Genomic DNA, 56,528 nt, shown 5'->3' with positions numbered 1-56,528 from the left:
GGCGCGAGGTTCTCCATCAGCAGGTCAGCGGCAGCAGCACTCAGCTGTCCGTCCTCCACCAACAAGACCTCGTCGCACGCTTCCCTCAGTGTGGCCGGTAGAAGCCTGGACAGGGGACCGGTCAACAGGTCAGTGAAGGCCACTAGGGGCAGCAGAGGTTCACCGTGCGCCAGGTGCGCCAGCGCGACCCGCCCGTGCAGTTCAGCCACCTGCCGCCATCGCTCGCCGGGCGGTCCCGGCGACGTCCAGATACTGGCGGCCTGCGTCACCGTGGTCACGAGTGTGTCCCGGCCGAACCTGGTGAGATCCGCCGTCATGCGTCCCCTTCCTCCCGGCCGCTCATCCTGGGCGACCCGCAACGCCGCAACTGGACACCGTGTGCGGATTGATCGACGCTCGCCGCGATCGCGGCGCACAACAGATCACGCCGAACAGAAGGTGGCGTGATCTGCGGGAACACACTCAGCGTCACCGAAGTGGCGCCATCGCGCTCAAAACTAAAGCACAGATGCTAGCCTTCTGCACGCAGGTAAAGCATGAGGGGGAAGTCGTGTCGAAGAAGATCCGGCCGGCAGCGTGGGCGGCGTCCCTGTTCGGCCGCGACGTGGCAGCCACGCTGATGGAGGCCATCCCGTCGGCCATTCAGGCCGCCGTCGGACGGCAGATGGACGGCCACCAGGCGGTCCGCCTGACGTCGCGCCACGCCTTCGGCGGAGGCTGGCCGGCGCGGTACGAGGAACTGGTCAACCACCTTGGTGAGGTCCCCGGCGCCCAGACGGTGCGCCCGCTCGGCAAGAGCTACCGCATCGTCGTCATCAACAACGTCGCCGTGCTGCCGGTGGAGTACGCGAAGGACCTCGCGACCGCCTACGACAGCCCTCGCGCCCTGAAGAAGATCAACAAGACGACGCTGGAGCTGGCGCGGCTCTTCGGCCCCAAACCCGACCATGAGCAGCCGGCTTTCGAAGGGATGGAGTCCGAGTCGGACGCCCATGCCACCGACGTCCTGCGAGGGCTGGAACCAGACGGTATCGTGATCATCTACTACGCGGCGCACGAGCGGCACGGGCTGCTCAACATCGGATGGGGCCAGATCAGCGTGAGCCAGACCGGCACAGCGAGCTGGGTATCCGCACAACCCCTCCTCGTCCCGTCCGCAGACCCGATCCCTGGGCTTCGTCTGGTGAATCAGCCGTCGGCCTCGACCGCGTCGCCGCGATTCGACCAGGCGGAGCTGGCCAGCCCGACACTGCGCGCCCGGACCGTAGCCGAGCAAGCCACCGGTAGCCCCGTAGCCGACCATAGCGACCACCAACAGCGAAGCGATGCCCAGAACTGACGAGCCCGATGACCTGTTCTCTGCCGGCGACCTCCCCGTGGAGTCGCCCTCAGGGTCAGCCAGTGCTGTCGCCAGGCAATTCGACTCCGCACGCCTGACACAAGCTCGCCAGCTCGCAGGGCTGACCAAGAAGGAGCTCTCCGACCGGGTCGGGGTCAGCGCCGCGGCCATCGGCCAGTACGAATCAGGGACGCGACCACGACCCGAGATTCTGATCGCCCTCGCCGAACACCTCGGCTACCCCATCGGCTTCTTCCAGGTCGGGCGCCCTTACGCCCGCTTGGACTCCTCGGCAGCGCACTTCCGCCATCTCCGTGAGACACGCTCATACCAGCGCGCCAAGGCCGTCTCCTTCACCGAGCAGGTCTGGGAACTCATCTATGCCCTAGAACGGCGCGTCTTCCTGCCGCACGTAGACCTTCCCGGGTTCGCTGGCGGCGAGATTCATCCCGGCGCGAGCCTTCCCACCGAGCCAGTCCAGGCCGCCCGGGCTCTTCGTCAGCACTGGAATCTCGGCACCGCGCCCATTTCACACCTCGTGCGCACCCTTGAGGTTCACGGCATCGTCGTCGTGCACGCGCCAGCCGACGGCGACTTCCGTACAGTGGACGCCTTCTCGACCTCCCGGCTACCGCGGCCGTTCATTGTCATCAGTCGCGATCGATCGCACGATGTCTACCGGCAGCGCTTTACCGCCGCGCACGAACTCGCCCACCTTGTACTCCACGCCGACGCCCTTCCCGGTGACTCCAGGCATGAACGAGACGCCGACGCCTTCGCCGCAGAGTTTCTCACTCCACGCGATAGCATTACCCCACTTCTGCCCGCGAGAGTGAACTTTGCGGCGTTCGCTGAGCTGCAGCGGACATGGGGTACGTCGATCCAGAGCTTGATCTATCGCTGCCGAGAAGTGGGTCTCTACACCGACACCACTGCGACTCGCGCCTACCAACGCCTCAATCAGTCCAAGCCGGCCCTCGAACCCATCGATGGCTTCCCCGGCGAACAGCCGACCCTCCTAAGAAAAGCTTTCGAACTGGCTTCTGACCACGGGCTGACCATCGCCGCACTGGCGCAGGAACTACACTGGCCACCTGAACGCATCCAACAGCTACTTGGCGATGTCACTGACCGACCAATACTCAACCTCATAGCCGGCGGCAAGGCGGCGGGACACATGCCTCCAATGAGCGACCGCATTCGCCACTTGAAGGCAGTCGACGCGGGCAAAGCCTAAGGACCTCAACCGGACGAGTTCGCGTGTGGCCCAGGACCAACTCGCGTGGTCCCCAGTCTCCGCCGAACGGTCTGAGCGACCTGACCAGTGCCCACTGGCGCGGCTCGGCATGACCATCGATCCAGTGCGCTGGGCATCCTGACCCCTACCCGGCCGATGGTCAGGCGTACCGCCGAGCAGCGGACTTGTCATCGCCTCCGTCGACTGTGTGTTGCGCTCGACGGGAGCCCAGCTGTCACACGCCTGTTTATGCGCCAGTGCTCGGTGCCTTCGGCAGTAGATCTCCCGGGCCACGGTAGTGCAGGCGGATGCCGGTGTCAGTGGGGTGCCGGCGGGCGCGCAGGACGCCTTGCCGTTCATGATCGAGGAAGATGCTTGCCTCGCCGAGGAGGTCGAAGCCTGTAGACCAAATGTTGATCTTTCCTGGGGTGGCGTCGGTTATCCGCAGCCATGTGTCTGGCTCGGGGGCTGCCCCGTACCAGGTGACTTCCTGCACGTCCTTGCTCTGTTTGCTCCAGCGGCGGGCGCGGCGTGTTCGTGACGGATTGACGAAAGCTTCCCATGCTGACCGTGACTCGGGTGTTGGCCAATCCGGGTTGAGGGCGTGCTCTAAGGCGAGGTTATCGATCCACTGGCGCATGCCGTCCGTCGAATCGAACGTGGCTTCGGTGCTCGTGACCGCTGATATGGCTGCGAGACGGTGGTCGAAGCCCGTGCGGATGAGGATTGAGGCGGCCTGGTTGAAGGTTCCCGTTTCGATCGTGGCCACGGCCGAGCCCGACAAGGTGTCGGCGTCGGCGTTACTCTGAGCCGCTTCGTACACCTTGGCGGCTTCCATTCCCCAGACCAGCCGGTAGATGAGGTCGTCCTCGATGAACTGCGCCACCTCGACTCGGTCGCCGGGGACCTCGCTGAGGGCCGATCCGCGTACCCAGTGCCGTAGTACGTCGTCCCAGTTGGCGAGATTCGTTTTCGGCTCGAAGACCTCCATTGCGAATACGGTTTCGGCGATCAGCACGACCAGGTCAGCGGCTGTTGCATGATCCTCTTCGAGGATGGCGGCTTCGGCTTGGCCCGCGAGGGCGATGATGCGACCGGATACCTGGGAAAGTTCGGAACCACCCTCTGCCCCCAGTCCCGCCAAGAACCATCCGCGGCGCTGGGACGGTGTGGCTGTACGCCACAGGTGCCTGGTCCGGCTGTAGACGAGTTCACGGACGGCTGCCGTGTTAATGTCCTCGTCGCGACGGAGTTGCCGGTCCCACAACGAGTCGCGGAGGGCGTCGGCGACGATCTGAGTCGCGGCGTCGGCGATAACGTCCTGGTCGCCGTCCCCCACGATGCTGAGGATTCCAATGTCGAGAAGCTTCAGATTCTCTCGCCAGCTTACGGCTGCGGCTTCCTGCACATCAGCTGCCTCGTGTGTCACTACGGGCAGAGACCAGTCGGGGCCGCCGGTGAGGTATTCGAGTAGCGGCTCAACCGTGGTTAGCCCTTGCGAGCGGTACATCCTGCGCAGCAGGGCAACACCGATTTCGATCAGTCCCGACTGGAGGTCCTTTCCGCCGTCTCCTTGCGTCAGTTGGAACCACTCACGGCGGCGTCTTGGTGTTGGAGCGAAGATCGGGTAGAGCACGAGTCCTTCCGTATCGACGAACGCGCGGCCGGCGCGGCCGATCACGTTCGCGAACTCGGAGCTTTTGATCAGATCCTGGCCGCGGTGCAAGCCGTGAAAGAGCACCGCGGAGGCGGACAGGTTGAGTCCTTGGGCGAGAGTGGGCGAGGCGATGGTGACCTTCAGGATGCCGCGCTGCAAGAGACGTTCAATCTCGCGGCGGAAGGGGCCGGGCAACGCGCCGTGGTGGATGGCCACGCCGAGCTCAAGACACTTCAGGATGGGGTGGTCGTCGCCGAACCACTCGGCGCCCACCGCTAGCGCATCGCTCAGGTCGACGTCGGGCGGCAGCAAGGATCTCACGAGGCCTCGTGCGTGAAGATCGACGATCGCGCGGGCGTAGGGCTCGACGGATTTACGCAGGGGGCAGAAGACCAGGACGGTCTGGCCTTCCTCGACCAGCCGCCACCCGGTGGCGATGACGTGTTCACGCTGGTCTCTCGGGAACATCTTCTTGCGCCGTCCGCTTGGCTTCTTCTCCTCGAAGTAGTGTTCGATGAACGGCTGCTCCGTGCCGAGAGTGATGGACAGCCTCGCATGGTCTCTGCGCCACTCGACGAGGCCGAAGCGCTGCTGCGTTGGGCGCCACGGTTCTCGGTGCAGACCGTCCGCCTCGTCGTCGGTAATCCACGCGACGAAGTCGTCGAGCTCGGGCCCGGAAGGAAATACGGCCGATAGGCAGAGAATGCGACGTTCCGAGGCGTCCGGACGGCGCAGCAGCCGTTGGATCTGGGCTTCGTAGCGGATCTCACGCTCGGAGGCCCCAATCATGTGCCCCTCGTCTAGAACGACCAGGCCGACGTCGTCGAGCAAGGACGGGTCCGATCGAAGGGCGAAGTCTAGTTTCTCGGGGGTCGTCACGACGATCTCGCTGGAGCGCAGGGTGTCCTCGTCGACGTCGCTGGTTCCCATGCTTCCGTAGAGAGACGACACCCGGATGCCCAGCGGAGTAAACGTCCGGGCAAGGATGTGCTCGGTTTGCGCGGAGAGCGCTCGTAGCGGGGTGACGTAGACCGTACGCCGCTGTTGCGCGAGACATGCCAAGATCGACAGCTCCGCGATGCGGGTCTTGCCGGCGCTGGTCGGCAGCGCGACGACGAGATCCCGTACGTCCTGGAAGAGCCGGTCGACGACATGCAGTTGCGAGGGCCATAAGTCGATCTCGGCGCGCTCCCGTGCCAGCAACGACGCGACGAAGGTCCGCCGCAGGTAACGCCACCGCTTGACACGGTCGGCGGCCCCAGGCGGCGGATCGCTCGGAATGTTCGTCTCTAGGCTGGTATCGAACAGGCCACCCAACAGATGCCGAGTGAGCCGGTAAACCCACCACGGCCCAGGGGCGCTCACGTCCGAGGACGCCTGCTCGCCCTCTCGTAATTCGGCGAGAGCATTCTCAAGCAGGGTTCGGTTGCCGATCTCGATCGCGAAGAGCCCAGCCGCGACTGCTGACAGGTAGTTCTCGCTCAGTAGGAGGGCAACGGGGCCCATCTGCTCGGGTGGTGTCTCGTCATCCACCTCGCTATCCACCGGGTTGAAAGCTGCCAGCAACGCCCCGTCGGAAACTTGATCTGACAATCGGAGTGACAGGGTCCGACGCTCGATGGAGCCCAGGTTGCGCATGAGCAGGTCTGCCAGCGTCTCCTCTATCTGAGTCAGCCGCTCCGACTGCCGGCTGTTCTGAATCAGCGAGAATGCTCGTGCGGCGAAGCCACCAAGGTGACTGGCCGCGCCAGCAACAAGACGGTGAAACGCCAGATCTGCCCCGGAGGCCGCGTTCCGAGTGGCTGCTTCCAGGGCGTAGGAACTCTGGATGAATCCCTGCTGCGCGAGGGCGACCTGCTCGGGCGAGTCGTTCTGCGCAGTCTCCAGCAGCTCAAGGCTGGTCGATAGCAGCGCGTACCCGTAGTTGAGCAGGTCGGCGTCCAGGAAGGAACTGAAGTTCGGTGCGTCCGGGGGCAGGATGCCGTCGCGGCGAATCATCGATTGGGCCTGGCCTTGAGCCAGAAGCCGATTACGGAAGCCAGCATCGGTGGCCGAGGTCAGGATTCCTACCAGTTCCTGCGTCTCACGGACCACCGGCGGTCACCTTCTCATAGGCTTCCTGGATGAACTGCTGGTGGCCCTGGACCCGGAGCGTAATCGTCAGCTGCGACACGGATCCTCGGTAGGATTCGAGGTCCGCCGTCACGTATTTGCCCGGGTTGTTGCTCGTGAAGAGGAACATCAGATGATGGATGTCCTCGGGGCGGACGCCCTCGCCCAACTGCAACGCGAGCACAGCGTCCCCGACGTCACTGTCGGCCGTGGACAGAAGACGTTCGGCAAACTGGGCAAGAGACTGCGGTGATGGCAGCCCTCCGTTGCGCGACAAACCGTCGCGCGCCTCGGCGACGGTTTTTTGGTACAGCTTGGCGCGGCTCTTGGCCTCCGCCTTCATGATACGTACCTTGCCGTCAGAATCGAACTTGGCTCCGAGCGCGTCGTCGCCTCTCATGGCCCATTCCTGATGGTCGCGGTCGATGAGCCGGCTCGGCCCGACCACGCACCCTTGCTCCTCGTGAAGGTAGGCCGTCGCAAGGATCTCGCCCATGTCACCGGATCGGGCGCTGGCTGAGGTCGGAAGCTTGTTGCGGAGGAACTCTGCGACGGCGTTCTTACCCATGCGCTCGGCGATGCGCGCGAGCGAACCGGGCTTGGCGTATGTATTGGGTAGACCGGCTGCGATCGTGGTGACACCCGTGGCGTCGTCGTGTGACTCGATGACGCCGGCAAGGTGGCCGCCGGTTGGTACCGGTGTACCAACCGTGCACCATCGCCGAAAATCCGACATGTCGCGAGGTTCACGCATCCTGTCCGTGTCCAAGCTTCAGGAGACAGACTGTATCGAGCCGACGGGGGGCGCGGCGAGTCAGCCTGTCGACCTGCTCGACGAAGATCTTGCTCCGGCATACCGGGTTACCACAAAAGAACCGGCCGCGTCGATCGCCGCGTTTCGCGGACCGGCCGTCTGACGACTCGGCGTCTCCGCCGATCAGATACCGCATGCCTTAGGTTGTAATGACAGTAGCTCTGAGTGACAACGCGCGTGGGTGGCGGCGATGCTCCTGGATGCTCGGTGGGTGCTCGAACGTCGGGGAACTGACGCGGACGTGCAGGGACTCGGCGGAATTCCCTGCCTCGACAGACCCTTGGTCGCCCATCGATAGAACTCGTTTAGATCCCAGGCCTGCACAACCGGGTGGTTCCTGCTCACCGTCGTGGTCTTCCTGGCTCGCCCACCGCTCGGGCGTCGCCCCGTGCAACGTCAACTCGAAGACGTGCCGACGCGGGATCTCGAAGCAGAGCGGGCTGATGTCGTACTCGCTCTCCCCCAGCTTGCGCACGACGCTGAACCCCGTCAGTCCCGTCTCTTCGCGGGCCTCCCGTAGCGCCGCGTCCGCCGGGTAATCACCCGGGCGGACGCGGCCGCCCGGCACTTGGATGCCCACCTCCTCGTAGCTGAAGTCGGTGTGCCGGAAGACGAGCAAGTGCCATTCCCGCACGAGGTAGCAGAGAACCTGTTTGGTGATCACCTTCTCGGACGTGGCGCCTTCCTCCACTCATTCCTGGTGCGTCTACCCGGGGTCTGGCAGGTGCGGATCGGGCAGGCCCAAAATGGCTTCCTGGGCCGCTCAGGCGAGGGTGGCCTGGGTGGTGGCGGTAGGCCGAGCCTGCTCCAGTGAGAGATCACGTGCAAGGCGATTACTGCCCGCAGGCCGCGGGGTGAGGCCGCCCCTCTCCCGATTACGAAGCAGCGCCCCGCCAGCGTTCTTGAATGCGGCGGGCCAGTCGCCGGTGGCGCGAGGCACGCCGAGCAGCAAGCTCCGAACGTCTCCCGTGAACCTCTCTCAACTGCCGGCATCGGTTGGGGATGCCGAGTTGAGGTGTGCCGCGCGATGCTCGACGACTTGTGCCCATACGTCGCCTTGCTCGTTGAGATCGAGCCCTGCTGGGGACTGTCCGAGTAAGGGCTCTGTCTCACATTCGGCTCTGGCTCACTTTCGGTGGTGACAGAAAGTAGCGGCTTAGCCGCTCGTGCGGCAGTGGGTCCAAATTAGTGCAGTCGGGGCAAAAGCATCAGGGGATCCTCGTTACGGTTTCCCTGCGGAGACCAGCCAGCCCTGAAGTGCTGGCGTCAGAGCACGCCTGCGATGTCGCTACGGACTGTCACCACCGAAAGTGAGCCAGAGCCGAATGTGTGTGAGACAGAGCCCGAGTAAGGGTGTAACCGGTCTGACCTGACACGCCGAGCCTGACGGCTTGGCGGGAAGGACAGGCAATGACCGAGACCATCGAGTCTGTGCCGAAATCGATGGATACCCAGCAACTCGCGCTGCGGCTGGTGGAGCAGGCCCGCGCCGAGGGCGTGGACCTGGTGGGCCCGGAGGGGTTGCTGTCCGGGCTGACCTAGACGGTGCTGGAAACCGCCCTGGAGGCGGAGATGACGGAGCGCCTGGGCTATGACAAGCACGATCCGGTGGGCCGCAACGGCGCCAACTCCCGCAACGGCAGCCGGACGAAGACGGTGTTGACCGAGATCGGGCCGGTGCAGATCGACGTGCCCCGGGACCGGGATGGCAGCTTGACCCGGTCATCGTGCGCAAGCGGCAGCGCCGGCTGACCGGCGTGGACCATCTGGTGTTGTCGTTGACCGCACGAGGGTTGACGACCGGGAGATCGCCGCGCACTTCGACCAGGCCTATGGGGCGAAGGTCAGCAGAGACACCATCTCTCGGATCACCGACAAGGTTGTCGAGGAGATGACCGAGTGGTGCCACCGCCCGCTGTGGCGGTCAACGGCCACGGCAACCAGCGTGCGAAGCGCTGGGCGCCAGCACGCCGGCGTTACGCGTTACGCAGAGCCTGCTTGGCGAACCTCACGCGAGCCTCGATCTGCGTCCACAAGGTCTCCACGGTGGCCGTCGGGATCGGCTCGTCGTACCCGACGGTCTGGTCGGCATTGACCCAAGTGACGATCATCCAGCCGGCGTCATAGACCTTCTGCGAGATGAATCGCTCGATGGCGGTCGCGTACTGGGTCGCATAGGTCATGTTTTGGAACGCGGGGTCGATCGCCGGCACGCGCAACTGCCTCGGTGGAACTGGCTTGATCGGTACGCCGCTCTCGCAGTCGCGGTTGAACGTGATGCACCAGGCGGACCAGACCCCGAGCGTGCCGAAGGCCTTGGTCATCTCCTGGACGGTCTTGGCGTCGACGGAGCTGCCGATGGCCTCCTCGATGCGGTTGTTCGCGTTGTTGCCAGGGCTCGACGCCTGCGACTTCAGCTCGACGACGCCTACCAGGTGGCCCTTGTGCATCGCCACGACGTCCCAGTTCTTCGATCGGCGGAAGTAGCCGGGGACGACGCTGTCGATGGTCACCTCGTTCTCGGGGAGCCCTGCGTCGATGAACATCTGGCGGACGAACGCCGCAATGCTCTGCATGTGCCTGGCGTCGCGGGCTTGGGCCCCGGTGTTCGACTTTCCGTCGGCGGCCAGCTTGGCGACGGCGGCGTTTTTCGCCTTCCACCAGTTCTCCAGCAGCGGCTGCACATCACGGGCCATGAGTCAGAGTCCTTCGGTGAGCTCGAAGCTGGAGAGGTCGATGTCGTAGGCCCTGGCTGCGGACTCCGTGGCCGCAAGGACGTCCCGCCTGCGGAACGCGTCACGGAGCGCGTCGGCGATGTCACCAGGGATCGCGTCGGGTGCCGGCACGCGGATCTGCTTGAGGTACTGCGCCTGGAACCGGAGGGTTCCCCCGCGCATCCGCACGCAGTAGGCCTCGATGAACGCCTGCGCGACCCTGGAGAGTAGCAACCCTCCGAGTACCTCCATGTCCCAAGTGTCGGAGACGACATAGTAGAGGTTGTGGTGCGGGTAGTAGCCGCCGGTCTCCAGGACGGGATGGATATTGGTCTTCATGTCCTGGATCAGTAGCTTCGGCCTGTCCGTTACCGTGGCGTTCACCTTGTCGATGGTCCGGTACCAGGAGCCCGGTGCCTTCTTGGCCACGAAGCGGTCCTTCAGGCCCGGGTGCTTCCCGAGGTACGCCGCCATCCGGGGGTAGTCGGCGAGGTCGACCAGGCGGCCGTCGGCGTCCCACGGGTTCACCAGGTAGTTGCCCTGCCACACGAACGAGCCGGTTTTCAGGTCCTGTCGCATCGAGAGCGGGAGCATCCGATCCGGCTCGACGGCGTCGTGATCCTTGGTGACGTACGCCTTGTCCGCGCCGGTCGCGATCCCGATAGCCACCCTGGTGCCGGTGGCCGGGTCATGGAGCGGGCCGAACTGGTCGTTGAGCAGCTCGATCAGGGCGAGTCTGGCTGGGGATCCGGTCGGCCAGAGCGATCCGCTGTTGAACCAGTGCGGCAGTCGGTGCGCCTTGACACCGACGTCGAGAAAGTCGTGGAACGAACTGTCCGAGGCGGCCTTCGCGAGTGCGAACGCCTGCGCCGCTCCGAAATCCGCGGTCGTGTCCGCGACGACCGCAGGGCCCTGCGGCCTGTTCGCGAGGACGGTGATCGCCGGGTAGGCGGATACCTGGGCCTCAAACGCATCGACGTCGTGCATTGTCCAGATGTGCTCGACCGAGTAGCGCGCCGCGACAAGCTCACGCAGCGCAGCACCGTACTGGTTGCGCATCCACCTGTCGGCGCAGATGAAGCCGAGTCGGCCCTCCGGCTTGAGCATGGCGAGACAGCGTTCGATGAACCCGATGTAGATGTCCCCACGGCCGCGCATCGTGGACCAGGTCCGGCGGTACGCGGCGGCGGTCACGTCGTCGAGGTCGTCGTAGCGGATGTAGGGCGGGTTGCCGATTGCGACATCCACCTCGCGGTCGCCCACATCGTCGAGCAGGAAGTCAGTGTTCCGGACCCACGTCGCGGCCAGCGACGTCGCGGTCGGCTGTGCTGCGCCCGCGGCAACGAGGAGATCCCGGCACAGAGCCCGCGACGTACGAACGTGCTCGGGCTGCAGGTCGTAGGCACGGATCGCATCAGCCAGGGTTGCGAGGTCTCGCCCGCGGGAGCTCGCGGAGGCGATCAGACGCTCGACGGCGGGCCCGAGAAATGCCCCTGAGCCACAGGACGGTTCAATGAGGTATAGGCCGCCGAGGTCGCGATCAGCCGTGTAGCCCGCAAGGTCGAGCAGCACGTCGACGACCCATCGCCTGGTGAACACCTCGCCGTAACTCACTGGGGAGACCGCGTCGCGCTCCAGAGACACCTGCTCGACTGCGCTCACTGTCTTCCCCTGCTCGCCCGATTCGTCACTTCAGCTCTTATACGAGCGATGATCTCAGGTTACCCAGAGGGGTTGACATCGATGGGGAGGCCATCCGTGTCGGAGTTCGTCGTGTCCCGCAGGGTGATCCGCAACGGCTGTGGATCATACCCGGATGCGGTGCGGAAGCCGGACGGCTCGCTGTCACGCATCCGCCTCGAGCGACGCGGCCTCCTCGTCAAGGCGGTACAGCAGGCTGCAGGCGAACATGAGTCCCTGGACCGCATGGTGGCGGTAGGGCCCGGCGGTGACGACGACATGCCCGCCGGGCCGCAGCAGAGCCTGGCAGCCGGCAAGGATTGCGGTGAACCCATCGGCGAGTTGGCCTTGGCTGCGGTAGGCGAGGTTGTCCACGCCGGGCCGCGGCGTGCTCCGAGTGCTCATGGCGTCTCACCGGGCGATGCTGCCGATCCCACTTCCAGCATCTTCGCCCAGCCGCGCGCGGCGGCGTTCTGAAGGAGTGGATTGCGAGGCTTCGGCTCGCCGAGATGGGCGGCGTGCGCGGAAGCGACCGCGTTTGCGTCGATGCCGTTAGGACCCCAGTCGGTCAGGGCGCGGAGCAGACCCGCCGGGTCACCTACCAGGGCGGCTGATACTGCGAATTCCAGTTCGCTCAAGGACAGGATGACGGTTGGGTAGCCGGAGTCCGGCATCAAGGAACGGAACATCGGGCTGTTGAGCATGTAGTGGGGCTCCGCTGTGACGACCATGCCGCGGATCTCGGCGCCCGGGTCGATCCCTCGGAAGGCCGGATGGCCGGCCTTGATGAGGTCCGCCGTGGCTTTGATCTGTCGCTTCATCGCGTCTCCGACGTCTTTCTCGGCGTCGGCGAGGTACCCATCCATGTCGAGCCTGCCGGGGTGGGCCACGCGGGCCGACTTGACCTCCACGATGATCGTGAGGCCGGGGTATCCGATCACGTAGTCGGAGGCGTGCTGGCCCTTCTTGTACTCGACGTCGTGCAGGAGGACGGGCGGGTTGACAAGGTCGAGCTGCTCGCCGACGTAGGTCTCCGTGACCTTTCCTAAGTCCCGGGTGAACTTGTTCTTCCACTTGTCCCAGCCCACGTAGTACAGCGAGCCCGGGCTGACCCGCTGCGCGACCAGGTGCACGCACGGGGCCAAGTTGGTGCCGTCGGGCATGCGGACGAACGGCGTCCCCAGCAGAGGGTTCGGGTCGAATCGCCGCAGATGCGGATCAGGGTGGCGTTTCGCTGCCGCCTGGGCACGCACATCGGCGAAGTCGGCCACGAACACCCGGTCAAATACCTCTACCACCTCGGCGGGGACCATGTCGTACGCGTCAAACACCGGTGCGAAGTGCGGCATCGACAGCCAGTCCGGCTCGAATCGTCCACCATTACACAGAGCGCCGACCAGGATGAAGAACGCCGACCGCATGAACCTCTCCAGCGGAGCGCCCAGGACCTCCTGCCACGCGGCGACGGAGAGTACCTCGCAGTTCAGCGAGGAGTAGTCCCGGTCGAACAGGAGTAGGATGCGCGACAGGTCCTCGAAGCGGGAATGAGCGAACGGGAACTGCTCGAACACCGTGCGGACCATCAACGACTCCACGGCATCAGGCTGGCCAGCCGTGTTGAGGAAGGGGTCGTGCATCTCGTGGTACGTGTTTCGGAGTCGGAGAAGATCCTTGCGGGTCACCGTCTGCTGCCGGAACTCGTTGCCATAAGCGATGTTCTCCCGAGCTGCCGCCGCGATGATCCACGCCTGGATCACCTCGTCCGTACGCGGACGGTAGACGCTGCTGCCGCGGAGTTGCTGGATCGATGCGTCCGCCAGCACGGGCAGCATGACCGACGGCGCGACGCGCCGGGCGGCGGCGACGAAGTCCGCGTAGCGCGTGCTCGGAACGGAAGGCATGGCGTCCATGATGCGGAAAGCGGCGAGACATCTCAAACAGTGCGGGCGGCCTGGTAGTGGCCCCCACGGGCGTCCAGCCGTTGAGTTTGGCGAGGCGACGCAGAGCCCGCCCGACGAGCAGCGGGCCACCGACGAGGCCGGCGCGGCCGAGGTGCGTGACGAGGTCACAGCCTCGGCAGTGGATCTCGACGCCGATGAGAGTCTGGGTGCGGGTGGCGTTGTCGTAGGTCCACTGCTCGTGGCAGATCAGGTTCCGACCGCCGGGCACATGCAGCCCGCAGGGCTCGCCGACTTGGTCAAGCGCCCGGCGTTGCAGTCGCTGCCACTCCAACCGTGGCAGCACGTCTCGCAGGTTGCGGCCCCACAGCGGCCATGGAACAAGCTCCACCCGCAGCCGGGGGCCGGCTCACCGTCGCGGTGTGACTCACCCGCCCACGATGCCTGATCATCGCCCAACCCGACCAGGGCCAGCCGTCGGAGGAGACGGTGGGCGACCGGTTGGACAACGACAACCGTGGTCGACCGGGTACGCCGCCGCGACGCCGTTGGCGGGGATCGACGAGCATGTTACTGGGCCGTGGAGGAGTGCCGCGTTTCCCGAGGTTAGGGTCGCGAGCCGGTTGGTGCTGCTCCCAATCTGCTCCCAATTTAAGGAACAACAACGCGAAAGCCCGTTACCGGTGGTTCCGGCGACGGGCTCGCTACCTGCAAATATTTACGGTGGGCGATACTGGGATCGAACCAGTGACCTCTTCGGTGTGAACGAAGCGCTCTCCCGCTGAGCTAATCGCCCTCAGCGCCGCTAACTCTACCTGATCGAGGGACCGGACCGGAAATCCGGGGTCCGCGCGCCGCGCCGCGGTCGGTCGACCCGGCGGAGCGCCGGGTCGGTCCGGGTCAGTGCGTCGCCAGGTAGTGCAGCGCCTCGGCGACCACGTCGATGCCGAAGCTGTACTTCAGCGAGAGCCAGACCACCGAGCCGACGAAGATCAGGCCGACGGAGCCGAGCACGAAGCGTACGGCCAGTGAGCGGTCCTTCACCCACTGGGTCCAGTTGTGCACGTGGCGACGGGTGAAGCCGAGCAGCCGGCGGGCCCAGTGGAACTCGACGGCCCAGACGCCGAGGCCGGCGATGACCAGCAGCCAGCCCGGCCCGGGCAGCGGGATGAGGGCGATGCCGATCGTGACGACGAGGGCGCCGGCGATGGCAATGAAGATCTTGAGGGCGACCCGTCCGGTCGGGTTGGCCCGGATCAGGTCGAGGGTGGTGCTCAGCCGCTGCCGCCAGCGGGGTCGCTGCCGCCGCTCGGTCAGCGTCGTGCCGCCTGCGCCATCCCGCTCGGTCGTCGGCCGACCGGGTCGGTCGTGCTGCTCCGTCGGCACCCCGTACCCCCGCCTTTCGGCTGCTCGGGCCGCGACGTTCGGCGGGCCCGGCACTGCCATCGGATCCACTGAGGATCGTTTCGTAACCATTTCCTCCCCCAGTGTGGCTCGCGCCCGTCACTGCAACGGCCGACTGGACGTTACCGGAGTAAGTCGACGACTGAACCACCCGATGCCGGGCGGGATCACGCACTGGGCAGAACCGGAAATCCTACATGAATATTCACATTCACGCGGCCTTTCCGACCCCCTTCCCACCACTGGGTGAAGTCAGCGTATGGCGGAGCGTAGCCAGGAGTAGCACCTGAGTATGGGAAAAGCGGGACACGCGCGTTCCGCAGCGGTGCCGGGGGGAGATCGTCCATGAGTGTCATCCGACCGACGACCGTAGAGGTCGAGACGTCGCTAAGGCTCGTCGCACCTGACGCCACCGCCTTGCCGGTGCGTGCCAGTCTGCGTTACGACCCTGCTGATCCGTATGCGGTCCATGTCCTGTTCCACGCGGAATCCGCCGGCGGCGAGGCGGTCAGCTGGTCGTTCGCCCGGGAGCTGCTGGTCACGGGCCTCGACGAGCCGGCCGGCATCGGCGACGTGCGGGTCTGGCCCTGGGCCACCCCGCGTGGGGACTTCGTCGCGCTGGCGCTGTCGTCGCCCGACGGCAACGCCCTGTTCGAGGTGCCGCGCAGCGTCCTGGTGCGCTTCCTGCGGCGGACCTACGTCGTCGTCCCGCGCGGCCGCGAGGCCGAGCACCTGGACGTCGACACCGCGGTGACCCGGCTGCTCGCCGGCCGCTGAACCACCGGCCACACCGGCCGTCCGGGGCCGCGCGGATCTGCCGAGTCCGCGCGGCTCCGGCCCACCAGGGGGTACGCGCACCGTCTCCCGCCCTTCGCCGAGCTCAGCCGTGGGTGGTGATGCCGCCGTCGACCGGGATCACCGCACCCGTGAGGTACGCGCCGGCGCGGGACGACAGGTAGATCGCGGTGCCGGCCATGTCCTCCGGCCGACCGATCCGACCCAGCGGCACCTGCCCCTCGATGGCGGCCCGGGACGCGGGATCGTCCAGCGCGAACGCCATCATCTTGCTCTCGAACGGCCCCGGCGCGATTGCGTTGACGGTGATCTGCTCGCCGGCGAGCTGGTGGGCCAGGCTGCGGGTGAGCATGTGCACGGCGGCCTTGGTCGCCGAGTACGCGTACACCTCCATCATCGGCACCCGGATGCCGTCGATGGAGCCGATGTTGATCACGCGGGCCGGGTCGTCGGCGCTGGCCGACGCGCGCAGCGCGGGCAGCAGCGCGGTGGTGAGCCGGAAGACGGCCTTGACGTTGACGGCCCAGAGCTTGTCGAACGCGCTCTCCGGGTACGACTCCAGTGGCGCGCCCCACGTCGCGCCCGCGTTGTTGACCAGCACGTCGAGCCGGTCGAACCGCTCCCGGACGGCGGCGGCCAGGCCCTCGGCGCCGGCGTCGTCACCGAGGTCGGCGGGGATGGCCTCGCAGCGCCCCTCGGCGGAGAGTTCCTTGGCCACGGCCTCGCAGACGTCCGCCTTGCGGGACGAGATGACCACGTGTGCGCCGGCCCGGACGAAGCCCTGGGCGATCATCAGGCCGATCCCCCGCGAGCCGCCGGTGACCAGGACCGTCTTGCCTTCGACCGAGAACAGATCCGTCATGCCCATCCCATCGCGAGTCGGCCGGGGCCGCCGGGGCGGGGCGGCCCGGCCGGCGCGGACCGGCTCCGGCCGTGCCTCCACCGGACGGCGCTACCGTTCGGTAACGTAGCCCGCCCCCGACGACCTCGACAACCCCCGCCGGGCGTCCGCGCGGCCCGGCGGACCGCCCGGCCGGCGGACCGGAGCCACGGTGCGACCGGCCGGCCGCTGGCCTGGGCGGCCTTCCCGGGATGCGTCGACCGTCGCCCCGGGCTACCGTCGCAGGCGATGGTCTCTTCCGGTCAGCTCTCCCCCGCTCCGCCCGGCAACCCGGCGACCGCCCCCGCCGAGATCGACACGGTCGGCCTCGGTGACCTCGCCCCCGAGCCGCGCTGGCGTCGTCCGGTGCTGCTGGAGAAGCACCTGCTCGTGCTGACCACGGGCGGACACGGCACGGCCGAACTGGACTTCCGCGCCCTGCCCTGCCGCCCCGGCACGCTGCTGCGGGTGCGCGCCGGCCAGGTGCTGCGCTGTGCCGGCCCCCAGCTCGACGCGACGGTGGTGCGCTGGGATCCGGCGGCGCTGCGCGGGCTCGACGTCGACCCGGACGCCGTCCCGGCCTGGCTCCAGCTCGCCGGCGAGGACGAGGACGCGGTGATCAACGAGGTGAGCCAGTTGGCGGTGGACTGCCAGCGGCACCGGGGGTTGGCCGTCGCGCGCGGACTGCTCCGCCACCAGCTCGCCGTGCTGCTGCTGCGGCTGTCGATGCTGCCCGAACGCGCCCACCCGGCGACCCGGGCGGAGGCCGTCACCTTCCATCGGCTGTGCCGCGAGGTCGAACGCGGCTACCAGCACACCCGCCGGGTCGAGGACTACGCCGCCCGGCTGGGCTGCTCGGTGCGTACGCTCACCCGGGCCTGCCTGGCGGTGACCGGCCGCAGCGCCAAGCAGGTGGTCGACGAGCGGGTGGCCCTCCAGGCGAGCCGGCTGCTGGCCGCCACGGACGAGCCGATCGCCCGCATCGGCCGACGGCTGGGCTTCTCCGAGCCGACGAACTTCGGCCGGTTCTTCACCCGGGAGGTCGGGGTGAGCCCGGGCGCGTTCCGCGCGGCCCGCGAGCAGCCGGTACCCGGGCCGGTGGTCCGTCCCCGCCCGCCCGCCGACGCGACCGGCCGGCCGCGCGGGGCATGATGTCGGGGTGCAGATCTCCGCGCGCGGCGACTACGCGGTACGGGCGGCACTGAGCCTCGCCACCGCGTACCCTCGGCTGCTGTCCACCCAGGCCATCGCCACGGAGCAGGACATGCCGCGCAAGTTCCTGGAGGCCGTCCTGGCCGACCTGCGGCGGGCCGGCATCGTCCGGGCGCAGCGCGGCGCCGAGGGCGGCTACACGTTGGCCCGGCCGCCGCGCGAGGTGACCGTCGGCGCGGTGCTGCGCGCCGTGGAGGGGCCGCTGGCCGGGGTGCGCGGGCTGCGCCCGGAGGAGACAAGCTACGAGGGCGCGGCGGAGAACCTGCCCGGGCTCTGGGTCGCGGTACGGGCCGCCGTGCGACGGGTGGTCGACGAGGTGAGCCTCGCGGAGATAATCAGTGGCCGGCTGCCCGCCCACGTCCGTAGGTTGACGGCTTTGCCCGACGCCTGGGAGCCGCGCTGATGCCCACCCCCGTCCTGCACACCGACCGCCTGCTGCTGGAGCCCTACCGGCCGGACGACGCCGAGGACGCCGTGTCCCTGCTCGCCGACCCGGAGGTGGGCCGGTTCATGGGCGACGGCCCGCTGAGCGCCGAGGCGGCCGGCGCCCTCTTCGGGCGGATCTTCACGAAGGTCTACGCGGAGGACCTCTTCGACGTCTGGGCGGTGCGCCGGGACGGTCGCTACGTCGGGCACGCCGAGATCAAGCGGACGGACCAGGTCGACGGTCACGAGATCATCTACGCGCTGGCGAAGCCGGCCTGGGGCGCCGGCCTCGGCACGGAGCTGGCCCGGGCCCTGGCCCGCTACGGCTTCGACACCCTCGGCCTGCCCCGCGTGTACGCGACGGTCGCCGACGCCAACCACGCCTCGCTGTCGCTGCTGGCCCGGATCGGCTTCGTCCACGAACGCGACATCGCCGAGGACGACGGCAGCGTGACCCGCGTGCTCGTCATCGACCGCGCCCCCGCCTGAACGCCGCCCCCGGCCACCGGCGACGTGGCCGGGCACCGGCGGAGTGGTGCGTCGCCGGCGGAGGCGCCGTGGGGTGGGCCCGGCCCGTCAGGGCCCCGGCGGCGGGCCCGTCGTGGTGTAGCCGCCCCGGTGGTGGACCAGCGGATCCCCGTCCTCGCCGCCGCCGAGCGCGAGCGGCTCGACCACGAAGAGGGTGTGGTCGCCGACCGGCACCCGGTGCACGACCCGGCACAGCAGCCGGGCCAGCGCTCCGGTCAGCAGCGGCACGTCGAACGGTCCCGGCGTCCAGTGCGGATAGGTGGCGAACCGGTCGATCCCGCCGGTGGCGAAGACCCGGGCGGCCTCCCGCTGGTGGGCGCCGAGCAGGTGCACGGCGACGTGCTCGGCCCGGGCGAAGACCGGCCAGGTCGACGAGGCGGTCCCGAGGCAGAACGAGACCAGCGGCGGGTCCAGCGAGACCGACGTGAACGACGTGGCGGTGAAGCCGGCCCGCACGGGCCCGCCGGAGGCGTCCGGGTGGGCCGGCGCGGCGCCCGGGGCGACGGCGGTGACGACGGTGACGGTGGCGGCCTGCCGGCGCAGCAGCGTCCGGAACAGGTCGCGGTCCACCGGCAGCAGGTCGGCATCGCCCTGCCGGGACCACTCCACGGTGGTCACGCCGGCTGCGGGGTCGGGTGGGCGCCGGAGGTGCGGGGCAGCCCTGCGTCGACGGGCAGGCGAGCCGCGTGGAGAAGATCGTCCCGCTGCGTCATCGCCCCATGCTGCCGGGGGCCGGGGCCCCGGTCAATGCCCCTATCGGAGACGGGATCGACGTCGGCCGAAACCGCCCCGAACCCCTATGCCGGCGGGTGGGGCTCGCCCCCTCGGACGCACGGGATTCGTCACCGCCCCGCAGCACCGTCCAGAGCGGACGGGCGTGGGTTTCACGATTCGGCGATCCGGGCATGTTCGGGTTCGACAGGGCAGGGAAGGGAATCGAAGGGAGTCCGACGATGGGTCTGATGTTCCGCAAGCGCAAGAAGTACGGTCCGATCATCCTGAACTTCACCGAGAACGGCTTCTCCTCCTGGAGCATCAAGATCGGTCGCTGGTCCTGGAACTCGCGGGCCAAGGCGCACCGGGTCGACCTGCCGGGTCCGCTGTCCTGGAAGCAGGACAAGTCCCGGGCGTGAGGTCCCGAGGTCGAGCGGGGTGCCGGTGATCCACCGGCACCCCGCTCGACGTTCGCGTCAGGACGTTGGCCCGTCCCCGCGCGCCGAGACGACCACGTCCCCGCCGAGCCGGCCGTGCTCCGGGTCGCGGGTCGCCTCCCCCGCGTCGAGCAGGCCGGTCAGCGCCCGGACGGCGTCGGACGACCGGTAGACGGTCGCCGTGAGGGCGTGCCGGCGCAGCTCGGTGACCGTACGCGGGCCGGAGCGCGCCAGCTCCGTCAGCAGCTCGCGGCGCAGCGGGCCGGGCTCCGGGGTCGCGACGACGTCGAGCAGCGGCCCCGCCGGGTCGCGGTAGCGCACGTCGGCGGCACCGCCGACCGCCCAGAGCGCCTCCTTGAACGCCTCCAGGCTCTTGTCCGATCCCGTCGCGAAGGCGAGCAGCCGCGCCGGGCCCCCGTCGGCGGGCACCAGCTCCACCTCGGTCGTCAGCGGGAACCCGGCGTCGGCGAGGGCGGCGCGTGCGGGGGTGCCGACGGCGGTGGCGAGCAGCACGTCCGCCGGCTTGCCGATCGCCGCGGCGGTCAGCACGGCGGGATCGGCGGCGGCGTCGTCCACGACGGACAGCAGGGGCGCGCCGGCCGCGCCGGCCGCCTTGACCGCCACCGGCAGCCGGGCCGGTCCGCCGGGCACGAGGTGCACGGCGACGCCCGCCGGCAGCTCCGCCTCCACGGCGCCGAGCCGGGCCGGCAGCTCCTCGGTGCCGTCGGCGAGCACCAGCACGGTGAGCTGGCGACCCCGCAGCCGATCGGCGTGCCGGGCGACCACCCGCAGCGCGTCCTCCGCGGAGCCGGCGTCGCCGCCGGCGTACGCCAGGGCCAGGGTGGCCCGCCGGGCGCGGTGCAGCGCCCCCGGCAGCCAGGTCTCCAGGTGTCGGACGAGCAGCTCGCGCAGGACGGCGTCGGTCGGCATGCTGCCGTTCTACCGCACGCCCGTCCCGGGCCGGGCACAGCTCCCCCATCCGGGCCGGCCGGCGCGGCGCGCGGTCGGGGCGGCGTCGGTGTCCCCGGGCCGGTCAGGACGGGACGCCGTCGGATCCCGCTCGGGGTCAGGCCGGGACGGAGACGCCCACGCCGCCACGGGTCTGGCCGCCGTAGCGCCGCCGCTCGGCGTCCAGGTCGAGCCGGCCGATCCGCTTGCGGGCGGCCAGGGCGGCGGCGTCGAGCCGGTCGGCGGGCACCAGCCAGACGATCTCGAACTCCAGCCCGTCCGGGTCCTGGCCGTAGAGGCTCTTGGTGGTGCCGTGGTCGGACGCGCCGCCCAGGGCGCCGGCGGCGGCGAGCCGTTGGGCGGTCACCTCCAGCTCGTCGAGGGTGTCGACCTCCCAGGCCAGGTGGTAGAGCCCGACGGTGCCGCGGCCGGCGGTGGAGGGGCCGGTGCCCGCGCCGACCTCGAACAGGCCGAGGTCGTGGTCGTTGGTGGAGCCGGGCGCCTGGAGGAAGGCGGCGCCCCGGAAGCCGTCCGGCGTCATCGGGATCGGCCGGAAGCCCAGCACGTCGCGGTAGAAGGCGACGCTGCGGGCGAGGTCACTGACGTAGAGCACGGCGTGGTTGAGGCGGTGGATTCCCATGCCACCGACGCTAGCGCGGTTTTGTTGAACGTTCAACTATTTGGCGTATGATGGGCGTCATGACCCGCTGGCTGGACCCCGACGAGCAGCGCACCTGGCGTGCGTACCTGACCGCCTCCCGGGCGCTGATGGAGGCGCTGGACCGGGAGCTGCAACGCGACGCCGGGATGCCGCACGCCTACTACGAGATCCTGGTCCGGCTCTCCGAGGCGCCGCAGCGGCGGCTGCGGATGAGCGACCTCGCCGAGGCCAGCGGCTCCTCGCGCAGCCGGCTCTCGCACGCCGTGGCCCGGCTGGAGGCGGCCGGCTGGGTCCGCCGCGAGGAGTGCCCCACCGACCGACGCGGGCAGATCGCCGTCCTCACCGACGAGGGATTCGCCACCCTCGCCGCCGCCGCGCCCGGCCACGTCGAGGGGGTACGCCGGCACCTGTTCGACGCGTTGAGCCCGGCCCAGGTGGACCAGTTGCGCCGGATCAGCGAGACGCTCGCCGCACACCTGACCGGTTCTTGACCAATACACTCCCACTCGGGTCTTGTACTTACCGTCGTCGGATGAGCACGATGGGGCGTGCCTTCCGGCTTCGGTGAACTGACTGACCAGGCGCACCACCTGGTGTCCTCCGGCGACCTCGCCGGTGCCCAACGGCTGCTCGCCGACGCGCTGACCGACGCCGACCCGCGTCCGGCCAACGCCACACCCGAGCTGGCCGAGGCCGCCAGCCTCCAGGCCCGCGTGCTGGTCGCCCTCGGCGAGCCGCACTCGGCCCGGGGCTGGGCCGCCTTCGCGTACGCGGCCGCGACCCGGCTGCACGGGCGCTCCGACCAGCGCACAGTGGCCGCCGCGGCCACCCTCGCGGCGGTGCTGCACCGGGTCGGCAGCTGGTCCCGCGCCGCCCGGCTCTACCAGGAAGTGATCATCGAGCTGACCGCGCTCGACGGCCCCGAGTCGCTGCGGGTGCTCGCCGCCCACGCCGACCTGGCCACCGTGGAGTACGCGCGCGGCCAGTGCCAGGTGGCCCGCGACCGGCTGCTGGACGCCTGGGAGCTGCACCGCGAGGTCTACGGCGACGGCCACCCCAGCGGCATCAAGATGCTGGCCCGGCTCGGGGCGATGCGGCGCGACTGCGGGCAGTTCGCCGAGGCGCACGACAACCTGGCGCTGGCCCGGGAGCTGTGCCGACAGCACCTGCCGGCGGACGACCCGCTGGCCACGCAGGTGGCGGGGCTGGCCAGGGCAGCGGCCAATCCGGACCACGTCTGCGCAGACACCGCGCCCGTCGACCGGGACGGTCCGATCGTGCCGTCCGCGCGTACCCCGCCTCCGGGCGACGGGCCGGTGACGGCACAGCACCCCTCGCAGGCGGGCTACCGCCCGGCGGAGCCGGACCCGTACGCCGGGCCGCCGCACGTGGTGCCGACGCCCCGGCAGCCGACGGAGGACCCGCCGCCCGGCTGGTGGCCCCCGGAGGCCGACGCCGGGGACGGGCCGGCCGACAGCGCCGTACCGCCGGCGGTCGTCCCCCTGGCCGGCGGCGCAACCGAGGAGGCCGAGGGGGTGCACCGGGTCCGCCAGCCCGGCACGCCTGAGGAGCCCTACCAGCCGTCGCGGCTGCTGCCGGTGCCGGTGCACCGCGCCCCGTCCCGGCGCGCCAACCGGCTGCTGCCGCTGGCCGTAGGCGGCGTCCTGGTGGTGCTGCTGGGCACGGCCGCGGTGATCGCCGGGGTGGCCGGGGTCGACGGTGACCCCGACCCGGCGCCTCCGGCCGCGACCGGCGCGCCGGCCTCCACGGGGGCCGGGGACCCGGCCGGCACGGGCACCCCGCCCGCCGCCGGCCCCACCGCCGGGGCCGTCGCCTCCCCCGGCAGCCCGCCGGGTTCGGTGACGCTGCGGGACAACCGCGACAACGTGGCCCTGCGCTGGACGTACCCGGCCGGCGGGGAGGGCCCGGTGGTCATCTCGGGTGGCCGGGTCGGCCAGGCGCAGACGGCCTTCGCCAACCTGCCCGCCGGCACCACCGCCTTCGTCGTCTACGGACTGAACCGCAGCACCGACTACTGCTTCACCGTCGCGGTCGTGTGGTCGACCGACACGATCGCCCGCGCCCAGCAGGTCTGCACCCGCCGCGGCTGACGGCCCGCCGCGACTGACGGCCCGCCGCGGCTGACGGGCCATCAGCGACTGACGGGCCGTCGACGGCTGGCGGCCCGTCGCGGGTCCGGGGGGCGTGGCACCGGTCGCGGCTGCGCCGGGCGGTCCGTCCGGGTCACCGCCCGGCGTGGCCCGGTCCGTCAGGGCCGCTCCGGGTCGGGCAGGGCCGGCAGCAGCAGCCGTACCCGCAGCCCCGGCCTGTCGTCGCGGCCGGGGTGGGCGTCGGTCAGGACGATGCCGCCACCGGCCCGGCGGACCAGCTCGCGCACGATGGCCAGCCCGAGGCCGGCGCCGCCGTCGTCGCGGGCGCGGGCGTCGTCGAGCCGGGTGAACCGGCCGAAGACCCGCTCCCGGTCCGCAACCGGGATCCCCGGCCCGTCGTCGGTCACCGTCACCAGGTGGTACGCCCCGTCGCCGCTGCCGCTGCCGCCCGCTCCCCCGCCGTCCACCGCTCCCCGACCGGCCGTCCCGCCGGCCTGCGCTCCCCGGGCGGCCGTCCCGCCGGCCGCCGCTCCCCGACCGGCCGTCCCACCAGAGCCGCCCGCCTCGTCGGCGCCCGGACCGGCGGTCAGCACCACCTCGCCGTGGGCGTGCCGGACCGCGTTGTCGACCAGGTTGGTGAGGATCCGACGCAGCTCGTCGGGGTCACCCTCGGTCCACAGCGGCGTCGCCGGCGCGTCGAGGCGCACCGGCGGCGACGGGTACCGGGCGGCCACCGCCGCCAGCAGGGTCCCCACCTCGACCGGCCCGGTGGCCCGCGCCGTCGGCCGCTCGTCGAGCCGGGCCAGCAGCAGCAGGTCGTCGACGAGCCGGCCGAGCCGTTCGGTGTCGGCGAGCAGGTTCGCCGACACCGCCGTCCAGTCCGTCCGGTCGGCGAGCCGCCGGGCGACCTCCAACTCGGTACGGATGTTCGTCAGCGGGCTGCGCAGCTCGTGGGCGGCGTCGGCGACGAACGCCCGCTGCCGGTCCCGGGCGGACTCCAGCCGGCCCAGCATCCCGTTGAGCGTCACCGCCAGCCGGTGGATCTCGTCCTGCGACGCCGGTACGGGCAGCCGCCCGCCCCCGTCCCGCCCGGTGATCTCCTCGGCGCCCCGGCGCAGCGCCTCCACGGGGCGCAGGGTCGCGCCGACCACCCGCCAGGCCACGGCGGCCAGCACCGCCACCAGCAGCGGGAAGCTCACCAGCAGGATGGTCCGTACGACGTGCGCGCTGTGCCGTACGTCCGCCAGCGACCGGGCCACCAGGACGGTGCGCGGGTCGGCGGCGGTGCCCGCCGGTACGGTGACCACCCGCACCGGCCCGGCCAGGCCGACCCGCTCCCCCGACACCGTCAGCCGCTGCCGCGCGCCAATGTCGATCCGTTCCGGCGACACCATCGGCACCAGCCGGTCGGCGTCGATCGAGGCGGCCCGGACCCGGCCCTCGGCGTCGATCACCTGCACCCGGACCTGTCCACCGGCCACCGGCAGCGGATCGGGCAGGACCTCCTCGGCGGCGAGCAGCGCGACCGCGTCGGCGGTCTGGAACGCCTCGGTGTCCACGGCGCGTTGCAGGGCCCAGCCGAGCACGGCGAGCAGGACGAGCCCGCCGACGGCCAGTCCCCCCGACACCCCGAGCACCCCGACCGCCATGAGCCGCCCGCGCAGCCCGAGCGCGCCGCGCACCCCGGTGAGGAAGGGCACCTTCCTATCGCGTACGCGATAGGAAGGTGCCCTTCCTTCGCTCTTCACGGGGCGAGCCGGTAGCCGGCGCCCCGGACCGTCTCCAGGCGCTCCCGGCCGATCTTGCGCCGCAGGTACCCGACGTAGACCTCGACGGCGTTGGGCGCCGTCTCGACGCTGGCGTCCCAGACGTGGTCGAGCAGCTCCGTCTTGGAGACCACCTCGCCGGGGCGGCGCATGAGGTAGTCGAGCAGCGCGAACTCGCGGCTGGTCAGCGCGACCTCGGCGTCGGCCCGGGTCACCCGCCGCCGGGCCGGATCGAGCCGCAGGTCGCCGACCGCGAGGACCGTGGGGCGTTCGGGGGCGCCGCGACGCAACAGGGCCCGCAGCCGGGCCAGCAGCACGACGTACGAGAAGGGCTTGGTGAGGTAGTCGTCGGCCCCACAGTCCAGCCCGTCGGCCTGGTCGTACTCGCCGTCCTTCGCCGAGAGCATGAGCACCGGGAGCCAGTGCTCCTCGGCGCGCAGCCGGCGCACCAGCTCGTAGCCGGAGAGGCCGGGCAGCATCACGTCGAGGATCATCGCGTCGTACCCGCCGTGCCGGGCCGCGTCGAGCCCCGCCGGGCCGGTCGCCGCCACGTCCACCGCGAACCCCTCGGCCTGCAGACCCCGTTGCAGGGCGGACGCCAGCCGCGACTCGTCCTCCACCACCAGCAACCGCACGGGGTCAAGGGTGCCACCCGCGCGGGCGGTCGTACGGTCGTCCTCAGCGCCCTCACAGCGTCGGGGAGGCAGGATGTCGGCAGGAGGTGTCACATGTCCGTCCTGAAGAGCCGTCCCGTCCTGCGCTGGCTGGTCCCGGTGACCGCCGTCGTGACCGTCATCGGCGGCGGCGCCGCGCTCGGCACGTTCGCCGCCCAGGCCGAGCCGAGCCTGCCGCCGCGTACCGCCGCCCAACTCCTGGTCGACCTGCAGACCTCCCGGCTGGAGGGGCTCTCCGGCACGGTCGTCCAGCGCGCCGACCTGGGCCTGCCGCCGCTGGCCGGCCTGGTCGCCGGCGACGGCCCGGCCGGCCTGCTGACCGGCACGCACACGCTGCGGGTCTGGCACTCCGGGCCCGACCGGCAGCGCATCGCCCTCGTGGACACGCTCGGCGAGCGGGACGTCATCCGCAACGGCCGCGACGTGTGGGCCTGGAACAGCCGGTCCAACACCGCCACCCACCGCACGCTGCCGGAGGGCGCCGCCGGGGCCGAGAGCCGGGAGTTGCCGGTCACCCCCGGAGAGGCGGCCGACCGGGCCCTGGCGGCGATCAGCCCGAGCACCGAGGTGAGCGTCGGCCGGTCCGCCACGGTCGCCGGCCGGGACGCGTACGAGCTGGTGCTCGCCCCGCGCGACGCCGCCTCGCTGGTGCACCAGGTGCGCATCGCCATCGATGCGCGCCAGCACGTGCCGCTGCGCTTCGAGGTCTTCGCCGACGGCAGCGACAAGCCGGCGTTCGAGATGGCCTTCACCCAGGTGTCGTACGCCCGGCCGGACGCCGAGCAGTTCACCTTCAACCCGCCGCCCGGGGTGAAGGTGACCGAGGAGACCGCCGGGCGGCAGCAGCCCGCCGACGCGCCCGGGAAGCGCCCGGCGCACGGCGAGCGGCCGGACGTGCGTACCGTCGGCGAGAGCTGGGCCACGGTGGTGGTCGCGCGGCTCGACGGCGCCGGCGCGCCCGCCGACCGGGCCAGGACCGCCCCCGCCGGGGACGGGGCGACCGGCGACCCGGCGGCGCTGCTCGGCAGGCTGCCGAAGGTCAGCGGCGACTGGGGCAGCGGCCGGCTGCTGACCGGGAAGCTGTTCAGCGCGCTGCTCACCGACGACGGCCGGCTCATCGCCGGAGCGGTGACGCCGGAGCGGCTCTACGAGGTCGCCAGGGGCTGAGGACCGGCAGTCCGGGGGCCCGCCACGCGGCGGGCCCCCGCTGTCTGTGCGGGGCGGCCTGTGGCGTGGCCCGGCGCGCTTGGTCGCGACGGCCGGCGCACGGTATCTTTCTCAGTTCAGGCAACAAAAAAGAACGGCCATCAAAAGCCGTTCCGAGAGAGATGCTAACCAAATGGGAGACGGCTTGTCAAGGCATTCCGCCGATTCCGCCGAATTGCAGTCCGATGACGAAATCGGCCGCGAACAGGAATACGTCTCGATGCTCTACCGCCGGCTGGACGAGCTGCGCGAGCAGGCGTCCCAACGGTTGACCGAGGAGCTGCGGGCGACCGGTGGCACCCTCCAGGCCCGCTCCCAGCGCGACAGCGCGGTGCGGATGTACGCCGACCAGGTCGAGCAGCTCTCCGCCGTGGAGAGCGGCCTCTGCTTCGGCCGGCTCGACACCGACGACGGCGGCCCGCACTACATCGGCCGGATCGGCATCTTCGACACCGGCGGCGACTACGACCCGCTGCTGATGGACTGGCGTGCCCCGGCGGCCCGCGCCTTCTACCTCGCCACCGCGGCCAACTCCCAGGGAGTGCGCCGCCGCCGGCACCTGCGCACCCGGGAACGCAAGGTGATCGCCCTCAACGACGAGGTGCTGGACCTGGACACCGCCTCCCCCACCGCGCACGAGGAGCTGACCGGCGAGGCGTCGCTGCTCGCCGCGCTCAACGCCGGGCGCACCGGCCGGATGCGCGACATCGTCGAGACCATCCAGGCCGAGCAGGACCGGATCATCCGCGCCGACCTGCCGGGCGTACTGGTCGTGCAGGGTGGCCCCGGCACCGGCAAGACCGCCGTCGCGCTGCACCGCGCGGCGTACCTGCTCTACACCCACCGCGAGCAGCTCTCCACCCGGGGCGTGCTCATGGTCGGCCCGAACGCCACGTTCCTGCGCTACATCTCCCAGGTGCTCCCGGCGCTGGCCGAGACGGGCGTGCTCCTGCGGACGCAGGGCGACCTCTTCCCGGGGGTCAGCGCCCGCCGCGCCGAGCCCGCCGAGACCGCCGCGCTCAAGGGCCGCGCCGTGCTGGTCGAGGTGCTGGCCGCCGCCGTACGGGACCGGCAGTGGGTGCCCGACGAGCCGCTGGAGATCGAGCTGCCGCAGCAGGAGGTGCTGCTGCTCGACCCGGAGACCGTCCGCGCCGCCCGGGACCGGGCCCGCCGCTCCGAGCGGCCGCACAACCTGGCCCGGGCGCTCTTCGACGTCGAGATCGTCCACGCCCTCGCGGCCCAGGTCGCCGAGCGCATCGGCGCGGACCCGCTGGGCGGGGAGAACCTGCTCGACGAGGCCGACGTGGCGGAGATCCGCCGCGAGCTGCGCGAGGAGCCCGAGGTGCGGGCCGTACTGGACCAGCTCTGGCCGGTGCTCACCCCGCAGCGCCTGCTCGCCGACCTGTACGCCTCCCCCGACCGGATCGCCGTCGCCGCGCCCATGCTCACCGAGGCCGAGCGGGCCATGCTGCACCGCGAGCCGGGCGGCTGGACGCCGGCCGACGTCCCGCTGCTGGACGAGGCGGCCGAGCTGCTCGGCGAGGACGAGCGCGCCGCCGCCGCCCGCCGGGAGCGGATCCGGGCCCTGCAACGGGAGTACGCCGAGGGCGTGCTGGAGATTGCCCGGGGCTCGCGCTCCATCGACGTGGAGGACGAGGCCGACGGCGGTGAGATCCTCGGCGTCACCGACCTGATCGACGCCGACCGGCTGCTGGAGCGGCAGGAGGAGGCGGACCGGCTCACCACCGCCCAGCGGGCCGCGGCCGACCGGGGCTGGGCGTTCGGGCACGTGATCGTCGACGAGGCACAGGAGCTCTCGCCCATGGCATGGCGGCTGCTGATGCGCCGCTGCCCGAGCCGCTCCATGACCATCGTCGGCGACGTGGCGCAGACCGGCGCGCTGTCCGGCACCCCGTCCTGGGCCGACGCGCTGGAGCCGTACGTGGCGCAGCGCTGGCGGCTGGAGGAGCTGACCGTCAGCTACCGCACCCCGGCCGAGATCATGGCGGTCGCCGCCGACGTCCTCACCGAGATCGACCCGGCACTGCGCCCACCCCGCTCCGTACGCTCCAGCGGTGTCCCGCCGTGGGACCACGCGGTGGCACCGGAGCGGCTGGCGGCGGAGCTGGTCGCCGCCACCACCCGGGAGGCCGCCGGCCTGGACGACGGCCGGCTCGGGGTGATCGTGCCGGCCGGTCGGGTCGACGAGCTGGGCGCCGCGCTCACCGCCGCCCTGCCCGAGGCGGCCATCGGCGAGGACCCGGAGCTGGAGAGCCGCGTGGTGGTGCTCACCGTCGGCCAGGCCAAGGGCCTCGAATTCGACTCGGTCCTCCTGGTCGACCCCGACCGCATCGTGGCGGAGTCGCCCCGGGGCCGCAGCGACCTCTACGTCGCTCTCACCCGCGCCACCCAACGCCTGGGCATCCTCCGCCCCGCCTGACCCGCCGGCCCCGTTGCGCCCGCCGGCCCCCTGCGACCTGGTCGGCGGGTCACTCCGGGGTGAAGTCGCCGACCTGGCTGGCGGTGCCGGACTGGTCGCTGGTGGAGCCGCTCGCCGGGGTGCTCAGGCCGCCGGTGGTGGCGTCGCCCGTGGTGGTCGGGGCCACCTTGCCGGGGTGCCGCTCCGGCTGACGGGCCACCCGGCGCACGCTGGCCGGGCCGGCGGTGCCGCCGGTCGTGGTGACGGCACCCTGCCCCCGGGTCGGTCCGCCGTCGCGCAGCACCTCCGGGTCGACCGGAACGTGCGCCGGGTCGTCCGGGTCCTCGTCCTGGATGACCCGCTGCACGTCGGTAGGGGGCACGGTCACCTCGTCGAGAACACCCTCGCCGTACACGCCACCGGCGATCCGCTCCTCGGCCCGCCGGGCGGCGTCCTGTCGCACGTCGTCCTCACGCATGTCCATCACCTCACAGGAGTGGTCGGTCCGACCTGCGTGCCCGCCACTCCCACCAACAAACCCACCCCCTGTACCCCGCCCTGTCCTACCGCCCCGCCCCCCCGCCCCCGCCCCACCCGGCGTCGATCATGCAGTTTGGGTGACCTTTAGATAACCACTCGGGCGTTTTGCACCCTGACACAACTGCATGATCGACGCCGAGGGCTTCGGGGTGAGGGCGGGGGCGGGTGGGGTGGAGGGGTGGGGGATGCGGGGAGCCGGGGAGGGCGAGTATCCGGGGGGTCGTGGGGGTTATTGCTGCCGTCGGGTCGGGTAGACGGCGGGTGCCCCCGCCATGCACGCGAACCGTGCCGTGGCCGACACGCGGTAGCGGGGCGAGGGAACGCAGGTACGACTCATCGCATCCTGAGGAGGACAAGATGAGCACGCAGGCTGCTTCCACCAGGCCGATGAACCGGCCGACGCAGGACGCGCCCAACCGGGCGATGCAGGACCGGGCCATGCAGGACCGGGCGATGCAGGAGACGCCCACCCGCCCGATGCCGATGATGCACGACGGGCACCGGGAGGCCATGCAGGCACCCGGCACGGAGACCAAGCCGTCGCTGCGTACGACCGAGTTCTGGGTCTACATCGCGGCCGTGATCGGCGTGCTGGCCGCCTCGCAGCTGGTCGGCCGTAACTCGGCCGGCGTGGACATCTTCCGGGCCGACAACGCCTGGTTCATGATCACGCTGCTGACCATCGGGTACCTGGGTAGCCGTGGTCTGGCCAAGGCCGGCAGCAACTGGCGCAGTGGTGAGGAGCGCAAGGCCCGGCACTGACCGGGCGAGGCACCACGGCAACGGTGGCCCCCGGGACTACGGTCCCGGGGGCCACCGTCGTGTGTGGTCCTACTCCTCGAAGCCGCCGAAGTCCTCGCCGTCGCCCTCGAAGGCGTCGCCGATCATGTCGCCGACGATCATGCCCCCGACGGCTCCCACCGCGGCACCGGCGACGACGCCGCCCATGCCGACGCCGCGGCCGTGCCCGTGGCCGTGGCCGTGGCCGCCGAAGCCGTGGGCGCCGCGCAGGCTGCCGTAGCGGGACGTGGTCTCCCGCAGCCAGCCGTCGACGACCTGGACCCAGTCCGTCGTGTCGGCGTCGGCGTGCGAGAGCCGGTAGTGGCCGAAGGCGTCGTGCCCGGGGGTCAGGAACCCGCCGCGCTTGTCGCACTCCAGGATGACCTCGACGCCGTGCGGGCTGGTGACGAAGGTCAGCTCGACCTCGTTGATGGTGCTCGCGTACTGGGGCGAGGCGAAGAACTCGATCTCCTGGTAGAACGGCAGCGTCTGCTGCGTGCCACGAATGTGGCCGCGTTCCAGGTCGGCGTGCTTGAACCGGAAGCCGAGCCGCTGGAACGCCTCCAGGATCCGCTCGTGCACCGGCAGCGGGTGCACGTTGACCTGGTCCAGGTCGCCCTTGTCGACCGCCCGGGCGATGGCCAGCTCGGTGCGCAGCCCCATCGTCATGCCGCGCAGCCGCTGGCCGTAGACGTCGGTGATCGGCGTCTCCCACGGGACCGGGAGCTGGAACGGCAGGGAGAGCTGCTGCTTCGGGGCGAGCTGGAACGCGCCACTGACCGGCAGCCGGTGGAACTCCATCACGCCGGCGTACTCGGTGTCACCGCCCTCGATCTCGACCCGGGTGACCAGGCTGACGACGACCTGCTCGACGTTGGCCGGGGCGTCCCCGCCCTGCAGGTTGACCTGGCCTTCGAGGGTCAGGCCGGGGCGGGTGTTCGGGTTGGTCAGGACGGTGTCGACGCTCGGCCCGCCCACTCCGAACGCGCTCAACATCTTCTTGAAGACCATCGGAACTCCCGTGCAAAGACACCGCACTCCACCTTGGAGCCGGTCGCTGACTGGTCGGGACACTACGCCGAGGCGCTGTGAAGTGCCTGTGAGAGCCCGGCCGCCGCCCGGCGTGGGACGACGCGGGCGTCGCAGGAGCGGGACGGTCAGGGTGCGGATCACGCCTTCGGGGCGGCGACGGCGGGAAGGTCTCCGGTGAGTGCGGCCACTGCCCGCTGGATCCGAAGCGGGGCCGCCGGATCGGTGCCGCCCGTGAGGGCGACGTGGTGCAGCACGCCGACCACCGCCAGGGCCAGCGCCGCCACGTCGGCGCCGACGGCCACCCGTCCCAGTTGCCGCTCGGCGGCCAGGTAGCCGGCGACGGCACGCTCGACCACCTCCAGGCCGGCGGTCCCACCGCCCAACACCGTCTCGACCTGTGTCACCAGGTCGGGCCGGAAGGCCATCAGCCGGGCCAGTGCCAGCAGCGTCTCCATCGGCGTGGCCAGGATGGCCTGGTGGAGGTTGCCGGCGACCGTGCCGGACCCGGCCCGCTCCGGGAGGCCGGCCACCTCGCCGGAGACCACGAAGGACCGGTCGATCCAGTACCCGACCAGGAAGTCGTCGAAGTTCGCGAAGTGCGCGTAGAGCAGCCCGGTGGCGACGCCGGCCTCGCGCGTCACGGCCCTGCCGGTGAGCCGGCTCGGTCCGTCCCGCACGATCAGCCGCTCGACGGCGGCGAAGAGCTGTTGCCGAATCTCCGGGATGGCTACTCCGCGCGGCATGCCCCCGAGTCTAGGCGGTGACGCCGCCCCTCGTTGCGCCCGGTATGAACAGTCGCTCATACTAGTTTGAGCAAACGCTCATTCTGACTCGGGAGTGCTGTATGAAACGTGCGGTGATCGTGGGAGCGGGCATAGCCGGGCTGGCCGCCGCGCTGCGACTCGGACGGGACGGGTGGCGCACGGTCGTGGTGGAACGCGCTCCCGCCCGACGCAGCAGCGGCTACATGGTCAACCTGATCGGCCCGGGCTACGACGCCGCCGAGCGCCTCGGCCTGCTCACCGCGCTGTCCGCGTACGACCTGGGGCTGTTCACCACCGTGCTCGTCCGCGCCGACGGGCGGCCCAAGTTCACGGTGCCGTCCAGCCTCGCCGAGGCCACCCTCGGCGACCGGGCCGTGTCGGTGTTCCGCGGCGACCTGGAGTCGACGCTGTACGAGGCGGTGCGCGACCGCGCCGACATCCGCTTCGGCACCACCGTCACGTCCCTGGAGCAGGACACCGAGCGGGTACGGGTGGTGCTGAGCGACGGCACCACCGAACACGCCGACCTGCTCGTCGGCGCCGACGGGGTGCACTCCGCCACGCGGACGGCCGCGTTCGGCTCCGGCTTCCAGGTCGATCTGCCGTACGTCGTGGGCGCCTTTCCCCTGGCCCACCCGGTGGCGGGCGTGCCGGACTCCTCAGCCACCACGTTCATCGGCCCGGGACGCACGGCGGCGATCGTCAACCTGGGCCCCCGGCGGTCGTCGGCGTTCTTCACGTACCGCAGCGCGGACCCGGCCGCCGACCTGCGGCGCGGAGCGGTGGAGGCGCTCGACGCGGCGTTCGGGGATCTCGGCGGGGGCGTCCCCGACGCGATCCGCCACCTCGGGAAGGACCCGGCCGGCGCCTACTTCGACGCGATCAGCCAGGTGGTGATGCCACGCTGGAGCACCGGCCGGATCGTGCTGCTCGGAGACGCGGCCTGGTGCGTCACGCTCTTCGCCGGACACGGGGCGACCCTCGCGCTCGCCGGCGCGGACCAGCTCGGCGCCGCCCTGCAACGGCACGACGACGTGCCGGCGGCACTGACGGAGTGGGAGGCGCGACTGCGCCCGGAAGCCACGAAACGGCAGGCGCTCGCCCGGCGCGGAATGCTCCAGTACGCGCCGCCGAGCCGGTTCCACGTGTGGATGGGCGACGTGACCATCCGGGCGATGACCCTCCCGGGTGTGCGCGGTCTCGTCCGGCGCGGCATCGCGCGCGCGAACCGCAAGGCCGTGCCGTGACCCACGCGCTCGGGCCGGTCAGTCGATTCCGACGACGATCAGCTCGCCCACCTGGCCGGCGAGCTGGTCGCGCGCCTCCTCGGGCAGCCCGGCGTCGGTGACGAGCACGTCGGCCTCGGAGAGCGGGGCGATGGTGGCCATTCCGATCGTCTCCCACTTGGTGTGGTCGGCCAGCACCACCAGGCGCCGGGCCGCGCCGACCAGGCACCGGTCGGTGCCCGCCTCCAGCAGGTTCGGCGTGGTGAATCCGGTGCGCGGGCTCATCCCGTGTACGCCGAGGAAGAGCACGTCGACGTTGAGCGCACTGATCGCCGCCTCGGCCACCGGCCCGGTCAGGGCGTCCGACGGGGTACGGATCCCGCCGGTCAGCACGACCGTCTGGTCGGCGCCCGGGTGCTGGTGCAGGGCCTCGGAGACGGGGATGGAGTTGGTCACCACGGTCAGGCCGCGTACGTCGGCCAGCAGGGTGGCCAGCGCGGCGGTCGTGGTGCCGGCGGAGAGCGCGACGGCCATGCCGGGCTCGACCAGAGCGGCGGCCCGTTCGGCGATGGCCCGCTTCTCGGCCCGCTGCCGCAGCGACTTCGCGGCGAAGCCGGGCTCGTCGCCGGGTCCGGGTCCGACCAGGGTCGCGCCGCCGTGGACCTTGTCGACCAGCCCCCGCTCGGCCAGCACCTCCAGGTCGCGCCGGATCGTCATGTCCGAGACGCCGAACCGGCTCACCAACTGGCTGACCCGCACGCCGCCGCGCTGCCGGATCATCTCGAGGATCGCGGCCTGTCGCTGTGGGGCCAGCATCCGGAGGACCTCCTTCGCACCGTCACGCCGCCGACGAGCGGGCCGCCGCACCGCCGGACGTGCGGGCCGGGTCAGCGGATGTGCGGGCCGGGTCGGCGGACGTGCGGGCCGGGTCGGCGGACGTGCGGGTCGCGGCGGCGGCCGGCGCCTCGCGGATGACGGCCACCTCGCCGGCCGGCACGACCAGGTCACCGGCGCAGGTCGCGCCGGTCAGCAGTTCCACGCCGGTGGCGTCGAGCCGGGCGTCGGCGTCGGTGTGGTTGATGACGAAGAGCCAGGTGCGGTCGCCGGCGCGGCGCCGGACCACCTCCACCTCGGCGGGCACCCGCGCCGCCGGGCGTACCCCCGACTCGGCCACCAGACGGGCCACCAGCCGGTCCGTCGCCGCCGCGTCCAGCCGGGTGCCGACGTACCAGGCCGCGCCCGCACCGACCGGGTGCCGGGTCAGCGCCGGCACGCCCGGCAGGGGCCCGTCGGCGTACGTGGCGAGCACCTGCGCGCCCTCGGGATGCAGCCACTCCGTCCACACGTCGGCGGCCGAGCCGTCGTCCAGGGTCACCCGCTCCCCCGCCCGCAGCGGGAAGAACTCCTCGACGCGGACGCCCAGCAGTTCGCGGAACGCCCCCGGGTAGCCGCCGAGGCGGATGTGGTCGTGCTCGTCGACGATGCCGCTGAAGTACGTGACCAGGGCGGTCCCGCCGGCCTCGACGTACGCGCGCAGCGCCGCGGCGTGCGCGTCGCGCACCAGGTAGAGGGTGGGCGCCAGCACCAGCCGGTAGCGGGACAGGTCGGTGGCCGGGTGCACGACGTCGGCGGTGATCCCGGCCCGCCACAGCGCGTCGTGCAGCGCGCCGAGGCGGTCGGCGTACGTGACGTCGACGGTGGGGTGCGAGTCGAGTTCGGCGCCCCACCACGCCTCGTAGTCGAACAGGATCGCCACCTCGGCGTCGACCCGGCTGCCGCGCACCTCGGCGAGGGCCCGCAGGTCCGCGCCGAGCCGGCACACCTCGCGGAACACCTTGGTCTCCGGGCCGGCGTGCGGCAGCAGCGCGGAGTGGAACTTCTCCGCCCCGGCGCGGGAGGCCCGCCACTGGAAGAAGAGCACCCCGTCCGCGCCGCGCGCCACGTGGGCCAGGCTGTTGCGGCGCAACTGGCCGGGTGCCTTGGCGACGTTGCGCGGCTGCCAGTTGACGGCGCTGGTGGAGTGCTCCATCAGTAGCCACGGGTCGCCGCCGGCGACGCCCCGGGTGTGGTCTGCCGCGAGGGCGAGCCCGACGTGGGCGCGCGGGTCGGCGGCCGTGAGGTAGTGGTCGTTGGCGACGACGTCCACGTCGGACGCCCAGGAGTGGTAGTCGAGATACTTGATGCCGGTGCCGATCATGAAGTTCGTGGTGACCGGCTGGCGGACCAGGCGCGTGAGCACCTCGCGCTCGGCGCGCAGTTGGGCGCGCTGCTCGTCGGAGGAGAAGCGCAGGAAGTCCAGTTGCTGGGTGGGATTGGCGAAGGTAGGCGCCGTGCGCGGCGGGTTGATCTCGGCCCAGTCGCCGTAGCGCTGGCTCCAGAAGGCGGTGCCCCAGGCGTGGTTGAGCCCGTCCAGGTCGCCATAGCGCTCGCGCAGCCAGCGGCGGAACGCCTCGGCGCTGACGTCGCAGTAGCAGTGCACGTTGTGGCAGCCCAGTTCGTTGGAGACGTGCCACATGACCACGGCGGGGTGGTCGGCGTAGCGGGTGGCGAGGGCCTCGACCAGGGCCAGCGACCGCTCGCGGAACACCGGCGAGCTGGGGCAGTACGCCTGCCGGCCGCCCGGCCAGAGGATCGCGCCGTCGGCGCGCCGGGGCAGCGTCTCCGGGTGCCGGTGGGCCAGCCACGGGGGCGGGCTGGCGGTGGCGGTGGCCAGGTCGACCGAGATCCCGCCGCCGTGCAGCACGTCGATCGCCCGGTCCAGCCAGCCGAACTCGTACGCGCCGGGGGCGGGCTCCAGCAGCGCCCAGGAGAAGATCCCCACCGACACCAGGTTGACCCCGGCCCGGCGCATCAGCGCGACGTCCTCGGCCCAGGTGGACTCGGGCCACTGCTCGGGGTTGTAGTCGGCACCGAACCAGATGTCGTCACCCTGCCATCGCCGCATGGATGCAGAGCGTGCCCGGCAGAGGCGGCCAAGTCAACACGTTCTAACATCGATCATCTTTACAACGTTTACCTATCAACGGCCTTATCGCGACCGGGTTGTCGGGAGATTGCCGTCCCCTTGACACCGTCCGGAGGACGGGTAGCTTGAGGCGCCACTGGCAATTCGTGTTCGCCAATGTGGATTCGCGATGGATCCGGGTGTGTGTTCACGGTTGCCGGGGCACCTCCACCGACGACCCTCGGGCACCTCTTCATCCGCAGGAGGCACCATGTCCCGTCCCCGCACCCGAGCCGAGTACCTCGCCCGGCTCGTACCCCCCTCAGTGGCCGGCCTCAACCGTCGTTCGCTGCTCGCCGGCGCGGCCGGCACCACCGCGCTGCTCGGTACGGGCCTGCTCGCCGGCTGCGGTTCCGACTCCGGCGGCTCCGACGCCAAGACGGTGTCGCTGGGCTCCAACCAGTCCGACCCGAAGCCCAAGGAGGTCACCGCGAAGGTCATGGACGGCTTCCGGACCTCGTCCGGCATCGAGGTCGCCGTCAACACGGTCGACCACAACACGTTCCAGGAGAACATCAACAACTATCTCCAGGGCAAGCCGGACGACGTGTTCATGTGGTTCGCCGGCTACCGGATGCGCTTCTTCGCCGCCCGGGGCCTCGCCGGCGACCTCAGCGACGTCTGGGGCAGGCTTTCCGGGATGTCCGACGCGTTCCGTAAGGCGTCGACCGGCGACGACGGCAAGCAGTACTTCGTGCCGTCGTCGTACTACCCGTGGGCCGTCTTCTACCGCAAGTCCGTCTGGCAGCAGAACGGCTACCAGGTGCCGAAGACCCTCGACGACCTGACCGCGCTCGCCGGGGAGATGAAGAAGGACGGGCTCACCCCGATCGCCTTCGCCGACAAGGACGGCTGGCCGGCGATGGGCACATTCGACATCCTCAACCTGCGGATCAACGGCTACCAGTTCCACATCGACCTGATGGCCGGCAAGGAGTCCTGGACCTCCGACAAGGTGAAGAAGGTCTTCGACACCTGGCGCGGCCTGCTGCCCCTGCACCAGCCCGACAGCCTCGGCCGGACCTGGCAGGAGGCCGCCCAGTCGTTGCAGCAGAAAAAGAGCGGCATGTACCTGCTCGGCCTCTTCGTCGGCCAGCAGTTCGACGGCGCCGACCTGGCCGACCTCGACTTCTTCACCTTCCCCGAGATCGACCCGGCGATCGGCGCCAAGGCCCTGGACGCGCCCATCGACGGCTACATGATGGCCCGCAAGCCGAAGCAGGAAGCCAACGCCAGGAAGCTGCTGGAGTACGTCGGTTCGAAGGCGGCCGCGGACATCACCGTCAAGAACGACCCGAGCACGCTGGTCGCCAACAGCGAGGCCGACACCAGCGGCTACAGCGCCCTGCAGAGGAAAGCCGCCGAGCTGGTCGGCTCGGCCACCGAGATCGCCCAGTTCCTGGACCGCGACACCCGCCCGGACTTCGCCTCCACGGTGATCATCCCGGCGCTCCAGCAGTTCATCAAGGACCCGAAGGACATCGACGGGCTGACGTCGAGCATCGAGAACCAGAAGAAGTCGATCTTCACCGACTGACGGCGAGAGGGTGAGGGCACCGTGTCCGACCAGCCCCTGATCCAAGCGGATCGCGCCGCGCCGCCGCCGGCCGCGACCACCTCCACGGGTGGTCGCCGCCGGCGCGTACGGGTGCTGTCCCGCACCGACCGCGTGGTCGTCGCGCTCATGGTGGCCGTACCGCTGCTGCTCGTCGTCGGCCTGGTCTGGCTGCCGGCGGGCGCCACCGTGCTGCTCTCCGGCACCGACTGGGACGGCATCGGCCCGGTCTCCGAGATCGAGTGGGTCGGCGGCCGCAACTACGCCGACGTGGTCCAGAACTACCCGCCGTTCGTGCCGGCCGTGCAGAACAACCTGCTCTGGCTGGCGGCGCTGTTCGTGGTGGCCACCCCGTTCGGCATGTTCCTGGCCGTCCTGCTCGACAAGGAGCTGCGCGGCACCCGCTTCTACCAGACCGCGCTATACCTGCCGGTGGTGCTCTCCCTGGCGCTGATCGGCTTCGTCTGGCAGCTGCTCTACTCCCGCGACCAGGGCCTGGTCAACGCCGTCCTCGGCACCGACGTCGACTGGTACGGCGACCCGGACGTCAACATCTGGGCCGTGCTGGTGGCGGCCGGCTGGCGGCACGTCGGCTACATCATGCTGCTCTACCTGGCCGGGCTGAAGGGCGTCGACCCGTCGCTGCGGGAGGCCGCCGCCGTGGACGGCGCGTCGGAGGGCCGGACGTTCCTCAAGGTGATTTTCCCGGTCCTGCGGCCCATCAACATCATCGTGCTGGTGGTGACGGTGATCGAGTCGCTGCGCGCGTTCGACCTGGTCTGGGTCATCAACAAGGGCCGCAACGGCCTCGAACTGATCTCCGCGCTGGTCACCCAGAACGTGGTCGGCGAGGCGAGCCGCATCGGCTTCGGCTCGGCGCTGGCCACCATCATGCTTGTCGTCTCGCTGGTCTTCATCACCGTCTACCTGGCGACCGTGCTGCGGGAGGGACGCCGATGAGCACCGCGACCGTGTCCCGGGAGGACCGGACCGCTCCCGCGACCGAACGCCGCCCGCCGCCGCGCCCGGCCCGGGTGGTGCTGCACGTGTTCCTCGCGGCGGTGGCGATCGGTTGGCTCTTCCCGATCCTCTGGGCCGTGCTGACCTCGCTGCGCTCCTACGAGTACACGGCCACCAACGGCTACGTCTCGCTCGGCGGGTGGACCCTCGACAACTACGTCACCGCCTGGCGGACCGCCGAGTTCGGCAAGCACCTCCTCAACTCCGTCTACATCACCGTGCCGGCGGTGCTGCTGACCCTCTTCCTCGCCTCGTGCGTGGCGTTCGTCATCGCCCGGTTCAGCTGGAAGACCAACATCGTCCTGCTCGGCCTGTTCACCGCGGCGAACCTGCTGCCCCAGCAGGCCCTGCTCATCCCGCTGTTCCGACTCTTCACGCAGGTGCCGCTGCCGGCGTTCATGAGCGACTCCGAGCTGCTCTACGACAGCTACTGGGGGCTCATCCTGGTCAACGTCGCCTTCCAGTGCGGCTTCTGCGTCTTCGTGCTCAGCAACTACATGAAGGCGCTGCCGCGCGACCTCTACGAGGCGGCGATGGTCGACGGGGCGAGCGTCTGGCGGCAGTACTGGCAGGTGACCATGCCGCTGTGCCGGCCGGCCCTGGCCGCGCTGGCCACCCTGGAGGTGACCTGGATCTACAACGAGTTCTTCTGGGCCACCGTGCTCATGCGCACGGGGGACAAGTTCCCGGTGACCAGTTCGCTCAACAACCTGCGCGGTGAGTTCTTCACCGACAACAACCTGGTCTCGGCCGGCTCTGTGCTGGTCGCGATCCCGACCCTGGTGATCTTCTTCCTGTTGCAGAGGCACTTCGTCCGGGGCCTGACCCTGGGGGCGTCAAAGGGATGACCATCGTCCACCTGCGCCGCGCCCGGACCAGCCTGGTGCTCGACGCGCGCGGCCCGGGGCTGCCCCGGGTCGCGCACTGGGGCGCCGACCTCGGCCCCGTCGGACCCGACGACCTGCCCGCCCTGGTCGACGCCACCGTCGCGCCGGTCGTACACAGCAGCTTCGACGCGCCGACGGTGCTGTCCCTGCTGCCCGAGGCGTCCGCCGGCTGGGGCGGCCGGCCGGCGCTCGCCGGGCACCGCGAGCGCCGGGACTGGTCCACCGCCTTCCGGCTGAGCGGCCTCGACGTCGCCGACGACGGCACCGGCTCCGCCCGGGTCACCGTCCGGGCGGCCGACGGCGGTGCCGGGCTGTCGCTGACCGTCGAGATCGCGCTCGACCCGACCGGCCTGGTGCTGCTGCGGCACCGGCTGCGCAACGACGGCGACACGGCGTACGAGCTGCGGGAGCTGACGCCGGTCCTGCCGGTGCCGGCGGTCGCCACCGAACTGCTCGACCTGACCGGCCGGTGGTGCCGGGAGCGGTCCCCGCAGCGGCACCCGTGGCCGATGGGCGCCTGGGTACGCGAGGGCCGGCACGGCCGCACCGGGCACGACGCCACCCTGCTGCTGGTCGCCGGCACGGCCGGGTTCGGCTTCGGCCACGGCGAGGTGTGGGCGGTGCACACCGCGTGGAGCGGCGACCACGTGACCGTCGCCGAGCGGCGGCCGACGGGCGAGTCCACCCTCGGCGGCGGCGAGCTGCTCGCCCCCGGCGAGGTGGTGCTCGATGCCGGCGAGGAGTACGCCACCCCGCTGCTGTACGCGGTCTTCTCCGCCGCCGGGCTGGACGGGCTCAGCGACGCCCTGCACACCCACCTGCGCGCCCGCCCGCAGCACCCGGCCACGCCCCGTCCGGTCACCCTCAACGTCTGGGAGGCCGTCTACTTCGACCACGACCTGGACCGGCTCCGTACGCTGGCCGACCAGGCGGCCGAGGTCGGGGTGGAACGCTTCGTGCTCGACGACGGCTGGTTCCGGGGGCGCCGCCACGACCGCGCCGGCCTCGGCGACTGGTACGTCGACGACACCGTCTGGCCGGACGGCCTGCACCCGCTCGTCGACCACGTACGCGGGCACGGGATGCAGTTCGGGCTCTGGGTGGAACCGGAGATGGTCAACCCCGACTCCGAGGTGTTCCGGGCCCACCCGGAGTGGGTGCTGTCGGCACCGGGCCGGCTGCCGCCCGCCTGGCGCCACCAGCAGGTGCTGGACCTGGCCCAGCCGCCGGCCTACGCGTACCTGCTGGAGCGGCTGGACGCGCTGCTCGCCGCGCACCCCGGCATCGACTACCTCAAGTGGGACCACAACCGGGACCTGACCGAGGCGGGGCACCAGGGCCGCCCCGGCGTGCACGGGCAGACGCTGGCGGTATACCGGCTCCTCGACGAGCTGCGCCGCCGCCACCCGGGCGTGGAGATCGAGAGCTGCGCGTCCGGCGGCGCCCGGGTGGACCTGGAGATCCTGCGGCGCACCGACCGGGTGTGGGCCAGCGACTGCAACGACGCCCTGGAGCGGCTGGCCATCCAGCGCTGGACGGGGCTGCTGCTCCCGCCCGAGCTGGTCGGCAGCCACATCGGGCCGGAGCGCTCGCACACCACCCACCGCGTGCACGACCTGGGTTTCCGGGCGGCGACCGCGCTCTTCGGCCACCACGGCATCGAGTGGGACATCGGCGCGATCGACGCGGCACAGCGCGACGAGCTGGCCGCCTGGGTCGCGCTGCACAAGCGGCTCCGCCCGCTGCTGCACGCCGGCCGGGTGGTCCGGGTCGACCATCCCGACCCGGCCGTCTGGGCGCACGGCGTCATCGCCCACGACGGTTCCCACGCGGTGTACGCCGTGGCCCAGCTGGCCACCTCGGTGACCCAGGCGCCCGGGCCGGTCCGGCTCCCCGGCCTCGACCCCCGCCGCCGGTACACGGTGCGGCCCGTCGCGGGCGTGCCGGAGCCCGCGACGCTCCAGCGGGCCGCCCCGGGTTGGCTCGCCGACGGCGGCGTGACCCTCGGCGGCGCGGTGCTGGCGACCGTCGGGCTCCAGCTGCCCGCGCTGCATCCCGAGCAGACCGTGCTGCTGGAGGTCACCGCCGTCGCCTGAGGGGCGGGCAGATTTCCCGGGGAATTTCCGGCGGGGGTGTCGAGAACCGGGGTGCCGGCTTCTACCGACGGGTGAGAGCACCGATGATGGTGCGCAGTCGTGAGGAGCCAGACGTGAAGTACATGTTGCTCATGCAGTTCAGCGCCGCCGGCACGGACTTCCCCCCGATCGAGACGTGGACGCCCGAGGAGATCCGGGCGCACGTGGCGTTCATGGGCGAGGTCAACGGGAAGCTGATCGCCGACGGTGAACTCGTCGGCGGCGAGGGGCTCGCCGCGCCGGCCCAGGCGAAGATCGTCCAGGCGGGCGCCGGGGGAACCCCCGTGGTCACCGAGGGGCCGTTCGCCGAGACCAAGGAGTTCCTCGCCGGCTTCTGGATCGTCGACTGCGACAGCCCCGAGCGGGCCGTCGCGCTCGCCGCGCACATCTCCACCGCACCCGGTCCCGGCGGTCGGCCGCTGAACATGCCGATCGAGGTGCGCCCCGTGATGTCGGCGCCGCCGCAGGAGATGTGACGACTGGCCCCCGCCGACCCGCCCGTCGAGGACCTGCTGCGCGAGCTGGCGCCGCAGGTCCTCGGCGTGCTCACCCGCCGCTTCGGCGACTTCGCCACCGCCGAGGACGCCGTGCAGGAGGCGCTGCTGGCGGCGGCCACCCAGTGGCCGGTCGAGGGGACGCCCGGCAACCCGCGCGGCTGGCTGATCCAGGTCGCGTACCGGCGAATGATCGAACTGGTCCGCGGCGAGACGGCCCGGCGGCGGCGTGAGGACCTCGTCGCCCGCCGCGAGCCCGACGACCGGCGCGCCGCGCCGCCGCCGGACGAGGAGCTGACCGCCGACCGGGACGACACCCTGACGCTGCTCTTCCTCTGCTGCCACCCGACGCTCACGCCGGCGTCGGCGATCGCGCTGACCCTGCGCGCCGTCGGCGGCCTGACCACGGCCGAGATCGGCCGCGCCTTCCTCGTGCCCGAGGCCACCATGGCCCAGCGGATCAGCCGCGCCAAGCAGCGCATCCGCGCCTCGGGTGTCCCGTTCCGGATGCCGGAGCCCGCCGACCGGGAGGCCCGGCTGGCCGCCGTGCGGCACGTGCTCTACCTGGTCTTCACCGAGGGACACACCGCCAGCGTGGGCGACGACCTGCGCCGGGTGGACCTGTCGGAGGAGGCGATCCGGCTGACCCGGGCCCTGCGCGCGCTCCTGCCCGACGACACCGAGGTCGCCGGGCTGCTCGCGTTGATGCTGCTCACCGACGCCCGCGCCGCCGCGCGCACCGGCCCCTCGGGTGAGCTGATCTCCCTGGCCGACCAGGACCGCAGCCGGTGGGACGCCGCGGCCATCGACGAGGGGGTGGCCCTGGTCACCTGGGCGCTGCCCCGCGGGCCGGTCGGGCCGTACCAGCTCCAGGCGGCCATCGCCGCGCTGCACGACGAGGCACCCGGCACCGCCGAGACCGACTGGCCGCAGATCCTCGCCCTGTACGAGGTGCTGGAACGCGCCTCCGGCAGTCCCGTCGTCTCCCTCAACCGGGCCGTGGCGACCGCCATGGTGCACGGTCCGGCCGCCGGCCTGGCGGCGCTGGACGCGCTGGACGCCGACCCCCGGCTCGGTGGGCACCACCGGCTGCCCGCCGCCCGGGCACACCTGCACGAGATGGCCGGCGACCGGGAGCGGGCGGTGGCCGACTACCGGGCCGCCGCCGCCCTGAGCACGAGCCTGCCCGAGCAGCGGTACCTGATGATGCGCGCCGCCCGGTTGGCCTCCGGGCCGACCGGGGCCTGACGGGCCCCGACGCGACGTGACCGACCGGGGCCTGACGGGCCCCGACGCGACGTGGGCATGCTCGCGCGGACGCTGTCGAGCTGCCCGCACAGATGGGGCAGCGAGTTCCGGGCCCGTGGCGGCTGGCGGTCCCACGGACGGGGCAGCTCGACAGCGCCCCGTGGGCATACCCCGCCGCGCCTCCCACCCCGCCCAGCCCTTGCCCTGCCCATTGATCGGGGCGAGGGCGCGGGCGCGGCGGAGTTGCGACGTTTCGACGGGTGACACGGGGGTGGCCGGGCCCGTGCGGGCCCGGCCACCGGTGGGGCGTGAGTTGTCAGCTCGCCGTGCAGGTCACCGCGGGCGTGGCGTTGGTGCCGTTCCAGCTGGCGATGAAGCCGAAGCTGGTGCTGGCGCTGGCGCCCAGCCGGCCGTTGTAGTCGACGTTGCGGGCCGTGACGGCCGACCCGCTGCTGCTCAGGGCGGCGTTCCAGGACTGGCTGACGGTCTGGCCGTTGGCGAACGTCCACTTCGTCGTCCAGCCGGTGATCGCCGACGAGCCGGCGGTCACCTTCACCTCGCCCTGGAAGCCACCCTGCCACTGGTTGGTCACCGCGTACGTCGCCGTGCAGCCGCCCGGCGGCGGGGTGCTCGGCGGCGGGGTCGTGGGCGGGGGCGTGGTGGGCGGCGGGGTGGTGGGCGGAGGCGTCGTCGGCGGCGGGGTGGTCGGGGGCGGGGTGCCGCCGAAGACCGTCGCCTCCTTCGCGGTGGCCTTGATCCCGTTCGCCCCGTTGAAGATGCGCTGGCCCCAGGTGCTCAGCGCGGCGGGGTTGAAGTTGGTGACCATGTCGAGGTACTCGACGCCACCGCCGTTGCCGCTCCACGACCAGCCCAGGTAACCGATCCCGTTGGCCTGGCTGTAGGAGAGGATGGTGTCCTCGTCGGGGTTGCCGTCGGAGTGGTCGAAGCCGAACTCGCCGATCACGATCGGCAGCTTCGCAGCGCGGAACCGGCCGAGGTAGTCGCTGATCTCGGCGGCGGTGTCGAAGACGCCGTACATGTGGATGGAGAAGACCGTGTTCTTCTGCGGGTCGGCGGCGAACACCGACGCGGCGTTGTCGCGCATGGTGAACGACCAGTCCTGACCCCAGTTCGGGGCGTCGACCATGATGGTGTGCGTCAGGCCGCCCGTACGCAGCCGCTTGATGGCGTTGGCGGTGTCGGTCGCCCAGGTGCCGTAGCCCTGGTTGCCGTACGGCTCGTTGCCGATGTTGACGATGACGTACTTCTCCTGGCCGGCGAGGGCGCTGGAGACGCTGAGCCAGTAGTCGACCGCCTGGTCCAGGGTGGCCGCCCCGCTCTGCTCGCCGTAGCCGGTGGTGTCGTGCACCTCCAGCACACAGATCAGCCGGTTGGCCTTACACAGCGAGATGACGTTGGCGACGTCGGCGGTGTCGTTCTTCGCCCACCGCTGGCCGCTGGCCAGCACCACCCGCACGGTGTTCGCCCCGAGCGCCTTGATGTTGGCGAAGGAGCTGGTCTGCTGCTGGTACCAGGTGTGCGCGTGGTTCACGCCACGCATGACGAACTCGCTGCCGTTGGCGTCGTAGAGCTTGCCGTCGGCGACGGAGAAGCCGGTCGCGGCCCGCGCGGGCTGACCGAACGCCAACACGGCGACCAGCAACGCGAGCAGTGCCGCACCGGCGGCGGAGAGTCTCTTCTTCATGGCCTTCCTCAAAAGGGAGGACCCCCGCTGCCCAGGTGGGGGTGGGACGTCACAGGGGATGGCGGCTGCAGCCCGACAGCCGCCGCCCGGCTCCCGGCGGCGCAGGGATCAGCGTAGGCCGGTCGGGCCGGTCACGCAATGAACCGGTTAAGCAGCGGACCGCCGGCACCGGACGCGAGGGTTGACCCGACCTGGCAGGGGTATCCGGGGAGGATCCGCCCGGGTCGGAGGGAGACACCCATGGTCAACGTCGGCTACACCCTGATGTGCGAGCAGGCCGGTCCCAAGCAACTGGTCGACTGCGCGGTGCGGGCGGAGGCGGCCGGCTTCGACCAGCTCGTCATCTCCGACCACTACTACCCCTGGCTGGACTCCCAGGGCCACTCCCCGTACGCCTGGTCCGTGCTCGGCGCGGTCGCGCACGCCACCAGCCGGGCGGAGCTGATGTCCTTCGTCACCTGCCCGATCCGCCGCTACCACCCGGCGGTCGTGGCGCAGAAGGCCAGCACGGTCGGGGTCCTCTCGGACGGCCGGTTCACCCTCGGCCTGGGCGCGGGCGAGAACCTCAACGAGCACGTGGTCGGCGGCTGGCCGCACGTGCAGCAGCGGCACGAGATGTTCGAGGAGGCCCTCCAGATCATCCGGCCCCTGCTCAACGGGGAGACCCTGACCTTCTCGGGCAACCACTACGACGTGCCCGACGCCTACGTGTGGGACCGGCCGGCCCGCCCGGTGCCGATGGCCGTCGCCGCCTCCGGCCGCCAGTCGGTCACCCTCGCCGCCGAGTACGGCAACGGCCTCGTCGCGACCGAGCCGGACCCGCACATCATCGAGATGTACGACGAGGCCGGCGGCGCCGGGCAGCCCCGCTACGGGCAGGTGGCCATCTGCTACGGGCCGGACGAGGCGGAGTGCCGCAAGATCGTGCACGACCAGTTCCGCTGGTTCGGGATGGGCTGGAAGGTCAACGCCGACCTGCCCGGGCCGGAGTCGTTCGCCGCTGCCACCCAGTTCGTCCGCGAGGAGGACGTGGCCGAGGGGATCTCCTGCGGGCCCGACGTGGACCGGCACGTCGAGGCGTTCCGCAAGTTCGTCGACGCCGGCTTCACCCATGTGGCGATCGTGCAGGTGGGCGGCGGGACACAGCCGATGTTCCTGGACTGGGCGCAGGAGCAGCTCCTGCCGAGGCTGCGCGAGCTGTGAGGGCGGCACCCGTGCGGCGTCCCCGGGTGACCCCGCCGGGCCGCTTCGGTCCGGCGGAGCTGCGCCTCGCGCTGGCCGCCCCGAAGCCGGCCGCCGGGCTGACCAGCGAGTGGCGGCTGGTCGACGGCATCCGTACGCACACCCGCCGCGCCGGCGACCCCGGCACCGCCGCCACCCCGGTCGTGCTGGTGCACGGGCTGGCAGTGTCCCACCGCTACCTGACCCCGCTCGCCCTCGCGCTGGCCGGCACCCACCCGGTGTACGCGCCCGACCTGCCCGGCTTCGGGCTGACCGAGCGCCCCGCCCGCGCGTACGACGTGCCCCGGCACGCCGCGCACCTGGCCGCCTGGCTGGCCGCGTACCGGATGCCGCCCGTCTGCCTGCTCGGGCACTCGTTCGGCGCGGAGGTCGTCGCGGCGCTCGCCGCCCGGCACCCCGACGCGGTCGCGGCGGTGGTGCTCGCCGGCCCGACCAGCGACCCTGCCGCCCGGTCCCGGCGGGGACAGTTCGGGCGCTGGCTGGTGGACACCCTGCGGGAGGCGCCGTTGCAGGCGCCGATCCTGCTCCGGGACGTCCTCGACGCCCGCCCCTGGCGGGTCCACGCGACGCTGTCGCACTCGGTGCGCAACGGCATCGAGGCTGACCTGGTCCGCATCGCCGCGCCCACCCTGGTCGTGGCCGGCTCCCGGGACCCGATCGTGCCGCCGCCCTGGCGCGCGCAGGTGGGTCGGCTGGTGCCGCACGCCCGTACGGTCACCGTGCCGGGCGCCGCGCACAACGTCGTGACCACCGCACCGGCGCAGGTCGCCGAGGCGGTCCGCGCCCTGCTGTCCCCCTCACTCACGAACAGGTGACGACATGCGTATCGGCAACACGGAGATCCGTCCGGCCGGCGGCGGCCTGGGCTGCCTGCTGATGATCCTCTTCTCGATCGTCGCCTCGGTCGTCCTGACCGTCCTGCTCAACCTGCTCCTGTAACCCTGCTCGTGCTGGGGCTCGGGCTGGGGCTCGGGCGATGGCGATGGCGATGGCTTCGAGATCTTGGTACGGGAGTGCCCCTGGAGGGGCCGTTTCTTGCCAAGATCTCGCTCGGGCAGCGCTCGTCGGGGCAGCGCTCGCTCGGGCACCGCTCGTCGGGTGCCTCCGCCGTCGTCGCGGCGTCCGCGGGTCAGCCGCGCAGGCCGAGGGCGGTCAGCGCCTCACGGGACGCCTGGCGGACCGGGTCCACCACGGCGCGGCGCACCCAGCGGACGGCCGGCGACACGGTCGCCCGCCACGCGGCGGCCATCGCCCGACCCACCGGGCGGACGGCGTGCCGCCACAGCCAGCGCGCCCCGAGCACGAACGGCCGCAGCGTGAGCGCGTAGCACCACCAGAGCAGCCGGCCGGCGGCCCACCACGCCCAGCCGAGCGCGCCGAGCAGCACCCGCCCCACCGCCGCCAGCCACCGACCGACCGCCACGAGCCCCGCCGCCAGCCACCGGCCGACCGCCGCGAGCCCCGCCGCCAGCAGGCGTCCGAGCGGCGTGAGGAGCCGGGCCAGCCAGCGCAGCGGCACCCGGATCAGGTGGTACGCCAGCCAGGCCAGCGGCGTCCACACCACCGTCCGGGCCAGCCAGGCCACGCCCCGGGCGAGCCAGACCAACGGCACCCAGACCAGCGTGCGCAGCAGCCAGGACAACCCAAGGCCGAGCCAGCGCAGCAGCCAGGCCAGGCCGCGGCCGAGCCAGCTCAGCGGCACCCACACCAGGATCCGCAGCAGCCAGCCGAGCGGGCGCAGCAGCCAGCGGTCCAGGAACCGGCCGAGCGGCGCGAGCAGCCAGCGGTGCAGCCACCGGCCGACGGCGGCGACCGCCTCCCAGGCCAGCCGGACGGGCACCACCACGACCAGCGCGATTCCCCGAACGACGGCGACCAGCAGCGGGGTGGGTGGAGACCCGGCGTTCCCCGGGTCCGCGCTCGGCGAGTCGATCACCGGCTCACGGTAGTCAGCACCGGCAACGCGCCGCCCTCCCGGCCCTCCGGGAAGGACCGGGGCCGCCCGGCCAGGTTGAACAGGGCGCCCGGTCAGGCGGGGTCGAGGTCCAGGTCCGCCACGACCGGATAGTGGTCGGAGGCGTACTCGGTCTCGCCGCCCCGCAGCACCCGGCAGTCGCGCACCCGGCCGGCGAGCGCCGCCGTGCCGAGCAGGTAGTCCAGCCGCATCCCGGAGAACTCCGCCCCGCCGCCGTGCCGGGTGGGCGCGGTCAGCCCGCCGTCCGGCGCCCCCGCCGTCGCGTACAGATCGACCAGGCCGGCGGCGAGCAGCCGGGCCACCGCCCGGGTCTCCACCGTCCGCCCGTCCCGGCGCAGGTGACGGCGGCGGTACGCGGCCGGGAGCCGGGCGATGCGGTCGGTGTGGTCGGCGACCGGGTCGAGGGTGTTCAGGTCCCCCGCCAGCAGCCCCAGCTCCCCCGGTGCGCGGCGCAGCGCGGCGGCGGCCCAGCCCGCCTCGACGCGCCGCCGCAGCCCCGAGTACGGGTCGAGGTGGACGCTCAGCACCGTCAGCGGGCCGGCGGTGGTCGCCACGGTGACCCGCTGCGCGGCGTGGTGGAACGGCCGGCGTACCCGGATCGCGGCGAGGGCGCGCAGCGGCGGGCGCAGCAGCACCGCCACCGGCTGGCCGAAGCAGGAACGGGCCAGGTGGGGTCGCATCCCCACCCGGCCCGCGAAGTCGGCGAGCACGCCGCCCGCAGCTGCGCGGAGGCCACCGGCCGGGGCAGGCCCAGCGGCCGGCCGCTCGTCGAAGCCCCGCAGCTCCTGCAACGCCAGCACGTCCGGCCGCTGGTCGGCGACGACCCGGACCAGCAGGTCCCGGCGGCCGGTGCCGCCGGAATCCCGTCCGCCGGTCCGGACGTTCCAGGTCATCGCCCGCAGCATCGGCGCGTCAGTCCGCCCGACCGGCCTTGGCCAGCTCGTCGTCGAGGGTGTGCACGTCCTCGGACTCGATGCTCGGCCGGTTGCCCTCGTAGACGTCCTCGTTGGGGCGAAGCACCCAGTAGAGCAGCCCGATCCATGCGGTGGTGAGGATGATCGCGCCCATGAAGTCGGTGGGGTGGTGCATCCCCCGGTACATCCGGCTGATGGCCACGCCGGCCGGCATCACGACCGCCAGCGCCACGAAGATCCACCGCCACCACCGGTCCGTACGCGGAAAGACGATCACCGCGATCGCCACCCAGACGCAGAGCGTGGCGGCGATGTGGCCGGACGGGAAGGAGGAGGTCGGCATCGGCCCGTCGAGGTTGCCGACGGGCGGGCGGGGCCGGTCGACCGCGGCGGCGGAGGCGAGGAAGAGGCTCAGCTCGCCGAACATGGTCAGTGCCACGAAGAGCACCGGCCGCCAACGCCGCCAGACAGCCAGCACGATCGGGCAGAAGACCAGCGAGATGAGCAGGATGGCGTGGGTGTCGCCGACCTTGCTCCACCAGTAGCTGAAGTCGTCCCGGCCGGGGGTGCGGTGCTCGGCGAACCACCTCGGCACGTCCGTGTCGAGGGTGGCGAAGAGGGTGCCGCCGGCGTGGTAGCTGACGAACATGCCGAAGCCGTAGAGCGCGCCGAGGATCAGCACCCAGCCGACGATCAGCTCGAACACGGCGGCCCGGGGGTGCGGCAGCAGGTGCGCCTCGTCGGGGGCGGGCGCCACGTCGTGCGCGGCCTCCGGCTCCAGCCCCTCGGTCAACGCCGGGACCGGCCGGCCGCGCTCCAACCGCCAGAGCCGGAAGGCGTACGCGGTGACGCCGAGCCAGGCGGCGCCGAGCAGCCAGGCCCCCAGCACGTCCGAGACGAAGTGCACGCCCAGCGCGATCCGGGTCAGTCCGATGAGGAAGACGACGAGGGCGACCAGGGCGATCGCGGGCTTGCGCCAGCGGCGCGACATGGCGGGCAGGAAGACCAGCAGCAGCGCCCCGTACGCGACCATCGAGCCGAGGGCGTGGCCGCTGGGGAAGCTGTCCCCGGCGTACGTGCCGATGGGCACGTCCACCTCGGGGCGCAGCCGGTCGACCAGCGTCTTGAGCGCCGGGTCGAGGACGAGCGCGCCGACGCCGGTGACGATGAGGAACACCGCGAGCCGGCCCTGCTTGCGGATGAGCAGCCCGACCACGGCGACCGACACCAGCCAGATGATGACGGCTCGCCCGCCGAGGTCGGTGAGCGCGTTGAGCACGGTCACCAGCGGCCCGTGCGGGGCGACCAGGTCGTTGAGCCAGGCGGCCACGCCGTGGTCGACGTCGTAGAGCGGGGACCACCGGGTCCGGACCAGGACGAGGAGAATCCCGAACCCGACCCCGGCACCGAGCACGATCGCCAGGCCGGCGAGCGTACGCTCGGTGAAGTGACCCAAGGGTCGTCGCAACGCCTCTTTGACCGCGCCCACGGCAGCCTCCCTCTCGCTTCTGGCGTGCCGCATTACCCGATCGGCGCTCCGCGTACACCGAGGGGTGTCCGATGCGGAGCTAGAGGGAACTCATCTCGCCGGTGTCGTGGATCTCCTGGCGCTCGGCCTCGGGCTCCCAGAGGTCGGGCTGGGCGGGCTCGCGCGCCCCGATGCGCAGCGCCTCCAACTGAGCGGCGAAGGAGAGTCCGCCGAAGAGCGCCATGCCGGTCAGGTTGGCCCAGAGCAGCAACGCCATCATCCCGGTCAGCGCCCCGTACGTCTGGCCGAACCCGCCGCTGAACCGCACGTACGCGGCGAGCAGCAGGCTGGCCAGCCACCACAGCGCGGTGGCGATGCCGGCGCCGAAGAAGAGCCAGGACAGGCCGGGCTGCTTGCGGCGGGGGGCGTGCCGGAAGATCACCGCGACGGCGAGGACGGTCAGGCCCAGGCTGAGCGGCCAGCGCACCACGTTCCAGAGGCCGTTGGCGAACTCGCCCCAGGCGTAGTGTCGCTGCACCGAGTCGCCCATCGGGCCGCCGCCGACGAGGATCAGGAACCCGGTGAGCGCCGGCACGCCGGCGGTGAGGGCGAGGATGCTCGCGCGGACGTACTTCCACAGCGCGGGCCGGTCCCGCTCCACGCCGTAGATCCGGTTGGCGCCGCGCTCGATCTGGGCCATGGTGGTGGTCAGCGCGACCAGGCCGGTGAGCATGCCGAGGCCGAGCGCCAGTTCCCCGGCGCGTTCGGTGCGGTCCCCCTCGCCGAGCAGCTCGGCCACCATCGGTTCGCTCGCCCCGGGGGTGAGGGCCAGGACCGTGTCGGCGACCACCCGGCCGCCCTCCTCCACGCCGAGTTCGCTGATCAGGCCGGTCAGCGCGATCAGGAACGGCACCACGGCGAGGCAGAGTTGCAGCGCGAAGGCGCGCGAGTGGCTGAACCCGTCGCCGTAGCGGAACCGGATGAACGCGTCGCGCAGCAGGTGCCAGCCGCCCTGCCGGCGCAGTGTGTGCCAGGCGTCGTCGGCGTTGAGTTCCTCGTCGGACATCAGCCGGGTCTCCGGCACGATGCGGGTGCTACTCACGGCGGGCTTCCTCGATCAGCTGCTCACCACGCTCGGCCGCCGCCTTCGCGTCCTCGGCCAGGTCGGGATCCTGCGCCGGCTGCGGCACGCAGAGCCACAGCGCCCGCCGCCGGATCTCGGCCTTCAGGGTGCGACCCGGCTCGATGAGATCGCCGTCGAGCTCCCGGGGCTGGGCCCGGTTGCTGGTGATCTCCACCCGCCTGGCCTTGAAGACCTCCATCCGGGGGACGCGGTCCTGCCGGCGTACGACCGCCCAGCCGAGCGCCAGCCATTGCCGCAGCGTACGCGGGGTGAGCACCGCGACGTCGAGGTAGCCGTCGTCCGGTTCGGCGTCGGTGAGCAGCCGCACCCCGCCTTGGAGGCGGCCGACGTTGGCGACGAGGACGGAGCGGGCACGGCGGCGGATGGGCTGCTGGTCGTCGATGCGGATGGAGACCCGCATCGGCCGGTCGCGCAGGTGCCGGGCGGCCCCCACGACGTACGCCGGCCAGCCGATCCGCCTCTTGGTGGTCTCCGAGGTGTCGGCGAGCATCTGGGCGTCGAAGCCCATGCCGGCCATCACCGTGAAGTAGTGGTCCTCGACCGCGCCGACGTCGAGCAGCCGGCGGCCACGCTCGACGGCGACCTCCAGCCCGGCGGCCAGGTCATCCGAGAGGCCCAGGTTGGCCGCGAGCAGGTTGCCGGTGCCCTGCGGCAGCACGGCGAGCGCCACCTCGGTGCCGACCAGGCCGCTGACGCAGGCCATCACGGTGCCGTCGCCGCCGCAGGCGAAGACGACGTCGACGCCGGCCTCGACCGCCTCCTGCGTCTGGCCGCGGCCCGGGTCCTCGACCGTGGTCTCGAACCACAGCGGCTCGGGCCAGCCGGCCGCGGCGAGGGCGTCGTGGACCGTCTGACGCAGTTCGTCGAGGTCGGCCACCTTCACCGGGTTGACCACCACGGCGGAGCGCAGGCCACCGCCGTCGGGTGCCGCGCGTCGCTTGTCCTGTCGAGGGTCCACGGCGCCAGTGTGCAGCAGATCCGGCACGGCAGCGACCCGGCGGTGCGGTGATGTTACGCGCAGCGCAAACACGTTTGCCCCCGCCCCGGACCGTCCCCCACCCCACCCCCACCCCGCCGATCATGAGGTCGACGGCGGTCCTTGAGATCGACGTCCCCGCCAACCTCATGATCACCGGGCCGGGAGTGGGCCGGGCCGGAAATGGAGTGGGGTGGCGTGAGGGTTTCGTCAGGCGGGGGTGCGGAGGGCGGTCTCGACGCGGCGGCGCAGGTCGTCGAGGTCGGCGCCGGCCTCGGTGAGCACCCGGGCGCCCAGCCCATGACCCTCGCGGAGCACGCCGAGCAGGATGTGCTCCGTGCCGATGTGGCGGTGGCGCAGTCGCAACGCCTCCCGCAGCGCCAACTCCAGCACCTTCTTGGCGCGCGGGGAGAAGGGGCCGCCCGCGTACCGCCGGCGACCCCAGCGGCGGCGCGGCGCCGGCGCGGCCTCGCGCAGCGCGTCCGGGCCGAAGGACTCCTCGATCCGGGCCACGATGGCGGCCAGGTCGATGCCGATCTCGTGCAGGGCCGCGGCGTCCGCGTCGGCGAGGCCGGTGGCTCCCCGCACGGTGTGCCGGCGGACGCGGGCCCGCAGGTCGTCGGCGCGGAGGCCGGCCTCGGCGAGCACCCGGGCGGCGAGGTTGTCGCCGTCGGAGAGCAGGGCGAGCAGCAGGTGCTCGGTCCCGACGGGCCGCTCGCCCTCGGTCCGGGCCTCGTCCCGGGCGTACCGCACGACCGTGCGGGCCCGGTCGGTGAACCGTTCGAACATCACGCCTCCCAGGAAGATCCGACCGCCGGACGACCGGCGTGCTTCTTGTGGACCGCCTGCCGGCTGACCTCGAGCTCGTCGGCGATCTCCTGCCAGGACCAGCCCTGTCGACGGGCGTTGTCCACCTGGACCACCTCGAGCCGTTCGAGCAACCGGCGCAGCGCGCGGACGGCGCGCAGCCCGACCCGGGGGTCGGTGCTGCCGGCTGCCGCCGCGAGTTCCGTTGCCTGACTCATGTCGTCAACTTACGTTGACATCGCCGCACTGTCAACCCACGTTGACACCTTCGTCCGAGCCACCGGGTGCCAGGCGTCGGTTCACAGCGAAACCGGGGAGACGACGGAAGACCCCTGCCTCTATGGTGGTCCGATGGCGTCGGTCAAGCAGGTCCAGGTCACCTTCGACTGCGCGGAGCCTGAGCGCGTCGCTCGCTTCTGGTGCGGGGCGTTGGGATACGTCGTACCGCCGCCACCGGAGGGGTTCGCCACCTGGGACGACTTCGATCGCGCGCTGCCGCCTGAGCGGCAGGGCTCCGCGTTCGCATGCGTCGATCCCACGGGTGTGGGCCCGCGACTGTTCTTCCAGCGCGTTCCCGAAGGCAAGGTCGTCAAGAACCGGCTGCATCTCGACGTGCGGGTCGGCACCGGGCTCGTGGGTGAGGAGCGCGTGGCCGCGCTCGAGGCCGAATGCGCACGACTGGTCGCGCTCGGCGCGGTGCGCGTGCGACTGCTGACTGCCGATGGCTACGACGAGTCGTGCCTCGTAATGCAGGACGTCGAGGGCAACGAGTTCTGTCTCGACTGAGTGACCGCGAACGCGGCAACCCGGACCACCTGCGCCGGCAACCCACCGTACGATCCGCCGATGTCCTCCTCCGCCGGCCGCCGCGCCGAGGTCACCGTGCCCGGTGAGGTGCACCGTCTCCCACTCGGCGAGATCACGCTGGAGTTCGTCGGCGGCAGCGTGGTCGGCAACCGCTATCCGGCCAACTTCGACGTGCTGCACGTCGACCCCGCTCTGCCCTTCGTCGCGGTGGTCGTCGGCATGGGCGCCGGCGAGGGCAGCCGCCGGGCCGGCACGACGGCCATGGGCACCCTCGTCGCACAGGTCCGGGCCGCCTGGCCCGCGGTCGACGCGCGCCAGTTGCGCGCCGCCGTGGCCCACGTCCAGTCAGCCGTACGCGCCGCCGGCGCGCAGCTGGCGGAGCTGACCGGCTGCACCCTGACCGCCCTGCTCGTGGAGCCCGACGGCGGGCAGGGCTGGCTCGTCCAGCTCGGCGACTCCCGCGCCTACCGCCTGCGCGACGGCCTGCTGGAACTCCTCACCGTCGACCACACGGCGGCCTGGCTGGGCGTACTGCACGGCTGGTACCCGGTCGGCTCCCCCGCCGCCGATCGCGCCCGATACCAGCTCACCCGCTACGCCGGCCATCCGGACGGGCCGGAGGCGGACCTGCTCGCGGTGTCGCTGCGCCCCGGCGACGTCTGGCTGCTCTGCACCGACGGCGTCAGCGACCAGGTCGACTACCACCTGATGCGGGAACTCCTGGCGGCACCGCGACCGGAGGAGGCGGTGCGGGACCTGCTCCACGGCACCCTGGAGGCCGGCGGCGACGACAATGCCACCGCCGTGGTCGTCCGGGTCCACGCCACGACTCCCCACTGAGGGGGTCCGCCCGCCGCAGACGCCGCTGGCCGGCACCCCGGTTTGGGGTGCCGGCCAGCGGCGATTCGGCTACTGCTGTCAGCTGTTCCAGTGCTCGGTGACGAGGTCGGCGGCCTGCTGCTCCCACTGGGCGTAGTGGTCCGGGTAGGCCGAGACCTGCACGGTCTGGGCGGCCTTGGTCAGGGGCATGTCCTGCCACCCGTCGACCTGCTTGAGGCCCTTCAGGAACGCCGTCGTCGAGTACTCGGGGTCGGTGATCTGCTCGACCGTGCCCCACCCGCTGGAGGGGCGCTGCTGGAACAGGCCCTGCGAGTCGTGGTCGTTGCGGTCACC

At 71.6% G+C, this 56,528-nt stretch carries 50 protein-coding genes, 1 tRNA gene and 3 pseudogenes (1 of these 54 running past the window's edge); 24 read left to right on the top strand and 30 right to left on the bottom strand.

Going from position 1 to position 56,528, the window contains the following annotated elements; genetic code table 11:
* Positions 1-317, bottom strand: the start of a protein-coding gene (locus tag EV374_RS27405; RefSeq protein WP_132240042.1) for a restriction endonuclease-related protein. 859 nt of this gene lie to the left of the window's left edge; the window shows 317 of its 1,176 coding nt (coding positions 1-317); it begins with the start codon at positions 315-317; its stop codon lies off the left edge, out of view.
* Positions 318-550: 233 nt separating this feature from the next.
* Here EV374_RS27405 and EV374_RS27400 point away from each other — a divergent pair, with 233 nt between their 5' ends.
* Positions 551-1,339: a hypothetical protein gene (locus EV374_RS27400; RefSeq protein ID WP_207914601.1), complete on the top strand. Its 789-nt coding sequence runs from the start codon at positions 551-553 to the stop codon at positions 1,337-1,339.
* Positions 1,326-2,576, top strand: coding sequence for an XRE family transcriptional regulator (locus EV374_RS27395; protein WP_132240040.1), 1,251 nt, complete (start codon positions 1,326-1,328; stop codon positions 2,574-2,576). The genes EV374_RS27400 and EV374_RS27395 overlap by 14 nt, the downstream gene beginning before the upstream one ends.
* 247 nt (positions 2,577-2,823) lie before the next feature.
* Here the strand turns inward: EV374_RS27395 and EV374_RS27390 are convergent, their stop codons facing one another.
* From EV374_RS27390 to EV374_RS27380, 3 genes are all read right to left on the bottom strand, one after another.
* Complete coding sequence (locus EV374_RS27390; protein WP_132240039.1) at positions 2,824-6,327, bottom strand: DEAD/DEAH box helicase; 3,504 nt, start codon at positions 6,325-6,327, stop codon at positions 2,824-2,826.
* Entirely contained in the window at positions 6,317-7,081 is a 765-nt protein-coding gene (locus EV374_RS27385) for a DUF1837 domain-containing protein (RefSeq protein WP_165947926.1), read from the bottom strand. Before EV374_RS27385 ends, EV374_RS27390 begins: the two co-directional genes overlap by 11 nt.
* 217 nt (positions 7,082-7,298) lie before the next feature.
* On the bottom strand, positions 7,299-7,850 hold the full coding sequence (locus EV374_RS27380) for an NUDIX hydrolase (protein ID WP_486485993.1): 552 nt from the start codon (positions 7,848-7,850) through the stop codon (positions 7,299-7,301).
* A 752-nt stretch (positions 7,851-8,602) separates the two neighbouring features.
* Here EV374_RS27380 and EV374_RS33640 point away from each other — a divergent pair.
* Positions 8,603-9,077: pseudogene (locus EV374_RS33640) on the top strand (transposase); the annotation flags it as partial.
* 58 nt (positions 9,078-9,135) lie between these two features.
* Here EV374_RS33640 and EV374_RS27370 read toward each other — a convergent pair.
* From EV374_RS27370 to EV374_RS27345, 6 genes and pseudogenes are all read right to left on the bottom strand, one after another.
* Entirely contained in the window at positions 9,136-9,855 is a 720-nt protein-coding gene (locus EV374_RS27370) for a PaeR7I family type II restriction endonuclease (RefSeq protein WP_132240037.1), read from the bottom strand.
* Positions 9,856-9,858: 3 nt separating this feature from the next.
* Entirely contained in the window at positions 9,859-11,535 is a 1,677-nt protein-coding gene (locus EV374_RS27365) for an Eco57I restriction-modification methylase domain-containing protein (RefSeq protein ID WP_132240036.1), read from the bottom strand.
* A 264-nt stretch (positions 11,536-11,799) separates the two neighbouring features.
* Positions 11,800-11,925: pseudogene (locus tag EV374_RS27360) on the bottom strand (site-specific DNA-methyltransferase); the annotation flags it as partial.
* A gap of 29 nt (positions 11,926-11,954) precedes the next feature.
* Positions 11,955-13,454, bottom strand: coding sequence for a hypothetical protein (locus tag EV374_RS27355; RefSeq protein ID WP_132240035.1), 1,500 nt, complete (start codon positions 13,452-13,454; stop codon positions 11,955-11,957).
* Positions 13,455-14,175: 721 nt separating this feature from the next.
* Positions 14,176-14,247 (bottom strand) — tRNA-Val (locus EV374_RS27350).
* Positions 14,248-14,351: 104 nt separating this feature from the next.
* Positions 14,352-14,897, bottom strand: a complete 546-nt coding sequence (locus tag EV374_RS27345; protein ID WP_132240105.1) for a TIGR02611 family protein — start codon at positions 14,895-14,897, stop codon at positions 14,352-14,354.
* A 303-nt stretch (positions 14,898-15,200) separates the two neighbouring features.
* Here EV374_RS27345 and EV374_RS27340 point away from each other — a divergent pair, with 303 nt between their 5' ends.
* Positions 15,201-15,632 (top strand): SsgA family sporulation/cell division regulator, encoded by a 432-nt coding sequence (locus EV374_RS27340; RefSeq protein WP_053653619.1) that lies wholly within the window; start codon positions 15,201-15,203, stop codon positions 15,630-15,632.
* A 103-nt stretch (positions 15,633-15,735) separates the two neighbouring features.
* Here the strand turns inward: EV374_RS27340 and EV374_RS27335 are convergent, their stop codons facing one another.
* Positions 15,736-16,512 (bottom strand): glucose 1-dehydrogenase, encoded by a 777-nt coding sequence (locus EV374_RS27335; protein WP_132240034.1) that lies wholly within the window; start codon positions 16,510-16,512, stop codon positions 15,736-15,738.
* A gap of 267 nt (positions 16,513-16,779) precedes the next feature.
* Between EV374_RS27335 and EV374_RS27330 the strand changes: the two genes are divergently transcribed.
* The 3 genes from EV374_RS27330 to EV374_RS27320 are packed head-to-tail and all read left to right on the top strand — an operon-like array spanning position 16,780 to position 18,657.
* Entirely contained in the window at positions 16,780-17,682 is a 903-nt protein-coding gene (locus EV374_RS27330; RefSeq protein ID WP_132240033.1) for a helix-turn-helix domain-containing protein, read from the top strand.
* Between the two features lie 7 nt (positions 17,683-17,689).
* Positions 17,690-18,145, top strand: coding sequence for an RrF2 family transcriptional regulator (locus EV374_RS27325; protein ID WP_121398934.1), 456 nt, complete (start codon positions 17,690-17,692; stop codon positions 18,143-18,145).
* Entirely contained in the window at positions 18,145-18,657 is a 513-nt protein-coding gene (locus EV374_RS27320) for a GNAT family N-acetyltransferase (protein ID WP_132240032.1), read from the top strand. Before EV374_RS27325 ends, EV374_RS27320 begins: the two co-directional genes overlap by 1 nt.
* An 87-nt stretch (positions 18,658-18,744) precedes the next feature.
* Here EV374_RS27320 and EV374_RS27315 read toward each other — a convergent pair whose 3' ends face one another.
* Positions 18,745-19,314: a flavin reductase family protein gene (locus tag EV374_RS27315; RefSeq protein WP_486485992.1), complete on the bottom strand. Its 570-nt coding sequence runs from the start codon at positions 19,312-19,314 to the stop codon at positions 18,745-18,747.
* Between the two features lie 335 nt (positions 19,315-19,649).
* Between EV374_RS27315 and EV374_RS27310 the strand changes: the two genes are divergently transcribed.
* Positions 19,650-19,829 carry a DUF4236 domain-containing protein gene (locus EV374_RS27310; protein WP_007075522.1) on the top strand — a complete coding sequence of 60 codons (180 nt, stop codon included), beginning with the start codon at positions 19,650-19,652 and terminating at the stop codon, positions 19,827-19,829.
* Positions 19,830-19,886: 57 nt separating this feature from the next.
* On the opposite strand, the gene EV374_RS27305 is transcribed toward EV374_RS27310, so the two are convergent.
* Complete coding sequence (locus tag EV374_RS27305) at positions 19,887-20,777, bottom strand: hypothetical protein (RefSeq protein WP_132240031.1); 891 nt, start codon at positions 20,775-20,777, stop codon at positions 19,887-19,889.
* 136 nt (positions 20,778-20,913) lie between these two features.
* Entirely contained in the window at positions 20,914-21,435 is a 522-nt protein-coding gene (locus tag EV374_RS27300) for a VOC family protein (RefSeq protein ID WP_132240030.1), read from the bottom strand.
* Positions 21,436-21,485: 50 nt separating this feature from the next.
* Here EV374_RS27300 and EV374_RS27295 point away from each other — a divergent pair, with 50 nt between their 5' ends.
* Together EV374_RS27295 and EV374_RS27290 are read left to right on the top strand one after the other, a co-directional pair.
* Complete coding sequence (locus EV374_RS27295; RefSeq protein ID WP_132240103.1) at positions 21,486-21,947, top strand: MarR family winged helix-turn-helix transcriptional regulator; 462 nt, start codon at positions 21,486-21,488, stop codon at positions 21,945-21,947.
* 57 nt (positions 21,948-22,004) lie between these two features.
* The gene (locus EV374_RS27290; RefSeq protein ID WP_132240029.1) at positions 22,005-23,567 is read left to right on the top strand and encodes a tetratricopeptide repeat protein; all 1,563 of its coding nucleotides are present in this window, start codon (positions 22,005-22,007) and stop codon (positions 23,565-23,567) included.
* Positions 23,568-23,725: 158 nt separating this feature from the next.
* Here EV374_RS27290 and EV374_RS27285 read toward each other — a convergent pair whose 3' ends face one another.
* Positions 23,726-25,216: an ATP-binding protein gene (locus EV374_RS27285; RefSeq protein WP_207914609.1), complete on the bottom strand. Its 1,491-nt coding sequence runs from the start codon at positions 25,214-25,216 to the stop codon at positions 23,726-23,728.
* Between the two features lie 95 nt (positions 25,217-25,311).
* The gene (locus tag EV374_RS27280) at positions 25,312-25,968 is read right to left on the bottom strand and encodes a response regulator transcription factor (RefSeq protein WP_132240027.1); all 657 of its coding nucleotides are present in this window, start codon (positions 25,966-25,968) and stop codon (positions 25,312-25,314) included.
* Positions 25,969-26,061: 93 nt separating this feature from the next.
* Between EV374_RS27280 and EV374_RS27275 the strand changes: the two genes are divergently transcribed.
* Together EV374_RS27275 and EV374_RS27270 are read left to right on the top strand one after the other, a co-directional pair.
* A complete protein-coding gene (locus EV374_RS27275; protein WP_132240026.1) occupies positions 26,062-27,174 on the top strand; it encodes a sigma-E factor regulatory protein RseB domain-containing protein in 1,113 nt (370 codons plus the stop codon).
* A gap of 172 nt (positions 27,175-27,346) precedes the next feature.
* Positions 27,347-29,653 carry an ATP-binding domain-containing protein gene (locus EV374_RS27270; protein WP_132240025.1) on the top strand — a complete coding sequence of 769 codons (2,307 nt, stop codon included), beginning with the start codon at positions 27,347-27,349 and terminating at the stop codon, positions 29,651-29,653.
* Between the two features lie 49 nt (positions 29,654-29,702).
* Here the strand turns inward: EV374_RS27270 and EV374_RS27265 are convergent, their stop codons facing one another.
* Complete coding sequence (locus EV374_RS27265; protein WP_132240024.1) at positions 29,703-30,110, bottom strand: hypothetical protein; 408 nt, start codon at positions 30,108-30,110, stop codon at positions 29,703-29,705.
* 419 nt (positions 30,111-30,529) lie between these two features.
* Here EV374_RS27265 and EV374_RS27255 point away from each other — a divergent pair, with 419 nt between their 5' ends.
* On the top strand, positions 30,530-30,934 hold the full coding sequence (locus EV374_RS27255) for a hypothetical protein (protein ID WP_132240023.1): 405 nt from the start codon (positions 30,530-30,532) through the stop codon (positions 30,932-30,934).
* Positions 30,935-31,003: 69 nt separating this feature from the next.
* Here EV374_RS27255 and EV374_RS27250 read toward each other — a convergent pair whose 3' ends face one another.
* Together EV374_RS27250 and EV374_RS27245 are read right to left on the bottom strand one after the other, a co-directional pair.
* Positions 31,004-31,963: a sporulation protein gene (locus EV374_RS27250; RefSeq protein ID WP_132240022.1), complete on the bottom strand. Its 960-nt coding sequence runs from the start codon at positions 31,961-31,963 to the stop codon at positions 31,004-31,006.
* Positions 31,964-32,121: 158 nt separating this feature from the next.
* Positions 32,122-32,727, bottom strand: coding sequence for a TetR family transcriptional regulator (locus EV374_RS27245; RefSeq protein WP_132240021.1), 606 nt, complete (start codon positions 32,725-32,727; stop codon positions 32,122-32,124).
* Positions 32,728-32,828: 101 nt separating this feature from the next.
* Between EV374_RS27245 and EV374_RS27240 the strand changes: the two genes are divergently transcribed.
* Positions 32,829-33,995 carry an FAD-dependent oxidoreductase gene (locus EV374_RS27240; protein ID WP_132240020.1) on the top strand — a complete coding sequence of 389 codons (1,167 nt, stop codon included), beginning with the start codon at positions 32,829-32,831 and terminating at the stop codon, positions 33,993-33,995.
* A gap of 18 nt (positions 33,996-34,013) precedes the next feature.
* Here EV374_RS27240 and EV374_RS27235 read toward each other — a convergent pair whose 3' ends face one another.
* Together EV374_RS27235 and EV374_RS27230 are read right to left on the bottom strand one after the other, a co-directional pair.
* Positions 34,014-34,790: a DeoR/GlpR family DNA-binding transcription regulator gene (locus EV374_RS27235; protein WP_132240019.1), complete on the bottom strand. Its 777-nt coding sequence runs from the start codon at positions 34,788-34,790 to the stop codon at positions 34,014-34,016.
* Positions 34,791-34,812: 22 nt separating this feature from the next.
* Positions 34,813-36,918 carry a beta-galactosidase gene (locus tag EV374_RS27230; RefSeq protein WP_132240018.1) on the bottom strand — a complete coding sequence of 702 codons (2,106 nt, stop codon included), beginning with the start codon at positions 36,916-36,918 and terminating at the stop codon, positions 34,813-34,815.
* Between the two features lie 271 nt (positions 36,919-37,189).
* Here EV374_RS27230 and EV374_RS27225 point away from each other — a divergent pair, with 271 nt between their 5' ends.
* The 6 genes from EV374_RS27225 (at position 37,190) to EV374_RS27200 (ending at position 44,317) form a co-directional block, all read left to right on the top strand.
* A complete protein-coding gene (locus tag EV374_RS27225; RefSeq protein WP_132240017.1) occupies positions 37,190-38,515 on the top strand; it encodes an ABC transporter substrate-binding protein in 1,326 nt (441 codons plus the stop codon).
* A 21-nt stretch (positions 38,516-38,536) separates the two neighbouring features.
* The gene (locus EV374_RS27220; RefSeq protein ID WP_132240016.1) at positions 38,537-39,493 is read left to right on the top strand and encodes a carbohydrate ABC transporter permease; all 957 of its coding nucleotides are present in this window, start codon (positions 38,537-38,539) and stop codon (positions 39,491-39,493) included.
* Positions 39,490-40,401, top strand: coding sequence for a carbohydrate ABC transporter permease (locus tag EV374_RS27215; protein WP_132240015.1), 912 nt, complete (start codon positions 39,490-39,492; stop codon positions 40,399-40,401). Before EV374_RS27220 ends, EV374_RS27215 begins: the two co-directional genes overlap by 4 nt.
* Positions 40,398-42,536, top strand: a complete 2,139-nt coding sequence (locus EV374_RS27210; protein ID WP_132240014.1) for an alpha-galactosidase — start codon at positions 40,398-40,400, stop codon at positions 42,534-42,536. The genes EV374_RS27215 and EV374_RS27210 overlap by 4 nt, the downstream gene beginning before the upstream one ends.
* Positions 42,537-42,658: 122 nt before the next feature.
* Positions 42,659-43,051 carry a YciI family protein gene (locus EV374_RS27205; protein WP_357577582.1) on the top strand — a complete coding sequence of 131 codons (393 nt, stop codon included), beginning with the start codon at positions 42,659-42,661 and terminating at the stop codon, positions 43,049-43,051.
* Positions 43,052-43,054: 3 nt separating this feature from the next.
* Positions 43,055-44,317 carry a sigma-70 family RNA polymerase sigma factor gene (locus EV374_RS27200; protein ID WP_132240012.1) on the top strand — a complete coding sequence of 421 codons (1,263 nt, stop codon included), beginning with the start codon at positions 43,055-43,057 and terminating at the stop codon, positions 44,315-44,317.
* Between the two features lie 316 nt (positions 44,318-44,633).
* On the opposite strand, the gene EV374_RS27195 is transcribed toward EV374_RS27200, so the two are convergent.
* The gene (locus EV374_RS27195; protein ID WP_132240011.1) at positions 44,634-46,022 is read right to left on the bottom strand and encodes a cellulase family glycosylhydrolase; all 1,389 of its coding nucleotides are present in this window, start codon (positions 46,020-46,022) and stop codon (positions 44,634-44,636) included.
* A 240-nt stretch (positions 46,023-46,262) separates the two neighbouring features.
* On the opposite strand from EV374_RS27195, the gene EV374_RS27190 reads away from it, so the two are divergent.
* Together EV374_RS27190 and EV374_RS27185 are read left to right on the top strand one after the other, a co-directional pair.
* Positions 46,263-47,225, top strand: coding sequence for a TIGR03557 family F420-dependent LLM class oxidoreductase (locus EV374_RS27190; protein WP_132240010.1), 963 nt, complete (start codon positions 46,263-46,265; stop codon positions 47,223-47,225).
* Positions 47,226-47,236: 11 nt separating this feature from the next.
* On the top strand, positions 47,237-48,079 hold the full coding sequence (locus tag EV374_RS27185; protein WP_132240009.1) for an alpha/beta fold hydrolase: 843 nt from the start codon (positions 47,237-47,239) through the stop codon (positions 48,077-48,079).
* Positions 48,080-48,393: 314 nt separating this feature from the next.
* Here EV374_RS27185 and EV374_RS27180 read toward each other — a convergent pair whose 3' ends face one another.
* The 7 genes from EV374_RS27180 to EV374_RS27150 all read right to left on the bottom strand — a co-directional run bounded on the left by EV374_RS27180 (position 48,394) and on the right by EV374_RS27150 (position 54,766).
* A complete protein-coding gene (locus tag EV374_RS27180; RefSeq protein ID WP_132240008.1) occupies positions 48,394-49,200 on the bottom strand; it encodes a hypothetical protein in 807 nt (268 codons plus the stop codon).
* A gap of 92 nt (positions 49,201-49,292) precedes the next feature.
* Positions 49,293-50,144 (bottom strand): endonuclease/exonuclease/phosphatase family protein, encoded by an 852-nt coding sequence (locus tag EV374_RS27175; RefSeq protein ID WP_132240007.1) that lies wholly within the window; start codon positions 50,142-50,144, stop codon positions 49,293-49,295.
* A 7-nt stretch (positions 50,145-50,151) separates the two neighbouring features.
* Positions 50,152-51,642: a phosphatase PAP2 family protein gene (locus tag EV374_RS27170; RefSeq protein ID WP_132240006.1), complete on the bottom strand. Its 1,491-nt coding sequence runs from the start codon at positions 51,640-51,642 to the stop codon at positions 50,152-50,154.
* A 79-nt stretch (positions 51,643-51,721) separates the two neighbouring features.
* The gene (locus tag EV374_RS27165; RefSeq protein WP_132240005.1) at positions 51,722-52,723 is read right to left on the bottom strand and encodes a YihY/virulence factor BrkB family protein; all 1,002 of its coding nucleotides are present in this window, start codon (positions 52,721-52,723) and stop codon (positions 51,722-51,724) included.
* Positions 52,716-53,723, bottom strand: a complete 1,008-nt coding sequence (locus EV374_RS27160) for a diacylglycerol kinase family protein (RefSeq protein WP_132240004.1) — start codon at positions 53,721-53,723, stop codon at positions 52,716-52,718. The genes EV374_RS27165 and EV374_RS27160 overlap by 8 nt, the downstream gene beginning before the upstream one ends.
* Positions 53,724-53,951: 228 nt before the next feature.
* Positions 53,952-54,530, bottom strand: coding sequence for a Clp protease N-terminal domain-containing protein (locus tag EV374_RS27155; RefSeq protein WP_132240003.1), 579 nt, complete (start codon positions 54,528-54,530; stop codon positions 53,952-53,954).
* Complete coding sequence (locus EV374_RS27150; protein ID WP_089001290.1) at positions 54,530-54,766, bottom strand: HTH domain-containing protein; 237 nt, start codon at positions 54,764-54,766, stop codon at positions 54,530-54,532. The genes EV374_RS27155 and EV374_RS27150 overlap by 1 nt, the downstream gene beginning before the upstream one ends.
* 133 nt (positions 54,767-54,899) lie before the next feature.
* On the opposite strand from EV374_RS27150, the gene EV374_RS27145 reads away from it, so the two are divergent.
* Both EV374_RS27145 and EV374_RS27140 read left to right on the top strand, forming a co-directional pair.
* A complete protein-coding gene (locus EV374_RS27145; RefSeq protein ID WP_132240002.1) occupies positions 54,900-55,334 on the top strand; it encodes a VOC family protein in 435 nt (144 codons plus the stop codon).
* Between the two features lie 60 nt (positions 55,335-55,394).
* Positions 55,395-56,195: a PP2C family protein-serine/threonine phosphatase gene (locus EV374_RS27140; protein ID WP_132240001.1), complete on the top strand. Its 801-nt coding sequence runs from the start codon at positions 55,395-55,397 to the stop codon at positions 56,193-56,195.
* Positions 56,196-56,273: 78 nt separating this feature from the next.
* On the opposite strand, the pseudogene EV374_RS27135 reads toward EV374_RS27140, so the two are convergent.
* A pseudogene (locus tag EV374_RS27135) lies at positions 56,274-56,528 on the bottom strand (hypothetical protein); the annotation flags it as partial.

The organism is Micromonospora sp. CNZ303, from assembly GCF_004345505.1.
Note: the sequence above shows the minus strand (reverse complement) of the source record. Positions and strands in the feature narration are given on the sequence as shown.

Coding starts and splice junctions, on each gene's coding strand:
- EV374_RS27395 (WP_132240040.1), top strand. CDS start 1,326: ATGCCCAGAACTGACGAGCCCGATGACCTGTTCTCTGCCGGCGACCTC.
- EV374_RS27385 (WP_165947926.1), bottom strand. CDS start 7,081: ATGTCGGATTTTCGGCGATGGTGCACGGTTGGTACACCGGTACCAACC.
- EV374_RS27370 (WP_132240037.1), bottom strand. CDS start 9,855: ATGGCCCGTGATGTGCAGCCGCTGCTGGAGAACTGGTGGAAGGCGAAA.
- EV374_RS27355 (WP_132240035.1), bottom strand. CDS start 13,454: ATGCCTTCCGTTCCGAGCACGCGCTACGCGGACTTCGTCGCCGCCGCC.
- EV374_RS27345 (WP_132240105.1), bottom strand. CDS start 14,897: ATGGCAGTGCCGGGCCCGCCGAACGTCGCGGCCCGAGCAGCCGAAAGG.
- EV374_RS27340 (WP_053653619.1), top strand. CDS start 15,201: ATGAGTGTCATCCGACCGACGACCGTAGAGGTCGAGACGTCGCTAAGG.
- EV374_RS27335 (WP_132240034.1), bottom strand. CDS start 16,512: ATGACGGATCTGTTCTCGGTCGAAGGCAAGACGGTCCTGGTCACCGGC.
- EV374_RS27330 (WP_132240033.1), top strand. CDS start 16,780: ATGGTCTCTTCCGGTCAGCTCTCCCCCGCTCCGCCCGGCAACCCGGCG.
- EV374_RS27320 (WP_132240032.1), top strand. CDS start 18,145: ATGCCCACCCCCGTCCTGCACACCGACCGCCTGCTGCTGGAGCCCTAC.
- EV374_RS27310 (WP_007075522.1), top strand. CDS start 19,650: ATGGGTCTGATGTTCCGCAAGCGCAAGAAGTACGGTCCGATCATCCTG.
- EV374_RS27305 (WP_132240031.1), bottom strand. CDS start 20,777: ATGCCGACCGACGCCGTCCTGCGCGAGCTGCTCGTCCGACACCTGGAG.
- EV374_RS27300 (WP_132240030.1), bottom strand. CDS start 21,435: ATGGGAATCCACCGCCTCAACCACGCCGTGCTCTACGTCAGTGACCTC.
- EV374_RS27295 (WP_132240103.1), top strand. CDS start 21,486: ATGGGCGTCATGACCCGCTGGCTGGACCCCGACGAGCAGCGCACCTGG.
- EV374_RS27285 (WP_207914609.1), bottom strand. CDS start 25,216: ATGGCGGTCGGGGTGCTCGGGGTGTCGGGGGGACTGGCCGTCGGCGGG.
- EV374_RS27275 (WP_132240026.1), top strand. CDS start 26,062: ATGTCCGTCCTGAAGAGCCGTCCCGTCCTGCGCTGGCTGGTCCCGGTG.
- EV374_RS27270 (WP_132240025.1), top strand. CDS start 27,347: ATGGGAGACGGCTTGTCAAGGCATTCCGCCGATTCCGCCGAATTGCAG.
- EV374_RS27265 (WP_132240024.1), bottom strand. CDS start 30,110: ATGCGTGAGGACGACGTGCGACAGGACGCCGCCCGGCGGGCCGAGGAG.
- EV374_RS27255 (WP_132240023.1), top strand. CDS start 30,530: ATGAGCACGCAGGCTGCTTCCACCAGGCCGATGAACCGGCCGACGCAG.
- EV374_RS27250 (WP_132240022.1), bottom strand. CDS start 31,963: ATGGTCTTCAAGAAGATGTTGAGCGCGTTCGGAGTGGGCGGGCCGAGC.
- EV374_RS27245 (WP_132240021.1), bottom strand. CDS start 32,727: ATGCCGCGCGGAGTAGCCATCCCGGAGATTCGGCAACAGCTCTTCGCC.
- EV374_RS27240 (WP_132240020.1), top strand. CDS start 32,829: ATGAAACGTGCGGTGATCGTGGGAGCGGGCATAGCCGGGCTGGCCGCC.
- EV374_RS27235 (WP_132240019.1), bottom strand. CDS start 34,790: ATGCTGGCCCCACAGCGACAGGCCGCGATCCTCGAGATGATCCGGCAG.
- EV374_RS27230 (WP_132240018.1), bottom strand. CDS start 36,918: ATGCGGCGATGGCAGGGTGACGACATCTGGTTCGGTGCCGACTACAAC.
- EV374_RS27225 (WP_132240017.1), top strand. CDS start 37,190: ATGTCCCGTCCCCGCACCCGAGCCGAGTACCTCGCCCGGCTCGTACCC.
- EV374_RS27215 (WP_132240015.1), top strand. CDS start 39,490: ATGAGCACCGCGACCGTGTCCCGGGAGGACCGGACCGCTCCCGCGACC.
- EV374_RS27210 (WP_132240014.1), top strand. CDS start 40,398: ATGACCATCGTCCACCTGCGCCGCGCCCGGACCAGCCTGGTGCTCGAC.
- EV374_RS27205 (WP_357577582.1), top strand. CDS start 42,659: ATGTTGCTCATGCAGTTCAGCGCCGCCGGCACGGACTTCCCCCCGATC.
- EV374_RS27195 (WP_132240011.1), bottom strand. CDS start 46,022: ATGAAGAAGAGACTCTCCGCCGCCGGTGCGGCACTGCTCGCGTTGCTG.
- EV374_RS27190 (WP_132240010.1), top strand. CDS start 46,263: ATGGTCAACGTCGGCTACACCCTGATGTGCGAGCAGGCCGGTCCCAAG.
- EV374_RS27175 (WP_132240007.1), bottom strand. CDS start 50,144: ATGCTGCGGGCGATGACCTGGAACGTCCGGACCGGCGGACGGGATTCC.
- EV374_RS27155 (WP_132240003.1), bottom strand. CDS start 54,530: ATGTTCGAACGGTTCACCGACCGGGCCCGCACGGTCGTGCGGTACGCC.
- EV374_RS27150 (WP_089001290.1), bottom strand. CDS start 54,766: ATGAGTCAGGCAACGGAACTCGCGGCGGCAGCCGGCAGCACCGACCCC.
- EV374_RS27145 (WP_132240002.1), top strand. CDS start 54,900: ATGGCGTCGGTCAAGCAGGTCCAGGTCACCTTCGACTGCGCGGAGCCT.
- EV374_RS27140 (WP_132240001.1), top strand. CDS start 55,395: ATGTCCTCCTCCGCCGGCCGCCGCGCCGAGGTCACCGTGCCCGGTGAG.